The sequence below is a fragment of the Pseudomonas fluorescens group sp. genome, assembly GCF_020093335.1.
GTDB classification, from domain to species: Bacteria; Pseudomonadota; Gammaproteobacteria; order Pseudomonadales; family Pseudomonadaceae; genus Aquipseudomonas; species Aquipseudomonas petroselini.
In genome coordinates this window covers 227,163-282,957 of the sequence record NZ_JAIOKW010000004.1, presented here as the reverse complement: position 1 = coordinate 282,957, position 55,795 = coordinate 227,163, and the positions used below count along the sequence as shown (strand labels likewise).

Here is a 55,795-nt window from a genome sequence, read left to right as displayed (position 1 = left end):
CGGGCTCGGCTTGCCAGGCGGCGAAGGCTTTGCGGTCGGCACGCCCCGTGTCATTGCGGTTGCGGGCAAACCAGCTGGCGGCTTGGGCATCGATGGAGTCGCTCGCTTCGATGTCCAGGGCGTCGGTGTCGCTCAGGCGGTTCATTCTGGCTGCTCCGTGCCGGGTTCGGGTTGAAGGCGTCGCTTGCAGTGCAGCAGGGCAAACGCGATGTGCTTTTCCACCATGCTGGTCGAAATGCCCATGCGCTCGGCGATCTGCGTTTGGCTCAGGCCTTCGAAGCGGTGCAGCATAAGGGCTTCTCGCCTGCGGGGCGAGAGTTCGGCGAGGACTTCTTTCAACTGTTCCAGGCGTTGCAAGCGTTGCGCGGCGACCATGGGCTCGTTTTGCTCGTCGGTGGCAGGCTCCACGTCCCTGTCGGCCTGATCGTGATGGGCGGTCTGCCGTACCTTCTGTTTGCGCCAGTGATCACGCAGCAGGTTGCGCGCCATCTGGAACAGGAACGCCCGTGGCTGCTCGACCTTGGCTCGGTCGCGGTAGTCCAGCCACTGAGTAAAGACATCCTGGGTCATGTCCGCCGCGTCGCTGGCGTTGTCCGTGCGTTTGCGCAGGAAATACAGGATATCTGTATAAAACCCGCGAAAGGCATCGGCCGACAACGGGTCGGGCTTGGGACGAGACATGGATATCCTTCTTGACGAAGCACGACGTGGAAAAGTCGCGGATTCTATCGAGAATCATTATCATTTGTCTCTATTTATAGGATGTGCTCGATTTAAAATGTGGAAGGGGGGCTTGCTTCCTCCCTCCCTCCCACATTGGCTCGCGGCTTTAACGCAGCAATGTTTTCAGCTGTTCGATTCCGGCCTCGCCCAATGGGAACACCGGCAAACGTGGGTCACCCACCTCCAACCCGGTCAAGCGCAGCCCGGCCTTGATCGTCGCTGGCAACCCGCCCTTGAGGATGAACTCCAGCAAGGGCAACTGCGCATAAAACAGTTCGCGCGCCTTGCCCAGGTCATTAGCCAACACTGCCGCATACAAATCCAGATTCATCTGCGGGATCAGGTTCGGCGCGGCTGTGCACCAGCCCTTGGCACCCGCCGCGAAGGCCTCCAGCGCCAGCGGGTTGCACCCGTTGTAGAACGGCACATCGCTCTGGCGATGCAATTGGTGCATGCGCTGAATATCCCCGGTGCTTTCCTTGACCATGCTCACGTTGGCGACCTGCTTGACGATGCGCAGGATCAAGTCCACCGACATGTCGGTGCCACTGGTGGCCGGGTTGTTGTAGAGCATGATCGGCACGCCAATGCTGTCGCCAATCGCGGCATAGTGGGCGAGGATTTCCGCTTCGCTGAGTTTCCAGTAAGACGCCGGCAGCACCATCACCACATCGGCGCCATTGGCTTCGGCGTAGCGGGCGCGACGCACGGCTTTGGCGGTGGTCAGGTCCGAGACGCTGACGATGGTCGGTACGCGCCGAGCGATTTTCGCCAGGCTGTAGGCGCTGACTTCATCCCACTCGGCGTCGCTCAAATAGGCACCCTCGCCGGTGCTGCCCAAGGGGGCGATAGCGTGTACGCCGCTGGCGATCAGGCGATCGATGGAACGGCCCAGGGCGTTGAGGTCAATGTGCTGGCCGTCGGCGCTGAACGGCGTGATGGTGTAGCCGATGATGCCGTGAAGGGTGGGGCTGGACATGGACGGTCTCCGGGTAAAAAAAGGCAATCAGTTCAGGCAATCGGCGTGTTGGCGCAGGTTCTGCCGGGCGTAGTAATTGAATGCGGCGCCATGGCGCTTGGGCCGGGAGATCCAGTCATGGGCCTCGCGCCCCAGCTCCGGCAGGATCGGCTTGATGGTGCCGGCCGCCATTGCCAGCAACTGCAACTTGGCTGCGCGCTCGATCAATTGCGCGATCACGCAGGCTTCCTCGATGCTCGTCCCGGTGCACAACTGGCCGTGGTGCGAGAGCAGGATCGCGCGCTTGTCACCCAGTGCCGTGGTGATGATTTCGCCCTCTTCATTGCCCACCGGTACACCCGGCCAGGCCTCCAGAAATGCGCAGTCTTCATAGAGCGGGCAGAGGTCCATGTGCGACACCTGCAGCGGTACTTCCAGCATCGACAGCGCGGCGATGTGTGTGGGGTGCGTGTGGATGATGCACTTCACATCCGGCCGGCCACGGTACACCCAACTGTGGAAACGGTTGGCCGGGTTGGGGATGCCATGGCCCTCCAGGACTTCAAGGTCTTCATTCACCAACAGCAGGTTGCTGGCGGTGATCTCATCAAAACCCAAACCCAGTGGCTGAGTGTAATAGGTGCCCGGTTGCGGCCCGCGCGCGGTGATCTGCCCGGCCAAGCCGGAGTCGTGGCCGTTCTCGAACAGGATGCGACACGTCAGCGCCAGCTTTTGCCGGTCGGTCCACGTATTATCCGCGAGGGTGTTTTGCATCTGGATCAGCGCTTGCTTGACCAGCTGGTCTTTCGGGAGTGCTAATGTCTTGGCCATATCGGTGTCCTTTGGGTGGTTCAATGGACGTCTTGGTTTGCTGTCTCCCGCTGCTCGCAAGGTCGTTGGGTGAACGCAAATGACACTAAAGATGCTATATGACACATTGTGTCATTAGCAAGCACAGCTCATCGCTTACTGCATGGATTAATCGCAGCGCATGTCTATCCGTTTGAAATTATTGAGAAAAAAACTTGGCGTGACCTTGGAAGCGCTGGCTGAAAAGTCCGGCATGACCAAGAGCTACCTGTCCAAGGTCGAGCGCGGGCTCAACACGCCGTCGATTGCCGCCGCGTTGAAACTGGCCAAGGCGTTGAACGTGAAGGTCGAAGAGCTGTTCAGCGAAGACAGCGTGAGCCTCGACAGCTACAGCCTGGTGCGCAGCCATGAGCGGCCGGACACCTCACCGGGTTACGCCGTGCTGGCCCATCAGGTCAGCGAGCGCAGCCTGCTGCCGTTCATCATCTACCCGCCGGCGGAGTTCACCGACAAGACCTTCAAGGAGCACGTGGGGGAAGAGTTTCTGTTCGTGCATGAAGGCCAGGTGGAGGTGGATTTCATGAGCGAACGGGTGATCCTGGAGCGTGGCGACGCGCTGCACTTCAATGCGCAGAAGCCTCATCGGTTGCGCTCGGTGGGGGCGGTGCAGGCGCAGTTGCTGGTCGTGGTGCACAGCACGGAAGACTGACGTCGCTCAATGTGGGAGCTGGCTTGCCTGCGATAGCATCAGCTCGGTTCAACTGACAGACCGAGGTGCCTGCATCGCAGGCAAGCCACACACATTGGATCTAAGTCGCCCGAAAAATCAGCGTTCGACGGGGACTGACAGTGCTGGATTGCCCAATGGATGCGTCCGCCCCGCAAAAAATTTCAGCTCCACCCCAGAGCCATCAAACAACTCCGAATACCGCCGCTTCTGCTGACGAATAAACCCGTCAGTGCGCCCCGACACCGAGATCGCCAGCGTCGTCACGTTGGCCTGGCGAATCGCGTCCACCAGATGCTTGTCCTGCGCCCCCAAATCATGGCCGAAGACGCACAGCGCACCTTCATGACTCAGCAACTGCTCATAACAGAACGACAGGTAATCCGAGCTGCGGATGGTCTTGAGCTTCTCTTCCACCTTGCCCTCGCTGACAAACAGCGGCACGTCATCCAGGGTCTTGAGGGTGTTGTTGATCGCAAAACTACTGAGCAAGGTACTGTCGGTGGTCGGCAATTTGCGCGCGGTGCCATCCAGGTTGCGCACCAGGTGCAGGCCCCCGTGCAAGTACAAAATGCGCGTGGTGTCGGTACGGGTATTGCGCAGATCGAAGCTGGCGTCGGCGCTGCGGAACAAGTCGTCGATGCCGGGGGCATGCAGGATCGCCCAGTAGTTCAGCAGGTCGTAATTGGTGGTAAACACCGTGGGGTAGTTCGCCAGCTCGCTGTTGATCGTCGCCAGCGTCGACGGTTGCACCAGGCGCCATGGGATATGCACGGTGTGGATAGTGTTGATCAACGCTTCCTTGATCGCGTAGTAGCGATTGCGCGGTGCCGCCGAGCTGACCGCCAAGGCCTTGTTGACCCGGCTGGTGGTCTTCAACGCGCCCAGGGCCTGCTCGAAACTGCGGGTCTGCAGGGCGTCGAACACGCTGAGTTCGGATTGGCTCAGGGGTTTCTCTTCGACGGTGCGGGCGTTTTCGAACAGCGAGTCGTAGGCGAAGTCTTCCCAAATCGTGCGGCTTGCGCCGTTGCCGATCAGAATCCCGCTGAAGTCGAGGGTCGCGCGCAGTGCGCTCCAGTCTTCAAGGTGGGCGTCAATATCCTGGAAATCCTTCATTGCGGCGGGTCTACTCGAAATCGGCTGGACGGTGACTTTATCACGGGTTGGCGTTGATCCTGATCAAGATGCCGCAGGCAAGTGAGGTGGATGCTGTAGGCATAAACGTCATCCGAGGATTCGCCATGAGCAGCACCTTCTTCATCCCCGCCGTTAACATCATGGGCACCGACTGCCTCGACGAAGCCATGATCGCCATCCGCAACTACGGATTTCGTAAAGCGTTGATCGTCACCGACGCGGGCCTGGCCAAGGCCGGTGTGGCCAGCATGATCGCCGAGAAACTGGCGATGCAGGACATCGACTCGGTGATCTATGACGGCGCCAAGCCCAACCCCAATGTGGACAACGTCGAAAAAGGCCTGGCGTTGTTGCAACAGAGCGAGTGCGATTTTGTGGTCTCCCTGGGCGGCGGCTCGCCCCATGACTGCGCCAAGGGCATCGCCCTGTGCGCCACCAACGGCGGGCATATCGGCGACTACGAAGGCGTCGACCAGTCCAGCAAGCCACAGCTGCCACTGGTGGCCATTAACACCACCGCCGGCACCGCGAGTGAGATGACCCGCTTCTGCATCATCACCGACGAAACCCGCCACGTGAAAATGGCCATCGTCGACCGCAACGTCACGCCGCTGCTGTCGGTCAACGACCCAAGCTTGATGGTCGGCATGCCCAAGGGCCTCACCGCCGCCACCGGCATGGATGCACTGACCCATGCCATCGAAGCCTATGTATCCACCGCCGCCACACCGATCACCGACGCCTGCGCCATCAAGGCCATTGAACTGATCAGCGCCAACCTGCGCCTGGCGGTACGCGACGGCAGCGACAAGGTCGCGCGGGAAAACATGGCGTATGCGCAGTTCCTTGCCGGCATGGCCTTCAACAATGCGTCGCTGGGTTTCGTGCACGCCATGGCCCACCAGTTGGGCGGTTTCTACGACTTGCCGCACGGTGTGTGCAACGCGGTGTTGCTGCCCCATGTGCAAAGCTTCAACGCCAGCGTCAGCGCCAAACGCTTGAGCGACGTGGGCCGTGCGTTGGGTGCCGACATCAAGGGCGTCACCGACGAAGAGGGCGCCCAAGCCGCCATCGCCGCCATTCGCAGCCTGGCCCATGACGTTGAAATTCCCGCCGGATTGCGGGAGCTCGGCGCCAAGTTGCAAGACATTCCCTTGCTGGCGACCAATGCGCTCAAAGATGCGTGTGGTTTGACCAACCCACGGCGGGCGGATCAGCGTCAGATCGAGGAGATCTTTCGCAGCGCTTTTTGATCCGACCGGCAGCGGGCGACGCACATTGATGCGGCGCCTGCCAACGCCACACATAAAACGGCTAACGGCCACGCCTGCGGACTCACCAGCAGGCTCGCCATGCCGCCGATCAATGCGGCCATCAACTGATGCATAAAGCCGCTCAAGGCCATGGCATAGGAGCCGTTCACCGGCGATTCATCGTTGGCCACGGATAAACTGATCGGGTAACTCATCGACTGCCCCAGCACGGCCACGCAATACGGTAGCCACAGCAGGATGGCGAGCCCGCCAGCAAACACGCTGCCCAGCAGCATCACGGCCGTCCCCGTCAGAACCAGGGCCACGCCCCAGCCCATCATCTTCAGCCGCCCCGTGCGAGCCACGAAGCGGTTGACCATCAATGCCCCCGCCAGATACGCCGCGCTGATTGGCCAACCCAGCCAGCCATATTGCGCTGCGCTCCACTCGAAACGTCCTTGTAGAATCAACGGTGCGCAGGTGTTGAAGGCGATGATCACCCCATAACCCAGGCCACCTGCCAAGGCTGCATGCAGAAACGGCGGATGCCGCACGATCGTGGCGTAAATGCGCCAGGCGGATGCACAAGCGTCGGCTTTCACCCGTGCCGGGAACATCACTCGCTGCAACACCAGCATCAACATGACCGCGCCAATCGCCAACCCGTAGAAGATCGCCTCCCAGCCGAAGATCACCTGCAACAACGACCCAACGAATTGACCGATGCCCAAAGCGATCACGAACGTCATGCCCAGCCACGACAACCCTTTTGCAAGCAATGCACCGCTGAAGCTGTCACGCACCAACACCCGCGCCATCACCGAAACACCGCCTGCCCCCAAACCTTGAACCAGCCGCAACGACAGGAAGACTTCAACGCTGGACGCCGAGGGGATCGCCGCACTCGCCAACGCGTACACGGCAAGCGCCGCCAACAGCACAGGCTTACGCCCAAAACGCTCGCCCAGGCTGCCCCACAGCAACATCGGCAACGCCATGCCGACCAGGTAGATCGCCAGGGCCAGCGCGACGTGCTCTTCAGCCGCCGGGAGGGCGCGGGCGATAGCGGGGACAGCGGGCAGGTAGCTGCTGATGCCGACTTGGGCAAGGAAGGCGGCGCTGCAGGCCAGGGCGAGGGTGGTGGTATTGTTCAAGGGCAGGCTTTTCCTTTTTCAGCGGTAAACTACAAGCTGATAGTGTGTTTGTCTCTAACGTGCGGCTAATCGTTTGTAACCAAGGAACCAACCCATGAGAGTTCTGTTATTCGGCGCCACCGGCATGGTCGGCCAGGGTGTTCTGCGCGAGTGCCTGTTGGCCGCTGACGTTCAGGAAGTCGTCGCCGTCGGCCGCACGGCCTTGACCCAGGAGCACGGCAAGCTGCACCAGGTGTTGCACGGTGACATGCTGGATTTCCAGCCCTTGGAGAACCTGTTGCAAGGGTTTGATGCGTGCTTCTTCTGCCTCGGTGTCTCATCGGCAGGGATGAATGAAACCAAATACACCCACCTCACCTATGACCTGACACTGGTCGCCGCCAGCACGCTGGCGCGGCTCAATCCGCAGATGACCTTTATCTACGTGTCCGGTGCCGGGACCGACAGTTCCGAAGCGGGCAAGTCGATGTGGGCGCGGGTCAAGGGCAAGACCGAGAACGCCTTGCTGCGCCTGCCGTTCAAGGCGGTGTATCTGTTTCGGCCGGGGGTGATCCAGCCGTTGCATGGCGTGCGGTCGAAGACGCCGTTGTACCAGTCGTTCTATTCCGTGCTCGGTCCGTTGCTGTCGTTGGTGCGTCGGCTGAAACCGGGCTGGGTGGTGAGTACCGAGACGGTGGGGCGTGCCATGTTGCAGGCGGCCAGTCACGGCACACCCCAGCCGGTAGTGGAACAGGCCGAAATCAACCGGCTGGCCAGCGAGCGTCGCTGATGCTGCACAAGAGCCTGGTACGTCGGCTGGACCTGATCACATTGCAGCTGTTCGTCGCGGTGTTTGAGGAAGGCACGCTGACCCGTGCCGCCAACCGTGAAGCTATTGCCGTGTCGGCCGCCAGCAAGCGCTTAATGGAGTTGGAGCAGGTGCTGGGCGTCAGTCTGTTCGTGCGGCGTGCCAAGGGCATGGACTTGACGGCGGCTGGCGAAACCCTGTTGCACCATGCGCGACAGATGCTGTTCAACGTCGAGAAGATGGGCCTGGAACTGGGCGAGCATAGTCACGGTGTGCGCGGTTATGTGCGGATGCTGGCCAATCTGTCGGCGATCATTCAGTTCCTTCCGGAAGACTTGCGGGACTTTTCTGAATCGCACCCCGAAGTGAAAACCGACCTCGAAGAACGTCCCAGCAATGGTGTTGTGCAAGGCGTGCTGGATGGCGTGGCGGACCTGGGGATCTGCTCCAGCGACACCGACACCAAAGGCCTGCCCAGCGTGACTTATCGCCACGACAAACTGGTGGTGTTGATGCCGAAGGATCATTCGTTGGCCTCCCGCGAAAGCCTGGCCTTCGCCGAAACCCTCGACAGCGATTACGTCGGCCTGCACGCCGCCAGCTCCATCAATATGCGCACCCACGCCGCCGCGCGTGAGGCGGGCAAGATGCTGCGCCTGCGCATTCATGTGCCGGGGTTTGATGCGATGTGCCGGATGGTCCAGGCGAATATGGGCATCGGTGTCCTGCCGCAGAAGGCCTATGAGTTGTTCGGCCGCGCACTGGGTTTGCATGCCGTGCCGCTGACGGATGACTGGTCGGATCGCAACTTGATTCTGGTGGTGCGCGACGAGGCGCAGTTGTCACCCGTGAGCCGGTTACTGTTCGATTATTTGAGTGTTCGCGTTTAGCGAACGCTCCTTGCCAACTGACGGTTGGATTTCTCCTGCGCCGCGCCTCTAGTCTTGGCAGCACATTCCAAAAACAAGAGGTACACCCCATGACGGCTCCCCTGAGCGGTATCAAGGTGATCGAGATCGGCACCCTGATTGCCGCGCCGTTCGCCGCCCGGCTGATGGCCGAGTTTGGCGCCGAGGTGATCAAGATTGAAGCCATGGGGCAGGGCGACCCACTTCGCAAATGGCGAAAGCTGCACGAAGGCACGTCACTGTGGTGGTACCTGCAATCGCGCAACAAGAAGTCCTTGGCGCTGGACCTCAAGTCGCCGGAAGGCCTGGACCTGATCAAGCAATTGCTCGGTGACGCCGACGTGCTGATCGAAAACCTGCGCCCCGGTGGCCTGGAAAAACTCGGCCTCGGCTGGGACGTGTTGCACGCCCTCAACCCCAAGCTGACGCTGGTGCGCATCTCGGGCTACGGTCAGACCGGCCCGTATCGCGACCGCCCCGGCTTCGGTGCCATCGGCGAGGCGATGGGCGGCATCCGCTACACCACCGGCAACCCGGACTCGCCGCCGGCGCGGGTCGGCGTGAGCCTGGGGGATTCCCTGGCCTCGCTGCACGGCGTGATCGGCGCACTGATGTCGCTGCTGCGGGTCAAGACGGGGCAGGGCGACGGGCAGATTGTCGATGTGTCGTTGGCCGAAAGCGTGTTCAACCTGATGGAAAGCCTGGTGCCGGAATACGACATGCTCGGCCATGTGCGTGAACGCAGCGGCGGCGCCTTGCCTGGCATTGCGCCCTCCAATACCTACCTGACGGCCGACGGCGCCTATGTGGTGATCGCCGGCAACAGCGACCCGATCTACAAGCGCCTGATGACCACCATTGGTCGCGCCGACCTGGCCGAAGCACCCGAGTTTGCCCATAACGATGGCCGCGCCGCCAAGAGCGGGTTGCTCGACGCTGCGATTACGCACTGGACCAGCAGCCTGCCCATCGAGCAGGTGCTTAGCGCCCTGGAAGCGGCTGAAGTACCCGCCGGGCGTATCTACTCCGTGGCCGATATCGTCAGCGACCCGCACTACCAGGCGCGTGACATGTTGCTCAATGCCGAGCTGCCGGGCGGTGTGTCGGTGAAGATGCCCGGCATCGTGCCCAAACTCTCGGAAACCCCCGGCGGCGTGAACTGGCAGGGTCCGTCCCTGGGGCAACACACCGACGAAATTCTCGGCAGCCTGGGCCTGGCCGGCGCGGATATCCAACGCCTGAAAACCTCGGGAGTGGTGCAATGATCACAGACTATTCAGACCCGCTGATCGTGCAGGAAGTGTCCCCGCGCGATGGCCTGCAAATCGAGCCGACCTGGGTCGAAACGCAGGACAAGATCGCGTTGATCGACCAGCTTTCCCTGGCCGGTTTCTCGCGGATCGAAGCAGGCTCGTTCGTCTCGCCCAAGGCCATCCCGGCATTGCGCGATGGCGAGCAAGTGTTCCAGGGCATCGAGCGCAAGCCGGGTGTGATCTATGTGGCGCTGATCCCCAACCTCAAGGGCGCCCAGCGTGCCATCGAGTCCCGCGCTGATGAGTTGAACCTGGTGATGTCCGCCAGCCAGACCCACAACCTGGCCAATATGCGCATGCGCTGCGAGGCGTCGTTGGCGGCGTTTGGCGATATCACACGCTTTGCCGCCGACCACCCGGTAAGGCTCAACGGCAGTATCGCCACCACCTTCGGTTGCCCGTTCGAGGGCAAGATCGATGAAGACCGCGTGCTGCAGATTGTCGAGGCGTACCAAGCGCTTGGAATCACCGGTATCAGCCTGGCCGACACCACCGGCATGGCCAACCCGCGACAGGTCGAGCGCCTGGTCAAGCGCGTGTTGCAGCGCGTGTCCGCCCGCGATCTGACCCTGCATTTCCACAACACTCGTGGCCTGGGTCTGTGCAACGTGCTGGCGGCTTATGAGGCCGGCGCCCGTCGTTTTGACGCAGCGCTCGGTGGGTTGGGCGGTTGCCCGTTTGCGCCGGGGGCGTCGGGCAACATCTGCACTGAAGATTTGGTCAACCTGTGCGAGGAGGTCGGGATTTACACCGGTATCGACCTGCCGCACCTGCTGCACATGTCCCGTCGCTTGCCGGCCCTGTTGGGCCACGAACTGCCCGGCCAGGTGGCCAAGGCCGGGCGTAATTGCGACCTGCATGCCCCCCCGGCCTACATCGCCGCGCTGTAACACAGCACCAGACAACAAAAACAATCGGGCGCCAATGAGCAGCCCGCTGGAGAGAAAGCATGAGCACTAATACATTGGAGGCCGGCGTGCGCCCGGCCGCTGAAATCGATGCCGAAAAAGCCCTGGTCAGCAAGGTCGCCTGGCGCCTGATGCCGCTGATCATGGTGTGCTACCTGTTCGCGTTTTTTGACCGTATCAATATCAGCTTCGCCAAGTTCCAGCTGCAGGCGGACCTGAGCCTGAGCGACACCGCCTATGGCTTGGGCGCGGGGTTGTTCGTGGTGGGTTATGTGATCTTCGAAGTGCCGAGCAATATGATGCTGTACAAGGTCGGTGCCCGGCGCTGGATTGCGCGCATCATGATGTCGTGGGGCCTGGCGACGGCGGCGATGGTGTTTGTCACCGCCGAATGGCAGTTCTATGGCCTGCGCTTCATCATCGGTGCGATGGAGGCGGGTTTCGCGCCCGGCGTGCTGTATTACCTGACGTTGTGGTTCCCGCAGCACTTCCGGGGGCGTATCACCTCGATGCTGTTCCTGGCGTCGGCGTTTGCGGGCCTGGTGGGCGCGCCGTTCTCCGGCCTGGTGCTGGAGCACCTCGACGGCGTCTTCCAGATGCGCGGCTGGCATTGGCTGTTCCTGCTCGGTGGCTTGCCGTGCATCGGCCTCGGGTTCCTGGTGCTGACATTGCTCAAGGACCGTATCGAAGACGCCCATTGGCTGACGCCGGCGGAGAAGGCCTTGCTGGCCAGCCGTATCGCCAAGCATGAGCCGAACCCGCATGGAGGCTCGCTGCTGTCGGCGATCCGCATCCCTGGGTTCCTGATGCTTGGGTTTATCTACTTCCTGATTCAGGTGGCGTCCTACGGCCTCAACTTTTGGGCCCCGCAACTGATCCGCAGCGCCGGCACCCAGAGCCCGGTGATGATCGGACTGCTCACGGCGATTCCTTATGTGTGCGGTGCCATCAGTATGGTGGTGATCGGGCGACTGTCGGATGCCACCGGCGAGCGGCGCAAGTTCGTCTGCGGCCTGGTCGTGCTGGGGGCGGTGGGCTTCTTCTGTGCGGGCATTTTTGCCGACCACACCACCTTCCTGATCATTGCCCTGGGCATGTTGGGCGCGGGCATCATCGCCTCGATCCCGACCTTCTGGACCCTGCCTCCCAAGTTGCTGGCCGGTGCCGGGGCCGGCGCGGCGGGCGGTATTGCGGTGATCAATACCCTCGGGCAGTTCGGTGGCATCGTCAGCCCGGTGATGGTAGGGCGGATCAAGGACCTGACCGGCAGCACCACCCCGGCGCTCTATGTGATCGGCGTATGTGCGCTGTTGGCCGCGGCGCTGTTGTTGTGGGGCCTGCCACAAAAGCTGCGCACCCTCGATAAGGGCTGATCAGCCAGCGGTCGCCAAGGCGCGGGCGGGCGTGGTGCTGAACTGAATCAACGCTACGCCCCCGATCAACAACAACGCGCCAAGAATCCGGGGCGTTGTCAGTTGACGCTCCACCAGGCCGAACAGGCCAAAATGATCAAGCGCCAGCGAGGCCAGAATCTGCCCGGCCATGGCCAAGGCGATAAAGCCCGACGCGCCGAGTTTGGGCAGCAGTATCAACGCCAGGGAAATAAAGCACACGCCAAACGCGCCGCCCGCCCACATCCACAGCGGCGCCTTGCTGATAAACGCCAGGCTTGGCAACGGCAAGCGCAGCGCCATTATCACCGGCAGCAACACGAGGATGCTCACCAGCAATGACGCCAGCGTAGCCCACAGCGGGTGACCCAGCCCGCGCCCGAGGTTGGCGTTGATAGCACTCTGGAACGGCACCACCGCTCCGGCGACGACCGCCAGTGCCAATAATCCCAACCAATGCAACGTGGTCATTTTTGAATCTCCCAGAGGTTTTGCTGGACTCTAGGCTATTCGTCACGCAAATTTAAATTCCAAGTTCTTATGCCGAGCATGCAGCTGATGAATGATCTGCGCCGCATCGACCTCAACTTGCTGGTGATTCTTGACGCCTTGCTCAGCGAGCAACAGGTCACCCGCGCCGCCGAGCGTTTGCACCTCAGTCAACCGGCGGTCAGTCATGCGCTGGCGCGCTTGCGTGATCTGCTTGGTGATCCGCTGCTGGTGCGTCAGGGCGGCAGGCTGGTGCCAACCGCTCGCGCGCTGGAGCTGGCCACGCCACTGGCTGAAGCCCTGGCCCAGGTACAGGCCTTGCTGGCGCCCAATCGCTTCGACCCGGCGTCGGCCAAACGCCGGTTTCGTCTGGCGATGTCTGACTACAGTGCGGCGATTTTCCTACCTGACCTGGTGCGTACGTTGCGCCGTGAAGCGCCGGGTATCGACCTGCAGATTATCCAGGCCAGCCGTGAAGGCATGGTGGAGGGCGTGCTCAATGGCGACCTCGACTTGGCGGCGGGGGTCTTCCCCGACATGCCTGCCGAACTGCGGACTACGCCGTTGTTCGACGAGCACTACACCTGCCTGGTGGACCGCAATAGCCTGCCGGCGAGCGGCGCACTGGATCTACCCACCTACCTGTCACGTCCCCATGTATTGCTGGAAATGCGCGGCAGTGGCACGCCGGAAATCGAACGGGCGCTGACGGCGATTCGTCAGCGTCGGCATGTGGCGATCAGCCTGCCGCACTGGGGTGTGGCGCCGCAGCTGATTCAAGGCACCGACCTGATTCTTACCGTGTCGTCGCGTGGCTTGCTGAATATTGATCACGCGCACTTGCTGGCCGTACCGCCGCCGTTTCATATTCCGTCGTTTGCGTTTGAGCTGGCATGGCACGCGAGGCGGGGCGGGGATGCGGGTTTGCAGTGGTTGATTGGGCGGTTGCAGGGGGGGGCAAGTGATTGAACATCCGCTACCAGGATGCGGGCGGCTGTCGCCGCGTATGGAAAATCCGCATGACTTGTAATCGTCCCTCTTGGATACGGTACGGAACGATGTAGGGCTATCGAGGTATAACCCTCTCGCGTGTTCCAGGTGCAACATACTACATCGTCACCATGATTTGCCCCGTTCGTGAGGGGGCGCGCGTTCTGAATGTGAAAAGGATATTTCCATGCTTTGCGGCTTCAACCACCTGACCCTGGCTGTCACCGACGTGGACCGCAGCGTCCGCTTCTATCATGAGTTGCTGCAACTTCAGCTGGATGCCACATGGGACACCGGCGCGTACCTTTCGCTGCCGGGTCTATGGCTGTGTCTGTCACTCGATCCACTGCGCGACGCCAAGCCGGCGGCCGATTACACCCATTATGCGTTTACCGTCGCGGCGGCTGATTTCACCGCGTTGGTCGCACGCCTGCGAGCAGGTGATGTGCAGGAGTGGCGTGACAACCGCAGCGAAGGGGCGTCGTTCTATTTTCTCGATCCCGATGGCCACAAACTTGAAGCTCATGTCGGTGACCTGGCTTCACGGCTGCGGGCCTGTCGTGCCAAGCCCTATGCGGGAATGAAGTTTTACCCTTAGCCTGGGAAGGTGCAGAATTCCCGTACCTCTTGACCCTTTGTTTGAGTCGCGCCCATGACCCCATCCTTGTTACTCGCCGTCCTCTCATCTGGATTTATCTACGGTATTACGCCTGGCCCCGGCGTGTTGGCTGTGTTCGGCATCGGCGCCGCCCGTGGCCGGCGTGCGGGTGCAGGGTTCCTGTGCGGGCATTTGCTGGGGGATGTGGTGTGGTGCTCGACGGCATTAATCGCCATCGTTGGCGCGCGGGAAGTGGGCAGCAGTGCGTTTGATGTGCTCGGCGTGCTCAGCGGCCTGTACCTGTTCTGGCTCGGCTGGCGTGCGATTCGCACTCAGCGTCGCAGCGGCGATACACCTCAGGGCGCGGCACGGCATCCGTTCTGGCATGGCATTCTGTTCGGCCTGACCAACCCCAAGGCGTACCCGGTGGCTGTGGCGACGTTTACGGCGTTGCTGTCCAGCCGTGCCGAGTTGCTGACCTGGTCGATGCTGCCTTCGCTGATCTTCCTGAGCTTCATCGGCGGCGTGCTGGCCTACGCGATCCTGATCGGCGTGGTCGGCGCCCAGCGGGTGCGCACGGTGTATCAGCGGCACGAAATCCTCATCACCCGGCTCTGCGGTGTGATGTTCATCGGTTTCGCCATCAATGCCCTGGCGCACGCGTTGCCAGGTCTGTTCGGCAGCAAACCCACCTGAATTGAGGACGACCGTTCGTCGCACTGGCGAGTTTTTTCTAAACCTTTGCCGCGCATAAAATTCGAATTCAGGGCGGGGTGTGTTCCCCCGCACTTATTTTTACCCTGGAGGAACCCATCATGAGCCGCATGGCTATCCGGTTACGCACCGCCAGTTTCGCGATGCTGCTGGGCCTCGGCGCCAGCAATGCTTTCGCCCAGTCACCTGCTGAATTCATCGAGCAGGCTTCGGCCAAAGGGATGGCTGATATCGAAACCAGTCGCATGGCCCACGCCAAAACCTCGTCCCAGGAAATCAAGGACTACACCATCGAGGTGATCAACGAGCGCACCCTGGCCAACCAGCATTTGGCGGCCATTGCCAAGAAGCTCGACCTGCCGGTGGCGCCGCGGGAGAAGATCGTAGATAAAGCCGAAACCCTGATGCCCGAACTCAAGGACGGCGACTCCTTTGACGCCGCCTACACAGCGCAACAGGTGAAAGAAAACGAAGACGCTATCGCCCTGTTCAAAAAGGAAGGTGCAGCGTCGGATGTGCCGGAAATAAAGGCCCTGGTGGATGAGACGTTGCCTAAGTTGGAGGAGCGTCTGCAGAAAGCCCGCGCATTGGCCTCGACTTACGGCAAGGGTCATCAAGGCGACGGTTGAGTCTGTCACCTGAACTGAAAAACGGCGGTTGGAGCTTCTCCAACCGCCGTTTTTTCATGCCTGGTTCAAATCGGTTTTGATCGGCGCGGCATCGTCGACGTGCTCGCCGCAACTGCTGTTGAGATTGACGTTGCCCGTCGCGCCGATGCTGCGGTATTCCTTGCGCAGTTTCTCCAGTTCTTTACGGTCCAGCCCATCCAGGCTCAGCACCGCATTCTGCGCATCCTTGGAAACGCGCAGCAGTTCATCGATCTTGATATGCAGAATGTCGTTGTCGCGGTTTTGCGTGTTCTGGATCAGGAACACCATCAGGAATGTGATGATGGTGGTTGAGGTGTTGATGATCAGCTGCCAGGTGTCGTTGTAGTGGAAATATGGCCCGCTCAGGCTCCACGCCAGGATCAACGCCATCGCCGCGTAGAACGTACGCGGGCTGCCTGCCCAACGGGACAGGGACTGGGAGACTGCAGAGAATTTCATGACCGCTTTTCCTTTGGAAGGGGGGGGATGAAAGAGTGGACCGCAGCGCGTCTTTGAAATTTCTTTTTACATTTGGCGTGATGAGCAACGTGGAACGTTTTGTCGCTAGCGACCTTAAAAAGCCAATTGCGCCTGGCCGGTGCCTTCCAGTGCCAGCAAATACTGCTTGGCTTGCAACCCTCCGGCGAACCCGGTCAGCCCGCCTGATGCACCGATCACCCGATGGCACGGCGCAATGATCGAAATCGGGTTACGTCCATTGGCGGCACCTACCGCACGTACGGCTTTCGGCTTGCCGATCTGCTGCGCGATCTGGCTGTAGCTGCGGGTTTCGCCGAACGGAATCGTTAGCAGCGCCTGCCAGACCTGCTTCTGAAAGTCGGTGCCCCAGAAATCCAACTCCAGCTCGAATTGGTGGCGGGTACCGGCGAAATATTCCTTCAGCTGGCGCTCGGTTTCCAGCAGCACCGGGCTGTCATTGGCCTCGCGCAATTCACCCAGGCGCACACGGTTGGCGCGCTCGTTTTCCCACAGGATGGCGCCGAGTCTGCCGTTGCGCGCCACCAGGGTGAGTTGGCCAACGGGGGAGGGCATGAGCGTGTATTCGTATGGCATGGGCGTAATCCGTGACTCTGTATGGCGCCAGTATCCGTCTTGCGTGCCTTGGGGAAAACTCGTTTCTTGCGATGGAATTCTACACGGGCTAAAAACGCCAGTGAATCCAGTTGCCTGACCCATAGACCCAGGAAACCAGGAAGATAAACCAGATTATCGAGGGCGTTGACAGTGCGACCACTGAGCCTAGGTTGAGTAGAGCAATGATGGCCGCGCCGATTGTCAGGCCTCGGCTGGCATGTTGCCTTGCGTACCATGCACCGTAGAAGGACCCGGCAACGGCCGCTATCGATGCAACGCGTCCCAGGCCAAAAGGGATCGGCGTCAGTGGGAGCAGTAGCGGGATTATCAGCACTAACCCCACGACTTTTCTAAGAACCTGCCTCGACGTTTTTTGTCCACGCGGGAGCATTCTGCTGTGTCCTGTGGCTGGGTAGGGTGCTTGCGATGCTGATAGGCGAACGATGAAGCCTCTGTAGGGATTGGCTTAATCAATGTTCCTGCTGAAGCACTTTCAGCGCCGCTGACGCCAGAAACCCCGAACGGCTTTTTTCTTCCGGGTGGTGCAGCACATATTCGTCGATGCGGTTCAGCAGATAGCCGGGTAACGTGATGTTGAGCTTCTGCGCCTTGCCCAGGTACTTGGTGACATCAATGTCCACTACGGCCCAGGTGCAGCCTGCGTATTGAGGGTTGGCGGCATGTAAAGTGACCTTTTGCGCACTGGGAATCGGTGCACCGTCTTCGGCGAGGATCTCGAAGTGGCCTTCAATGGCTTCGCGGGCCATGGCCATGGCGTCGTCCAGGTCGTCGCCGGCGGAGTAACAGCCGGGAATATCCGGTACCTCTACGCCCCAGGCGTGATCGTTGTCGCCGGTTGAAATCGCAATCGGGTAAAGCATGTTTGTTGTCCTCCACGGACGATTAACTCAGCAGCGCCTGTTTCAAAATGCTCTTGGCTGTTTTGTCCAACAGGTCCTTCTTCGGATGGGGAATCGTCACCAGCCCCGGCTTTGTCGGGTGCTTGAAGTGGTGGTGACTGCCTCGTATGCGCGCCAGGTACCAACCGTCCGCAACAATGTGGCCTATCAAATATCGGCTATCCACAACACCTCCTTGTGGTGTGTGTTGGTGGTGACTATAACCACTGATTTGGAATTATCAATACTCTACCTACCAGCGGTCGATGACCGGCATTCTGGTAGGCGGTAAAGGGAGTGTATGAGCGCCTCAGAATGGCGCCGGAGATAGGTATTGCGGGGTTTTGCTAAGGCGTTACCGAGTATGTAGCGTCTGTGCAATGACGGCGAGAAACGCATCCACCAGCACACTTTTTGTTTCAGTTCGGGTCAGAGCCAGCAACTTTGCACACGCATCCCCCTCCACCAGCGGCCTGTATGTCACGCCTTTATTCATCAGACTCTGCGTGCACGCCGGTACCAATGCCACACCTTGACCGGCCGCCACCAGTGCAATGATCGATGTGATCTGCCGCCCGGTCGGGCCGGGGCGCATGGGTTGGCCGTGGTGTCGGTAAAGCTGTTCGATGGACTGGTTGAGCCCCGATCCATAATCCGCTGGAAACAGAATCAACGGGTAGGCACTGAGCTGCGCCAGGTTGACGCTCGGCTGACTGGCCAGCGGACTGCCACTGGACACGGCGGCCACCAAGCGTTCTTCGCCCAAGGACAGCGCTTGCACCTCGTCGCTCTGTGGTAACAGGCGACTCAGCCCGATATCCAGCCGACCGTCCGCTACCTGCGCGCCCAGGCTGCCTGAGGCACACTCCACCAAGGTCAACTGCACATCGGGAAACCGCAGGGCAAACGCCTGGATCGCCTGGCTGAACAGATCCGACAACGCGATCGAGCTGACATACCCCAGCGCCAGCTGCCCGGCAGTGCCCGCCGCCAGCTTGCCGGCGATCACTTGCGCCAATTCCACCTGCTCCAGCACGCCGCGTGCGTAGGGCAGGAATGAACGACCTTGAGCGGTGAGGGTGACGGTGCGGCTGGTGCGATCAAACAGCTTGAACCCCAGCTCGGTCTCCAGCGCCGAAATCTGCCGCGTCAGCGGCGGCTGCGCCAGGTGCAGCCGAATGGCCGCGCGACCGAAGTGCAGTTCTTCGGCGACGGTCAGAAAGTAACGCAGCTTGCGTAGGTCGAGCATCCTGGTCCTTGGGTATTGATCGGTCCGAAATCGGTATTGGTTCAGGACCCACCGGCCATTCTATAAAGACCTCACAAAATAAAACGAGAGGTTTCATGAAACCGCGCCTGCATTGTGCCCGCCTTGCCCTGTTCCTGTGTGGCTGCGCGGCGTTCCTCAACCTGTACGCCACCCAGAGCATTCTCCAGACCTTTGCCACGCAGTTTCAGATCAGCGCCAAGGCAGCAGGGTGGAGTATCACCGTGACAACGTTGGCCGTGGCAATGACTGCGCCGTTTGTCAGCCGGCTGACCGGGCGCTTTGAGCAACGCACGGTGATCAGCATGGCGGCCTTGCTGCTGGCGGTGCCGGCGCTGATGACTGCCTATGCCGACAGCTTTGCCGAAGTGCTCGTGTGGCGGTTTGTCGAAGGTATGTTGATCCCTGTGGTGTTTGCCACCAGCGTGGCGTATATCGGCGACCGCTGGAGTGGCGGCACGGTGACGGAAGTCACCAGCTTGTATGTGGCGGGCACTGTGTTGGGTGGCTTTGCCGGGCGCTTTGTCACGGGGGTGATGACCGAATACGTGGGCTGGCGCGAAGCCTTTGAATGCTTGGCGGTGTTGAGCCTGATGGTGGGCGGGTTTATTCAGTTCTTATTGCCTGTGAGTCGTGCGCGCTCGACGAAGGTTCAGTCCCCATTCTCGGCTGTTTTTCGCAAGCCTTTGCTGGCGGCCTACGCAGTAGGATTTTGTGTGCTGTTCTCCCAAGTTGCAGCGTTTACCTACGCAGGTTTGTACCTGGGATTACCGCCATTCAACCTCGGACCTGCGGCGTTGGGCACGCTTTACATGGTGTTCCTGCTGGCGCTAATCGTTATCCCCATCGCCGGTCGCCTCAGCAAGTCGCGGCCTCACGCCGAACTTCTAAGCGTTGCTGCGCTGCTCGGCATCAGCGGCTCAGCGCTGACCCTGGTGCCTTCGTTGTGGTGCATCGTGGTGGGCCTGGCCCTCAGTTCCACCGGCGTGTTTCTCGCTCAGGCGGCGGCCAACGCCTTTACTGCCGCTACCGCCCGCGATAACAAAGCAAGTGCCGTGGGCGTGTACCTCACGTGCTATTACCTGGGGGGCAGTTGCGGTGCGATTGTCCCGGCTTTGATTTGGGAGCGCTGGGGCTGGACCGGGTGTGTGGCGCTGATTATCACCTTCCAGATACTGACCTTGCTGATCGCCCTGAACGGCTGGAAGCCCTCTGAACCTGAACTGATCCCGACGCCATGAACGACACTGTTGCTGTGCCCGCTCCCGCCTCATCAACCCGTCGACGCACGCTGATCGCCGGCTGCAGCGCCCATGCCGTGCATGATGGCCTTACCGACGTCATCTACGTGCTGCTGCCGATCTGGCAAACGCAGTTCGCGCTGTCCTACGCTCAGGTCGGACTTTTACGCGGAGCCTACTCAGGAATGATGGCGGTGTTCCAGCTCATGGCCAGCCGCGCCGCGAAACGCTGGGGCCGTGTGCCGATGCTGGTGGGCGGAACCGCGCTCGCGGGGGCGGCTTATCTAATGGTGGGGCAAGCCACTGGACTGGTAATGCTACTGCTGGCGTTGCTGTTGGGCGGATTGGGCGCCAGTACCCAACACCCACTGGCGTCCTCGATGATCAGCGATGCCTATGAGGACGGTGGCGGAATCAAGCAGGCCTTGGCCCAGTACAACTTCTCCGGTGACATTGGCAAAACCCTGGTTCCCGGTCTGGTCGGCTTGTTGCTCACGGTCATCAGTTGGCGCGCCAGTGCCACGTTCCTGGGATTGCTGGGGTTGGCTGCGGCGGGCTTGTTGTGGTGGCTGATTCCCCGCCAGCCGGACGCCTCGGCGGCGACCCAAAAAAACAAGTCGCCTATCGGAGCCGGCTCTGTCACCGGCCTGCGCGCACTGATCCTCACCGGCACCCTCGACAGCGCCGTGCGCATGGGTTTTCTCACCTTCCTGCCGTTTCTGCTGCAAGCCAAAGGTGCGGGCACCGCCGGTATCGGCCTGGCCCTGACCCTGCTGTTTATTGGTGGCGCGTTCGGCAAATTATTCTGCGGCTACCTGGGCGCGCGCATCGGCATGATGAGGACGGTGTGGTTGACGGAAAGCAGCACGGCGTTGCTGATCGTCGCCGCCGTGTATTTGCCGCTGACCGGGCTGATGGTGATGTTGCCGTTGCTGGGCCTGGTGCTCAATGGCACGTCGTCAGTGCTGTACGGCGCGGTGCCAGACCTGGCGGGTGCAGGTAAGCGGGAGCAGGCGTTTGCGGTGTTCTACACCGGCACGATTGGTGGCGGGGCGCTGGCGCCGGTGGTGTTTGGCGGGGTGGGGGACGCATTGGGCGTGCCGGTCGCGGTGATGGTGCTGGCGGGGGTGTTGTGTGTGACGTTGCCGTTGGCGTGGGTGGTGCAGCGGGGGATGGAGAGGGAGGATTGATTGCCTCTTTTCGTACCGGCAACTCAGTTCTGTCCTACACATGCGCAGCCTTAAACGGACGAATCCAGCGTAAACGGAACCCGCAACGCACCAATAGGCCCTTCCCGAACACCGCACATTTCATCGTGCACGCATTGCTGCACCAGCACACAGGGAAACGGCGGAACCCGTTGCAACAAATCGCGCAAATGCGTGGTGGAGCGGATGCGCAGCGGCTTGGCATCATCGCCCAGCAACGTCATTTCGGCATGATCCAGCTTGACGCGCGCGAGGTAGAAACCACCCTCCAGCGACAGCAGCTGCAGCTCGCGAATTTCGCCTTTTACTGCCAGTTCAGTCAGCCTGTGCAGATTCATGATTCTCTCCCGTGGTGGGTCATTCACTGACGACGAAAGAACAACGTGACCTGGCCCCATTCGACGCCGAACTTGGTCATGCTGGAGCGGTTGATCAGGGTGTCTTCGTCCATCAGGTACATCCAGTCATCAAAGCTCACCTCGTAGACTGAGCCGTCCACCGGCAGGTTGAGTCGGTAGCGCCAACGCAGTGCGTTACCCGCCACTTCGCCGATCGCCTCGCCGACCACATCACCCGCTCGACCGCGCCAGTGCCCCGGGCCGTCAGGTGTCAGCGTCCACACCCGCTGTTGACGCGTGCCGTCGCTGTACAGGAAGCGCTCGTCGAGAATCAGGGCGTTCCCCTCGCGTCGGCTGGTGATGTTCACTTCAAAGCGCTTGGCCACTTCGCCCGAGCGCTTCTGGAAAATCCCCCAAGCCTTGACGGGCTTGCTGAAGAATCGCTCCAGGTCCAGTTGCGGCTGTTGGCCAGCGTAGTGCTCGACGCCTACGTTGGCGCAACTGCCCAAGCTCAAGGCCAGCAACAATGAAACCAATAGACGTGTCATTGCTCGGCTCCGTGATGGTGTGTCAGTGCTTGGAGTGATAGTTGTACAAAAATATTGATTTGTACAGGTATGCTCGACGCAAGTCGCTGATACGTCAAATCGCGGCCATAAAAAAACCGGTCTCAAAGGACCGGTTTTTTTATGCATCCCCCGTCAAAAACAACCTGGCGTGGAACACGAATTTGAGTGGAGCGGGTAGAGGGAATCGAACCCTCGTCGGAAGCTTGGGAAGCTACTGTTCTACCATTAAACTATACCCGCTCAGAGCGGCTGACTTTGTACCAGATGTTCACCGGGATTTGAAGTTTTTCTTCAAAAATGTGTGTGGGAGATGGCTTGCCTGCAATATCGACACCTCGGTGTGTCAGTCACACTTCAGTAAGGCTGTCGCAGGCAAGCCAGCTCCGACACAAGCTTGCACCTCAGATTGCAAATGCATGCTGCGTCTGGCCATGTTGATAACGCAATCGGCTGACCTGCCGCTCCGGTTTCAAGAAGCCCACCACCGCATCCCGACTGTCGCGGCATGCTGCTTTATGCTCCATGTCCAGAAAATGCCCGGTGGCCTGGATGGTACTGAAGCTGCTGTTAGAAACATGCTGCCCAAACAACTTGGCATCCTGGGCGCTGGTGTACTCGTCCCATTCGCCGTTCAGGAACAACACCGGAATATCGATCTGCTTGGCCGCCTTGAGGTAGCACAGGCGATCGCTGTTCAGCACATGGCTGATGTGAAAGTGCATCTGCCCGTACTCATGCTCGGCCAGGCTGCTCACGTGTTTGTAGTTGAACCGCTTGAACAGTGACGGCAGGTGTTTGCCGATGGTGCTGTTGACTAGGTGGCCGACGCGGTCGCGGTCGAGGTTGCCGAGGTAGTCGACGCCGCGTTCCAGGTAGTCGCGCATCGGTGCGTTGATCACCGGGGAGAACGAGCTGATCACGGCTTTTTCCACGCGACGAGGGCGGTGCGCGAGGGCGACCAGGGTGGCGGCGCCGCCCCAGGAAAATGACAGCACGTGTTCGGCGGCAAAGTGGTCGATGAGTTCCAGCAGGAGCTGGCCTTCGACTTCCTTCGTCAGCATTTGCTCATGGCGGTTATGGATTTTGGAACGACCGGCGTAGGGCTGATCGTACAAAACCACATTGAACTGTGGGTACAGGCTTTTCACGGTTTGGGCGAAGGATGCCGTGGTGGCCATGGAGCCGTTGACCAGGATGATGGTCTTTGCAGCAGCGTCCGCGCGATAGAACTCCGTGTAAACCCGGTATTGACCCTGTATATCCAACACAGCGATTTCTGGCCTCATGTCGTAAGACTCCTGGCAAGCGGGTAGGGCGCGCAGATCACTCTGCACGAGCTATGTGACAGGTAGGCATACGCCTGGAAAGTGAGGGCCCATGTCGATCCGATGACGGCTGGCCGACGGGTGTTGTTATGGCGGGCTGTTTGCCGGGAAGGCCCGTAGATCAAGCGCGGGCGGGGCAAGGTGTTTCTTGGAGGTTATAGGCGACTCGCCAGTCATATTTAAACTGGTGATTCTGATTCAAGCAGCAGAGCGGGTGCCCCGCAAGGCGATGGAGCAGTTTTTTGCCCATCACCGGCTGAACGGTCGTCAGACCTGGCGGATTTCGTCGTCAGTCAGCGCACGATATTGGCCCGGCGCGAGGGTCGCATCCAGCACCAAGGGGCCCATGCGCTCGCGATGCAGGCCGATCACCTTGTTATCAAAGTGGCCGAACATGCGCTTCACTTGATGGTAACGACCTTCGATGATGCTCAGCCGCGCCGTTGTTGGCCCAAGCAATTCCAGCTCGGCGGGTTGAGTCGTGAGGTCCTCGAAGGCGAAGTACAGGCCGCCGGCAAAGGTCGTCGCATACTCAGGGCCGATGTCCTGTTCGGTCTCCACGTGGTAGACCTTGGGCAGTTTGGTCTGCGGCTGCGTCAGGCGCCGTGACCATTGGCCGTCGTTGGTGATCAGCATCAGGCCAGTGGTGTTGAAATCCAGGCGACCGGCGATGTGCAGTTCATCTTTGTCCGGCTCGTCGAGTAAATCCAGGACGGTCGGGTGCTGCGGATCCGCCGTGGCGCTCACGCAACCCTGGGGCTTGTGCAGCATGAAGTAGCGCGCCGGTTTGCCCGCCTGCAGCACTTCATCGTCCACGCATACGCGGCTGAATGTCCGCACTTCATGATGAGGATCGCTGACGGCCACGCCGTCGATCGACACGCGCCGCTCAACCAGCAACAGGCGCACTTGCTTGCGATTGAACCGCGGCAGGTTGCTGAGGAAACGATCAACCCGCATTACGTCGGCTCAGCGCCACGCAACTGCGCATCGACCTGGGCGCAACGCGGGCACAGGCAGGCTTTGTTGCGCAACTCATCGGGCAGGGCTTGGAGCACGGCGGGGTCGATGGTGACGCTGTAACACCAGCAGGCCTGGTCGACCGTACGTGGGTCAGCCAGGCTGCAGTCGTTGCGGGCCCCGCAGGCGGGGCAAAGGGTTGGCGTGGTCATGGGCAGGTTCGGGCTGGATCGGGCAAGGTTGCGGAGATTCCCGCTGTGCCTTGTACGATACAGGGCCGACCCCGCCCGGGCTACTTAGAGCTGGAACTTGCTGACCAGTACGTTGAACGAGGTGGCCAGCCGCGACAGGTCCTGGCTGGACGCGCTGGTCTGATGGGCACCGGCCGCCGTCTGGGTGGACAGGTCCTGAATGTTCAGCAGGTTGCGGTCGACTTCGCGGGCCACCTGGGCCTGTTCTTCCGAGGCGGAGGCGATCACCAGGTTGCGTTCATTGATCTTCGCCACACTGGCGGTGATCCGTTGCAGCGCTTCGCCGGCGTTCTGCGCCAGGGTCTGGGTGTTGTTGGCCCAGTTCAGGCTCTTATTCATTGCCGCAACTGCACCGTCGGCGCCGGTCTGCACTTCACCAATCATCTTTTCAATATCGACCGTGGACGTCTGGGTGCGATGGGCCAGCGCTCGCACTTCATCGGCGACCACCGCAAAGCCACGACCTTGCTCACCCGCCCGCGCCGCTTCAATGGCGGCGTTGAGGGCCAGCAGGTTGGTCTGGTCGGCGATGCTGCGGATCACATCGATCACCTTGCCGATTTCCCGCACCTGGCCGGCGAGGTCTGCGACCGACTGCGTGGAGTCGTTAATCTCGACCACCATCGAACTCATGCCGGACACGGCCTGTTCCACTTGCTGACGGCCATCCTCGGCTTCGGTGGTGGCCTGGCGCGAGGCTTCAGAGGTCGAGACGGCGTTGCTGGCCACTTCGTCCACGGCTGCGGTCATCTGGTTGACAGCGGTGGCCGCTTGCTGGATCTCATCATTCTGGCGGGTCAGGCCGCGGCTGCTTTCATCGGTGACTGCACTCAGTTCTTCGGCGGCCGATGCAAGCTGGTCGGACGCGTTGGCGATTTCCACCAGGGTGCTTTTCAAGCCACCCTGCATATCCGACAGCGCCACCAACAGTTGCCCGGCTTCGTCGGTACGCTCGGTGGTGATGGCTTGGGTCAAGTCGCCCTTGGCAATGCGTTGTGCACTCTGCACGGCCTGAGCGATGGGGCGAGTGATCAGGCGGGTGATCAATACGCCGACAGTCAGGGCGATGATGAAGGCCAGCACAATGCCGCTGATCATCCACGTCAACGCGCTGTTGCGCAGTTCGTCGGCGGCGACCGCCCCCTCTTTGATCTGGCGGTTATTGGATTCGATCATCACGCGGATCAGCTCTCGCGCCTGACGGAAGACTTCATTGTTGGTGGTATTGAGCTGGGTGCGGGCCTCATCGACCTGGTTGCCGTCGAGCAGCGACATGATGCGTTCGGAGCTGCTGATGTAGGTGGGCAGGATCTGGTCGAGTTTGTCTCCCGCTGCGCGTTCATCATCTTCCAGCGGCGTTGCGCGGTAGGTGGCGTACGCAGCTTGGCTGCGCTTGAGTTCCTGGGCGATATCCTGGCGCACGCGTTCACGATCCTGGGCGGACACTTCGCCTTTGCTGGCGTCCATCAATCGGTACAGGCCCCGGTTATGGGCCACCAAGCCATTGAGGGTAGCGGCGGTGTTGCTCACGGAAACCAGGTTGTTGGAGAACGTCAGCTCTAATGCCGTGGCGAGGCGCACCACGCCTTTGATGCCCAACAAGCCGACCCCGAGGGTGACCAGCGCACACAGTAGAAATGAAAGCAGCAGCTTGGTTGAGATTTTCATGGCTTGAATCCGACGGTAGTAACGGAGGACGCACGGTAGAGCCTCCCTGGCCTGGTGCAGTGTCATAGTGACATCATCGCAATCGACAAAGTTTCGATCCAGACAAATTAACTGAATCGATAAAGCTCGCGCAGATGTATCAAGCTGTTGCAAGAACGCACCAGATTCCGTTTTTGATGTCAGATATTTCGTCATTCAGTGAAAGCTGAATGCCGCCCTCCCGCGTCGCTGGAGGTGCTCTTCCGCGGTCCAGGAGGCCGCCATGTATCGACGACTGCTGCTCAGCGCTTTACTCGGTCTGACCCTTTCTGCTTGTGTGCCTTATTACGATGGAGGCCAGAGCTACTATCGATCCGAGGTCTACACCTCACCGGCGCCGGTGTATTACTACGGGGGTGGCACGGCGTACCCGTACCGCCGTGATTACTACCCTGCGCCGCGCTATTACGCGCCCCAACCGCGTTATTACTCGGCCCCGCGCTACTACCAGCCGGCCCCGCGTTACTACGGGCCGCGTGCCGGTTACCGGCCTTATCCGAACCAAGGTTGGGGCGGCGATCGTTGGGGCAATGGCGGGCACGGCCGCGGTGACCATGGAGGCGGTCGCGGCGGTCATCGCTGACCGGTCTGTAGTGCAAGCGGCGCAGGAAGCGCCGCTTTTTATTGGCCACAATTAATCAATAATCGGACAGGTCTGCCAGCGGATGGCGGCCTTCCCACGCCTTATTGAAGTGCGCCTGCACCACCGCCTCCGGAATCGCGTTGATATCCGGCCAATGCCAATGCGGCGCCTGGTCCTTGTCGATCAGCCGCGCACGCACGCCTTCGCTGAATTCGGGGTGACGGCAGCAATTGAGGCTCAGGGTGTATTCCATCTGGAACACCTGCGCCAGGGACAGATGCCGGCCACGCTGGATCTGTTCCCATACCAGGTGCGCGGTCAACGGGCAGCCTTCGCTGAGCGTCTTGCCGGCCCGGCTGAACAGTGGGTCGGCGTGTTCGCGCAATTGACTCAAGGCGCGCCAGGCGCATCGCACATCACCCACGTCCAGCCATTCGTCGATCTGTGCCCGGCGCGGCAGCCATTGTGCTTCGGGTTGCTGATCGACGGCTTCCTGGGCCAGCGCCTTGAGCAGGCTGTTGAGTTGCATCGAGGTCTGTTCCTGCCAGTTCAGCTGCAGCAGGCCATCGAGCAGTTCGTCTTGCTGGTCGTCGCGCAGGAAGCGGTCGGCCAGGCCCAGGTCCAAAGCGTCGCGGCCGTTGATATGGGCACCCGTGAGGCCCAGGAAGAGCCCGAGCTTGCCTGGCAGGCGTGACAGGAACCAACTGGCGCCGACGTCCGGGTACAGGCCGATGCTGATCTCCGGCATGGCCAACCGGCTGCTGGGGGTGACGATACGCACTGCCGCACTTTGCAGCAGGCCCATGCCGCCACCCAGCACGTAGCCGTGGCCCCAGCAGATCAGCGGTTTGGGGTAGGTGTGCAGGCGGTAATCAAGGCGATACTCCGCGGCAAAAAACTGCGCGGCCAGGTCCGGCACAACCCCTGGCTGTTCCCGGCAGGCCTGCGCCAGGCTGCGGACTTCGCCACCGGCGCAAAACGCTTTGGGGCCGTTGCCGCGCAGCAGTACACAGACGATGTTCGGGTCCTTGGCCCAGGTATCCAGGCGTTCGCCCAGGGCGAGGATCATCGGCAAGGAAAGGGCATTGAGGGATTTTTCAGCGTCGAGGCTGGCGATGCCGATGCGGGCACCGTCGCTGCCGGTCAGCTCTTCGAAGTGCAGGTTCATCGTGACCTCAATCGATACGTTGAAGGATGAGTATGATCGCTTCGTAGGAAAGTGTCGGTGGTGTGTCAGATCAATTGACAAGCGGGGTCGGCTTTCCTAGGGTTCGCCTCATTCTTTTTGACAAGACTATTCAACCATGACCGAAGACGACCGTATCAAACTCGAACCCAGCTGGAAACACGCCCTGCGGGATCAGTTCGAGCAGCCGTACATGGCGCAGTTGCGCGAGTTCCTGCGCCAGGAACATGCCGCCGGCAAAGAGATCTACCCGCCCGGCCCGTTGATTTTCAACGCGCTCAATTCCACGCCGCTGGACAAGGTCAAAGTCGTGATCCTCGGCCAGGACCCGTACCACGGCCCCGGCCAGGCCCACGGCCTGTGCTTCTCGGTGCAACCGGGCGTGCCGGCGCCGCCGTCACTGGTCAATATCTATAAAGAGCTCAAGCGCGACCTGAACATTGACATCCCCAATCACGGCTACCTGCAAAGCTGGGCGGACCAGGGCGTGCTGATGCTCAACACCACCATGACCGTCGAGCGCGCCAACGCCAACGCCCATGCGGGCAAGGGCTGGCAGTTCTTTACCGATCGGATTATCGAAGTGGTCAGCGAGCATCAACCGCACCTGGTGTTTTTGCTGTGGGGCGCCCATGCCCAGGGCAAGCAGAAGCTGATCGATGCCACCAAGCACCTGGTGTTGACCTCGGTGCACCCGTCGCCGCTGTCGGCATATCGCGGGTTCCTGGGGTGCGGGCATTTCAGTCGCACCAACAAGTTTCTTGAGCAGAATGGCGAGACGCCGATCAACTGGGTGTTGCCACCTGCCTGAATCCCTTGGGGCGGCAGGCTGCCGTTCATCGGTAACGGCGGAGCCCTGTTATTTCTGACAGTATCCGCGCGCTTTTTTTGCGCATTCAATAAGTATCCGGACCTGAGCGTGCTGATCGCCCGGGTCGATCCTCGATTGATTGCTCAAGGAGCGTGACCATGTCTGATTCGAACCTGCCCTCAGGCCGGCGGCCCCCTCATGGGTCAAGAGCGGCCACGAAGCCGATGCGTGACCCGACGATACTTGAGCTGGACGCGCCTAACCCTTCCCAGGCACTGGATTTGGAGTGGGACGAAGCAGCTCGGACCTTGCCGCTTGCTCTTCATGATCAGGATCTGGAAGTTACGATTGCACGGGTCTGGCCATTCAACCTCCATGAGGAGGACATGGTGACAACGGTGGAATATCGTTGGAATGGCGACACTGTGCATACCCACCCTATTAAAGGTCCGTACAACCCTGACGACATCTTTCCGTTGGTGCAGTACTTACCCAAATCGATCTTGTCGACCGAGGGCATCCATCGGCTGACTTATAATGTCAGCGCCAGATTGATTGGGCCGAGCGACTCATTTCCAACCTTCGTCAATGTCGACAAAACCGCTCCGAATGGTGGTAACCCTGGCCCGGATGTGCAGGTGGATGACGAGGCTCGCACTGAGGTGACGGATGGGTACTTGGTCACGCACGGTGGCATACCGTTCTGGCTGGTGCGTTGGTTTGATATGCGTATTGGCGATTTGATCTACGTCTATTACGGAACACTTCCTGATCTAAGCCTGGCTGCCACCTTTGTCATTACGAGAGCGCATGTGCAAGGCGCGCCCATCGCGTTCACCCTTCCTGAGGCGCACGTGCGTGCCAGCGGTAGCGGTGACAGGTTCGTGTCCTGTCGGCTTGAGGATCGAGGCGGCAATGTGGGGCAGTTTTCTGATGCACTCAAGCTCAAGGCCTCTCCGGTTGTGTTGCCGGACCTGCCTCGTCCTTACATTGAGCCGGCTGAGCTGACGGGTGTGGTCCTCTTTGAAGATACCTGGCCGCCGAAAGAGCTGGCGGTAACCATCCCTCGGATAGAGGGCGCAGAAGCGGGGGCCAAAATTTACACCTATTGGAATACTCATTCCCTCGGCATCCAAGAGATTGGCGATGTGCAGCACTGGCCGATTCTCAGGCCTGTGCCGTGGTCTGTTATTGCTGCCGGTGGTTTCTCTACGCGTTATCCATTGCGTGTGCGCTATGTGTATGAGCAAGGCAGCGCTTCCAAGCCGTCACCGGACAGCTTTTATGATGTAGATATGCGTGTGGCCGGTCCGGACCCCAGCGGGCCTGATCCGATCAATCGCAAGCTGGCCGTCCCCATCATAAAGGGCAAGACCGGCGACAATGTGCTGACTTCCGTTGATAGCCCCGGGCCGGTGCGGGTAGAAGTGCGATTGTTTGAAAACCCGCAACAAGGCGAACGCCTTGAACTGTGCTGGAACAGCGACGACGTTATCGTCGCGGCCTATGACGTACAGCTGGGGGACGTGGCCGGGAAGTTGATCACGCTGTGGGTGCCCTGGGCAGTGGCGTCGTCCGTCAACCTCGCTGAAGTCTATTACTGGACAGACAACGGCATAAACCGGCAGCGCAGCCCTTCAACGCCTGTACGGGTAACCCTCGACACGCTGACCGGCCTCAAGAGTCCGGTGCTATTGAATGACAGCCCTCTGTTCTTTATTGCGTGCGGTACCAAACCGGAACCTTATGAAGGGGTGTTCATTGGCATACTCTGGGATTTTACTCATTTCAGTACCGGTGATTACGTGCATTTATATTGGAAAAGTTACCCGTCAAAAAATGGCAGTGGTGAGCCCTTCAGTGGTACCGAGGTGAGTTTTGAGCATCGCCTGACATCGGATGATCGTGACAGAGGCCAAGTTGAGATCCGTATCGAGCCATTCAGCTTGATCACATTGCCGGGTTTGGTGAAGGATTTCGGCTCGGCGGTTGTGCAGTATCGTCTGTTCAAGGCAACGGGGGAGACCGGGTTGTCCTCCAGGAAACTTATCTATATCGATTTGAAGATACCGGGTGGTGGAACGTGCCTGGGGCCGCATAGTGGCGGCGTTTAAACGTTGGCTGAAATAAAAGAGGGCGAAAGCCCTTTTTTATTTATGAAAAATCTGATGATGTTTTTGCATTGGAGTGAATCGAAAACTTAGGTTTGTTTAGAGTAATTGGTGTTAAAGGTGTTTGGTTTTTAGCGTGTTTGTTATTAAGGCAGCTGTTTAGGTGGTCTGTCATTCAGATGCATAGTTTGTGCATTTGTGCAGCTGTCAAGTTTCACAGGCTGTGCAAGTTGATTGAGTGATGTCTAATTAAGCTCTCATCCCTCGCGTGCGTCGGGTGACGAGCGTGAATCATTTAACTTACAGGAGTAAGCAGTGATGGCTAAGTCAAATAACACTCAAGCAGCTTCAGTCGATCAAAAAAAGAAGTCGAAGGGCAACGATAGTAGCGCTACTCAATGCGTCAATCCCTTGGAGGCCCCTGTTCCCCATGGTCTTGCGCCCCACGGACCTAGAGCTGTGGATGACCTCAGAGTTACCAATGCCCTGCCTCCAGTGGTCGGTTTACCGCCTAATCTGATGAAAACTATCGTTGCGCAAACGGAAGGCGTCAAGCTTGAAGTTGATATGTGGGACGATACCTTTCCGCTTCCTGGAAGCAACCCTGATGTGTTTCGGTTGTTCGTGAATGGCGTCGTTTATGGAGATCCTATAGAACGACCTAAGCCATTGTCGAGTCTGGTTTGGCCATTGGCAGTAACTATCAAAGATGTCGATGTATCGAACCATGGGGAGTATCGTGTCAGTTATGAGATCGCTTTGGGATCGGGGGGTAACGAGCAGTCCAACACTACATTGGTGAACGTCGATACTATTGGCCCTGCTGGTGGGATTTTATTGGATGCTGTGACGTTGACAGGCGGTGCAGTAGGTGGGAAGGTCACGCTGGAGTCACTGGCCGCGAATGGCGATGCACTTGATATTACTGTTCCAGGGCGTCTAATTGCACGTGCAATGGATGAGCTTTGGTTGTATGGGAATGTTACAGATGCGGATCCAATAAAAGTTGTTAGCAGTCTGCCGGTTAATACTTTACCTGTCGTTGTCTCTCTCACTAAAGATGAAGTTGTCGCTAAGGGGTCACGTGTAGAGCACCTGTCGTTCCGTTACTTTGACTACTCCGAGAACTCAACAATTTATCCGACGAAGTTGAGAGAGGTTGAGTATCTTTTAACGCCCCAGCCGACGAACTTGACCGACCCCGCAGTACCCGCGGCACCGTTGGACCTTCGGGACGCGCAGTTGAAATTGGCGGAAGTGCATATTTTTGGCTGGACCAATTATAGACCTGGCCAAACCCTGAACATCGACTTGGGTGGGCACGTGTTCCCGGCTGCATTGTCGTCCGAGCCGACCCTTGCAAACCCCGCAAAGATTGAAATTCCATGGCTCATTCTCTTCGCGGCCTATGGGATCACTGTTGCCGGTACAGCCAACCTACGTTACCAAGTGGTGGATGGCGGCACGGCTTCAGCATGGTCCAACTCTATTTCGGTGGCTGCAGACTTCCGGTCAGCCGCTGGAGAACCTGGAGGCCCCGGTCCCATCCGGGATTACCTGCCGCAGATTACGGTAACCTCCTTCGACGGACTCACCAACGAGATTGGACCGGGTGATGACGGCCCTGCTACCGCCGCATTTGGTGTGTATATCGGAGCGATGCCAGGGCACCAACTTCAGCTCTACTGGGACGGGATACCGATTTTCACCCCCACCCCTCATACCGTGACGCAGCCTGAAATTGACTCAGGGACGTTTTCCTTCACTATTCCTGCCTCAATCATCGCTGCCGGCCTTAACGGACTGGACAAACCCGTCTGGTACAGCCTGACGAATGGTGTGAACCCCAACATGGACACGTCCCTGTCTACGCCGGTTGATGTGTTTGCCAGTGAACTGACGAACCTGGCGCTGGCACAATTCCCTAAATCCGTGAGTGCGGGCGGCACCTTGCGCTCGATCAGTTGCAAGCAGTTTGTTGAGCTTGGCATCGACACAAGAATCAAGGATGCGGTCAATCTGAAAACAGGTGACACGATCAGGCGTTTCTGGACCCTGTATGGAGAGGGCTTGGAGTCCTCCAACATACTGGTCCAAGCAGAAATGCTGCCTCCGATTGTGGTCGTAAATGATCACAGCCTGCCGGGCCACAATGGCGAAGAATTCGTCGCGGATTTCGCCACGTATGTCCAGCCGGCGATTTTGGGGCGAGTAGAGTTCTATTACACCGTACTCAAAGCCGACGGGGTGACGACAGGCCAATCCCTACCGACGATTCTCTATGTCAGCCGCCGTAACGCCGATACCACCGTTTGCGGTGCTCTGCCTACTCCTTAAACGCGTCGCCCGGTATGAACCGTCATGGGTAGCCGTGACGGTTTGTACCGTTCTTTTTTAGCGAGCCCCTGCAGGCTCAAATTTCACGACCTGCTGTGATTAAGGAAAGTCCTACGTCGCCTTGGACGATCCCTACATGAACCTCCCTGCCTGATCCGTACCCTTGCCGCTTCTGAAAGCCAGAGTCGATGGACCTTTAAATCGCTTGGCTTGTTCAGTCACCGACTAGAGGTACTTAAGCATGTCCACTGAAAAAACATTTCTTCTTTCTCGTTTATCACTAGCTATTAGAGTATTGGCCGTCATGCCTGTCGCCTTGGCGGCGACACAGGTCAAGGCGTTGAATATCTACCCTGGGCAAAACGTCGTCATTGACGCTGACACGTTAGTTGATCGCTACCACGTGACCGAGGCCACCCTGACCTCGAATGGGGCCAGGATCCTGGGGGTTAAAGCCTATGATTCGACCTTTACGATGAGCGGTGGCACTGTCAAGAACACCGCCGGTACTGAAGTGGGTGTGGCGCTTTATGGCAGTAAAGGTACCGTGCGCGATGCTTCGATCTACAGCGGCGGTGCCGAAGGCATGATTGTCGGCACCAATTCGGACCGCGGCTCTGCCGTGGAAGTGTTCGATAGCGACGTGACTGGCGCCACAGATGGCATTGTGCTCAGCGGCTCCAGCACTTTGGCCCTGCATAACACTCAGGTCAGCGGTGCAAACGCTGGTTTGAGAGCGTACGACGGGCAATTGACCACCCAGGGCGGCCGAATTTACGGCGGCACCAACGGCATTGTGGCGTATCGCCTGCCTACGGTGGATAACCCCTCCGTGCTAAACCTCAACCAGACTGAAGTGGTGGGCGGAATAGGGGCTGCCATCCTGGTGGACTACCCCGGTGGCACCGAGATCAACATCAACAATGGCACGACCTTGGTCGGCGGCAACGGCAACATGCTTGAGCTTGCCCACGGCGGCGCGGCCGATGTCAATGTCTCCAACACGACGCTGGGTGGCAATATCCAAGTCGGCAAAGACAGCGCCCTGGACATGAACATGGATTTCGCCTTCATGAACGGCGACATCATCAACAGCGGCGGCAGCGCCAACGTTGGCCTGAACAATGGCTCGGTGCTGACCGGTCGCCTGGACAATGTCGACAAACTGTCGGTCAACAGCGACGCCACCTGGGTGATGGTGGATGGCCAACAGGCGCTCAACACATTGTCGATGAACGGCGGTAACGTTAAGTTCGGCGAGTCCGGAGCCTTTTATAAGCTGGACGTGGCTAACCTCTCCGGCACCGGCGGTACGTTCATCATGAAGGCGGATTTCGGCTCGCTGACCGGCGACTTCCTGAACGTAACGGGTACGTCTGCTGGTCACCATCAGTTACTGCTCGCCGCCACGGGGGCTGACCCGTTGAACGAGCGCCTGCACATGGTGCACACCGCCGACGGTGTGGCGAATTTCAGCCTGGTGGGCGGTCGGGTCGACCGCGGTACCTATTCTTACGACCTGACGGCGGATAACCAGAATCAGGATTGGTACCTGGACCCGGACAGCAAGGTCATCAGCCCGAGCACCAACTCGGTGTTGGCGTTGTTCAACGCGGCGCCGAGCGTGTTGTTGGGGGAAATGACCAACCTGCGTACGCGCATGGGCGAACTGCGTTTCAACGGTGGCCAGACCGCTGGCTTGTGGACCCGTGCCTACGGCAATAAGTATGAAGTGTCCAACGACAAGACTGGCTTGGGTTATAACCAGACCCAACGCGGTTTCACCCTGGGTGCGGATGCACCACTGGAGGCCGGCGATGGGCAGTGGCTGATCGGTGCAATGGCCGGCCACAGCCAATCGGACCTGGACTTGAACCTGGGCAGCAAAGCCACCATCAACAGCTACTACGTGGGCGGTTATGCAACGTGGCTGGATAGCGAAAGCGGCTTTTACTTCGACGGCGTGCTCAAGTTCAACCGCCTGCACAATGAGTCCAACGTGGCCATGAGCGATGGCAAGAAGAGCAAGGGCAACTACACGCAAAATGCCACAGGTGCCTCGGCTGAGTTCGGTCGTCATATCACGCTGGATGACGGCTATTTCGTCGAACCCTACGGCCAATTGGCGGCGGTGATCACCCAGGCCCAGAGCTACACACTGGACAACGGCCTGAGCGCCAAGGGGGATCGTTCGAGTTCGGTGATCGGTGAGTTGGGCGTCACTGCCGGCAATAATATCCAACTCGACAGCGGCGGCGTGCTGCAGCCTTACTTGAAAGCCGCAGTCACCCATGAGTTCGACCAGAGCAACAAAGTGTTTGTTAATGACAACTCGTTCAACAACGACCTGTCGGGCTCACGTTTGAAGCTGGGGGCGGGTATGGCGATGTCGGTGTCGCAGAACTTGAGCATGCATGCGGACCTGGAGCGCAGCGTGGGCAAGAACATCAAGCAACCTCTGGGTGTGAATGTGGGGCTGCGCTACGCGTTCTAAGCGCGGCCGGTGCAGTACTTTCCGCTTGTCGGACAAACCGCCAACCTGTCAAATATGACAGTAGGCGGTTTATTTTTTTGGGGGCTAACTGGAGGGGCATTCCTAATCAGGAGATTCCCATGCATCATTTTATGAGTAAGAAAGTTATGCGTACTGTCCCCAAGGTATTACTGGCGGCAGGTGTCGCTGTGCTGCTTGCCGCTTGTGCCAGTGGCCCTTCCGAGACGGTGTCGAGTGAGTACCCAGGGCTTGATCCTGTCTGCACTCGTGCAGGCACCTTCAAAAGCATATCGCCGGGTTGGTATTACACCTGCAGGTACGACACTGATTCCCAACGGTGGATAAGGCGGCCAAGACAGTGCCCGGCTGGACAAGATTTCAATGAAACTCTTCAACGATGCATACCCAGATAATCACCCATTGAAAGGCCTCTCTTCCTGACGGTAGAGAGGCCTTTTTTATTGCCTTCAATGTGCTGCTGTCGGGTGGCTATGTCGCCACCCGGCAGCGGTCTTGAGCAATGAATCTATGGCCGCTCCACAACCAAAATATCATCCAGTGAAAACTCTGCCCCTGAGGTAATACTCTTGAAGTAGATGCGCATAGGCAAGAACTGAGAGGGAACCCCGGCAGGCAATGCAAAGGTCCGGGAGTGTGAGGTCCACACACCGGGATTAACATGGGTGAAAGATTGTGACTGAGTGCCGAACTCTATGAATACCTGGGGTAGATAGGGGTTCAAGTCCACCTTCATTTTGAAGCTCAAGTCGTAGGTTTTACCGCTCTTGATATAAAAGGTTTTAATGACGCCGGGAAAGAGAGGGCTGCCATTATTGAGTTTCACATACCAGAAATTGTTGTTGTTGACGTTTCTGATCGCGCCCAAGACATTGATGATGTTGACCCAGCCATTCCAGGACAATAACTCAAAGTCTGTCAAATCATAGAGCCGAAGCGCTGTGATGGTGTAGTTGCTCGACGGAAAGGGCTTGGCGGTCAGTTCATTTGAATCGCCATTGAAAGTGACGGCTGCCGTTGCCGTCACCTGGCTGCTATCCGCAAGTACGGTAAACCAATCACGCATTGCCTTTTCATTCACTATCCCATTATCGACCTGCGTCTGGTCGATCGGATGGCCGTTCAACAGTGTCAAAGGGGTTGCGCCAACACTATGGAGTTTGAGCCAGATCCGTTGGCCCTTCCGGCTCAACGTCCAGCGCACCAGGCTCACCCAGCAATCGGTGTTGAATGTATTCAAGTCGATGGTTGAGCCGGATGGCAGGCTATTGAGTCTTGGCTGCGGCAGTGGATTGCCGCCGGGTAATTCATTGAAGTCCAGTACGCGCAGATTCAGCACCCTTGAGTCATCGGTGACGCCGTTGGTTGTGACGTGATACTGAAGACGCAGGACGCTTCCAATGTAGTCGCCGATGACGCTGTTGGAGAATTTGAAATCGACGAAACCCGTAGTTGGGTTGCCGTATTGGGGCGTTATGGACGGCAGCGTCGCACCGGGCTTGCCTTGCAGTTCGAGCTTGATGAAGTCGTTCGAAGACATCGGTGCAAATTGCACGCGTACCGTCACCTCTGGCGTGTTGTCAGCAATGACCGGGTTGATGGTCGCGTTTCCGTCGTCCACGGGGGTGCTGTTGTAAACCAAAGGCGCGGGCAAATGGCGCACTGCGAGGATCTTCATGGGTACGGTGTTCGAAGTGCGTGGTGCAACGCCTGGGCGGGCGCGGTCGTAGAAAATATTCATGCTTTGATTGAGCAGGATGTACTGGCGCTTAAGCGTGAAAGGCAGCGGCCGGTCTTTCCAAATGTTTGAGACAAAGAAGGGTTGTGGCGGAGCGCTTCCACCTGGCGCAGTGCCTTCAGCGTGCAGGGTGACCGTATCCCCCACTTTGATATCGTTGTGGGGGTCAACCTCAATGGTGGCATCACCGGTGGATTGGTTCGGATCAAATACGTAATCAGGCGGCGGAGCCTCATGCACCCTCGGTTCGGGCAGTACGGCCGTAGAGGCACCGACATAAACGGTTGTGTCCGGGGATGGTATTGTTCCCTCGCTATTCTGACGGGTATAAGAAGCAGTCAGGCTGCCACCTGCCAATTTGGCAATATCACCCTCGGGGCCATTGATAATCGAGAACACCACATTGCCTGTACCTGCATTTTTGAATTCTTCGTGGTAGTAAAATTTACCGTTAGGGTAGCGGCCCAACAGCTTCAGCGTGATGCGGTCAAAGAAGTCCTGTCCATGATATTTACGGATGTCGATGTTAATGATGGGGGTATCCGCAATCAGAATCCCATCGACAGCCTCCCGAAATGTCGGGGCGTAAAGCCCACCGGGAATGGCGGTGCCGATCACACTGACCAGCGTGAGGTGTGAGCCTCTATTCGGCGCGCCAAAGCGGATTCGCTCATAGCGAAGTCGAGCCTGCCCTCTGATCAACGGTATCAGGTCGCTTACCGGGCATGGAATTCTGAGTTGGCGCGTCGTGGTGGATGTCAGTGGATCGGAACTGTAGGTTTTCCTCACCGTTTGCCCATCCGCCGTCCTGCCGGTGAGGGTCACCTTGATCACGTCGCCCAATCGGTAGCCGTTACCCGCGATTGGAACGACGATCGTCACAAAATCGCCACTGACTTCATCGAGGTTGAGGATGTCTTCCGGAGCCTCATCGAAGAAGCAATGGGGCAACAATGGCTCTGAACCATCGTTCAGGAAGACCTCGAGGAATTCGGCGACCGACCAGCCATCCGAGTAGTTTCCGCACTCATCAATCACGTTCCACTCAGCGACGTGAGAGCCGCTGCCGATCTGAAGCCAGTGTTCGATGCACAGCCTGAAGACAATGTCGTCATGGTGATCCGCTTCTGGCTGCGACACGGTGTGCTCGAATAGTGCGTCGCCGATTTTCAGGCGAACAACATCACGCACCGCGCGGTGGGTGCGTGGTGACAATGAGGTATCGGCAGGGTAGTAGGGGACGCGAATCTCTATGCAGTTTTGGGCATCTTCTTCTGTAACGCCAAAGTCGAGAAACGCTTGGGGAATGATCGGCTTGGGCAGGTTCGTGTTTACAAAACTGTAGCCGTCCGGGTTGTCCCCGGCGGGTTTCACCTTATCAACCTTCAGTGCGAATTTTCTTGTTTCTCCTACCGCCAGGCCGAGGCGTGTCACCCGGAAGAACACCGGATAGACATTACCGTCGGTGATCGCACCCGACGGTACGAACAGGGGAATCACCTCAGCGTTATCCACTTCATGCTGGTGGATGGTGGTGGATGCGACGGGGTTGCTCAGATCGCCCCAGAACAGTTCCACGAAATCCAGGGCTGCCATCTCCAGAAATGGCAGTAAGGCAATCAGTAGCCCCTCCTTGTGCATCGTGATCGCGACGAGATTGATACCTGCATCGACGCCTTGCACCGGCTGGGTATTTGCGGGGATGTACAGTACCAAATCTTCGAGGCGAACCTTTTTGAAGGCTTCCGTCGAATTGAGAGACAGGTCGGAGGGGCATGGCACCAGGTAACGAGGGTCGATGAAAGTACGCTGCACGGGCGGCGTCTTTTCAGGTGGCTGCTGGTTTGAGTAAGACGCAAGCAGTGAGCGCCCTTCTGGGAGCTTGATCAAGCGCTGGTTTGGATGGTTGGAAAGCTCTTCGTCGTTACCCATGATGAAACCCTCTGCAGTCAGTGAGGAACTCAATGTCTACGGCCCATATACTGAGTGGGAGTAGTTGCGAAGAGGTGTAACGCGGAATCTGGGGAGCAACCAGCTGTGAGAAATGACAGTGCCGACAAACGGTAACGGCCCGCTGGCGAGCCGTTCACGTTGCGGTGGTCAGGGTTGGCGGTTCCAGTGCCGGAACAGCGGTTCGGCGAGAAACAGAACGAACAACAAACGCATCACCTGCATGGCCGTTACCAGGGGGACGGACAACTGCAGCGTCTCGGCGGTCAGGCTCATCTCGGCAATCCCCCCGGGCATCATGCCCAAGGTCAGCGAGCGCAGGTCCAAGTGGGTCAAGGCGCTCAAACCCACCGCTGCCAGGGTCGCCAGCGCCATGGTCAGGGCCGTGCCGATCAAGGTGCGGCCCATGAACGACGGTGCCCGACGGAAGAACTGCCGGTTGAAGTGGCAGCCCAAACCGCTACCGATCAACCATTGGCCGATTTGGCTGCCGCCATCGGGCAGGCCGATGTGCAGGTTCCAGACCACACTGGCAGTGGCGCTTACCAGTAAGGGCCCGAACAGCCACGGGTTCGGCTGACGCAAACGCTGCCAACCCCAGGCGACCAGTGCGCCCATCGGAAACAGCGCTAACAGCCAAGGCCAACTCACGGGCGCCGGATGAAACTGCGGTGTACCGCCTTCCAGCAGGTACTTGAAGATCGCCGGCACACACAGCACCACCACCAGCACGCGCAGACTCTGCCCTGCCGCGACACGGCTGAGCACGGCGCCATTGCGGGCGCCGAGGTTGACCATCTCGCCGGAACCGCCCGGCATACTGGAGAAGAACGCGGTAGCGCGGTCTTCACCGCTGCGGCGCATCAACCATACGCCGACCACGCTCGACAGGCTGGTGACCAGCGCGCCGAAAAAGATCAGCCCGAAGTGGCTCATCACCTGCTCGATCACCACGGGCGTGAAGTGCAGGCCGATGCCGATGCCTACCACCCATTGGCCGCATTTGCGCCCACCGGGAATTTCCGCCAACTGCCAGGGTGTGAGGCAACGCACCAGGATGATCGCCAGCAACGAGCCAACCATGTATGGCAAAGGCCAGCCGACGAGGCTGGCCAGGTAACCGCCGGCCAGGCCGACCAGCGGTGTTCCCCACCATTGTTTAAAGGTGACCTCAGACATCGGCCACGGCACGACGCTGCAGGGCACGTTTGCGGTAGATGCGGATCAGCGGAAAGGCCAGCATCAGCGCGGTCAGCACCCACACACCAAAGGTGATCGGGCTCGACCAGAGGATCTGCAGGTCACCGTTGGAGATCGACAGCGCACGGCGCAGGTTCTGCTCCATCAAGCCGCCGAGTATAAAGCCCAGCAGCACCGGCGACAGCGGGAAGTCCAGCTTGCGCAGGATGTAACCGAAGATGCCGATACCGACCATCAGGAACAGGTCGAACGTGGTGGCGTGCACCGCGTACACACCAATCGCGGTGATGATGGCGATCACCGGCACCAGCGCCCAGTTCGGCACGGCGAGGATACGGGTGAAGATGCGGATCATCGGGATGTTGAGGATCACCAGCATGATGTTGGCGATGAACAATGAGGCGATCAGGCCCCAGACGATGTCCGGTTGCTGTTGGAACAGCAGCGGGCCCGGGGTGATGTTGTACAGCGACAGCGCGCCGATCATCACCGCCGTAGTGCCCGAACCGGGTACGCCGAGGGTCAGCATCGGCACCAGGGCGCCGCAGGCAGAGGCGCCGATGGCCGTTTCCGGAGCCGCCAGGCCGCGCATGTCGCCTTGGCCGAATTTACCGCTGGCACCGGCCAGGCGTTTCTCGGTCATGTAGGCAACGGCCGAGGCCAAGGTAGCACCGGCACCCGGCAACACGCCCATGATGAAGCCAAGCAGACCGCAGCGGATGTTGACGACGAAGACGGCGCCGGCTTCCTTCAGGTTAAACATCATGCGCCCGGTGGCTTTTACCGCTTCCTGGCCGCGGTGGGTTTTTTCCAGCAGCAACAGGATTTCGCTGATAGAGAACAAACCCAGCACCAGCACCACAAACTGGATGCCGTCAGTCAGGTGAATGTTATCGCCGGTAAAGCGGTACACGCCGCTGTTGGCGTCGATGCCGACCGCCGACAGGAACAGGCCGATCAGCGCCGCCACAAAGGTCTTCAACGGTTTGTCACCGGCCATGCCTCCCAGGCAGACAATCGCGAACACCATCAGTACGAAATATTCCGCCGGGCCGAAGGCAATCGCCCATTTAGCCAGCAGCGGCGCAAACAGCACCATGCCGCAGGTGGCGATAAACGCACCGATGAACGAACTCCACGCCGACAACGACAGTGCCACGCCGGCCAGGCCTTTACGGGCCATCGGGTAGCCGTCGAGTGTGGTCATTACGGTGGAAGCTTCGCCTGGGATGTTCAGCAGAATCGAGCTGATACGGCCGCCGTATTCACAGCCCAGGTACACGGCTGCCAGCAGGATCAACGCCGATTCCGGCGGCAGGCCCAGGGCGAAGGCGATGGGGATCAACAGCGCCACGCCGTTGATTGGGCCCAGGCCCGGCAACAAGCCGACGACAGTACCGATCAGGGTGCCGCACAGTGCGGTCACCAGGTTGTAAGGGGACAGTGCAACGCCGAAGCCCTGGCCCAAGTAGCCGAAAGTATCCATATCAGTTCTCCAGAACGTCGAGCAGGCCGAGGGGCAACGGCACATCCATGGCTTTATCGAACAGCAGATAAAGACCAATCGCCATCAGGCTGACGATCACCACGCTGGGCACCCAGCGGCCGCCATACAGGCGCGCCATCGGGATGCCGATCAGCATGCTGCTGAGGATGAAACCCAGGGGTTCGAAGGTGGCGGCGAACACGATCAACAGCGCGACGCACACGCCGATCTTGATCAGGGTGTCGCGGTCCAGCGCAGGCTCTTCTTCGGTGTGCTGGGTCGGCTGTGGACGAAACAGCATGTAGATCAGTGCCAGGCTCATCAGCCCGAGCATCAGCAGCGGGTAGGCACGTGGCCCTACCGGCTCGTAGGAAAACGACGCTTGATACGGCCAGGCCATCAGCGCCAGGCCGGCGCAGGCGAGCAAGAGCACGGCGGCGAAAATGCGTTGTAAGAGCATAGGAAACTCCTTGGAGACTCTTGTAGGCGCGCGCTTGTTCACGAAGGACGCAAGGACGTCGCGTGTATCAGGCCACACGCGTCGTTGTTGACGTTTTTCGCGAGCAAGCCCGCTCCCACAGAGGGGCGATTACTGGATCAGGCCGAACTCTTTGGCCAGCACTTTGTAGTCAGCCACCTGTTTCTTCACGTAGGTGTCCAGCTCCGGGCCGGTCATGGCGAACGGGAACAGCTCGCGCTGGTCACGCAGCTTGGCGAACTCCTCGGAGACCAGCAGTTTGTCGAAGGCGTCTTTCCACCAGGCGTAGTCTGCATCGCTGACTTTTGGCCCGAGGTAGAAGCCACGTACCACTGGCCAGACGATGTCGTAGCCTTGCTCCTTGGCGGTCGGGATATTTTTCATTTCCGGCTCGTCCAAGCGTTGCTCGGAGAACACCGCCAGCAGGCGCATGTCGCCGCTCAAGATGTGCGGCATGGAGTCGGAGATATCGGTACTGCCCACCTGGATATGGCCACCGAGCAGGGCGGTGGCAATTTCACCGCCGCCTTCGAGTGCCACGTAACGCAGTTCGCGCGGGTTGATCCCGGCGGCCTTCGCGATCAGCGCGGTTTGCATCCAGTCCTGGCTGCCGACGGTGCCGCCGGAACCGATCACCACGCTGCCCGGATCTTTCTTCAGTGCTTTGACGAGATCGTCGAGGCTCTTGTAGGGCGAATCGGCTTTCACCGCGATAGCCCCGTAGCTGGTGCCGACGGCGGCCAACCAACGCACGGCGCTTTCATCGAAACGACCGAACTTGCCCTGGGCCAGGTTCAACAGCGAACCGCTGGACCAGGCCACCAAGGTGCCGGCGTCTGCAGGACGCTGGGCCACTACGGCGTTGTAGGCCACCGCGCCTACGCCGCCAGGCATGTAGGTCACGCGCATCGGCTTGCTGAGCAGTTTCTCGTTGACCAGCGCGCTTTGCGCCAGTTTGCAGGTCAGGTCAAAACCACCGCCAGGCGAGGCCGGGGCGATGCATTCCGGGCGCTTGGGTTCGTCGGCGGCCAGCAGTTGGCCGGCGAACAGCATGCAGCCGGCGGCGAGGGCCAATTTACGCAGTGAAGGGGTCATGGTTATCTCCGTCTTTGTTGTTATGAGTTGTTACTACCAAAGCGCAACGCTATAGCTCACCAGCAAGCGCATTTCATCCGCATCACGGGCTGAGTAGTTGGAACGGTAGGTGGCGTTGCGCAGGCGCACGGCCACGTCTTTGAACGTGCCGGTCTGCACCACGTACTTGATCTCGCTGTTGCGTTCCCACTCTTTGCCCGTCTCGCCGTTCTTGAGCTTGATGTTGTCACCTGAGAGGTAACGGCTCATGAAACTCAGGCCGGGGATCCCAAGCTTGGCGAAGTCGTAGTCGTAGCGCGCTTGCCAGGAGCGCTCTTCGGCGCCGGCAAAGTCGTTGATCTGCACGAAGTTGACCAGGTACGGGTCGCTGCCATCCACATACGGGAACGCACTGTCGCCGGACATGTGCTGGTAACCGGCGCTGAGCTTATGACCATTGAGGGCATAGCTGAACAGGCCGTTGAGGGCGGTGTTGTCGATCTTGCCGCCACGCGCACTGCCGGTGTCATCGCTGATCGCCAGGCGCAGGTCGGTGCCGAACGTACCGGGGCCCATCGGGCGCGCGGCCACCAGGCCGAGGAAGTGCTGGCGGTACACGTCGTCGAGTTGGGCGAAGTGGTAGCTGCCGGTGATTTTGTCGGCGAACTTGTAGTCGGCCCCGCCGAAATTGAAGTGCTTGCCGGTGGCCCCGCTGAGGAAGCGGCTGTTCTTGTTGTTGAGGGCAATGTCTTCGTAGTTGCTGTCGTCGCGGTCCTTGGCTTTGTCCAGGCGACCAGCGGTGAACACCAGGTTCTTGAATTCCTTGGACGTGATCAGGCCGCCATTGAAGGTCTGCGGCAGGATGCGACCGTCGTTGGGCTTGAGGATCGGCAGTTCGGGGATCAGCGAGCCGATTTTCAGCTCGGTGGCCGAGATCTTCACTTTACCGGTCAGGCCCAGCTTGGAGTACTCATCGGCGGCGCGACCGTCGTCATGCGTGGGCAGCAGACCGGTGCCGGTGCGGTCGGGGCTTGAGTCGAGCTTGACGCCGAGCATGCCCAGCGCATCCACGCCGAAACCGACGGTGCCGTCGGTGTAGCCCGATTGCAGGTTGAGCATGAAGCCCTGGGCCCATTCATCGCGCTTGGATTGCTGCGCGCTAGTGCCGTCGCGGAAGTCGCGGTTGAAGTACATGTTGCGGGTTTCCAGGGTCGCGCTACTGTCTTCGAAGAAGGCAGCCTGGCTAAGCGGCGAAAAGCCGGCAAGGGTAGCAGCACTGGCAAGGGCGGTTTGGGTCAGGCGAGAAGAACGAACAGGCGAGGGGGCCTGGGGCTGTGTCGACAGCATCGTTGTGTACTCCGTTATTGTTCTTATTTTGGCGAAAACGCTTCGAGGCGTTTTTCGGGCGCTGCGGTTCAGGCAACTCGGTGGGCATAGACCACCGTGACTGGATGCTAAAGGGCGAAGCTTTCACTAACCTTTCAGCTGCCTTTCAATGTTTTCGGGCTTCACAGGGCAGTCGGCGCCTGTAAACTGCCCGGCAAAGCGTGGTGCCAACCACCCCTGACTGAGGTAGAAATCCATGCGTGTCTTGCTGGTTGAAGACCATCTGCAACTCGCTGAAAGTGTCGCGCAAGCGCTCAAGAGCACGGGTTTGACCGTTGACGTGCTGCACGATGGCGTGGCCGCGGACCTGGCCCTGAGCAGTGAGGAATACGCCGCGGCGATCCTCGATGTGGGGCTGCCGCGCATGGACGGTTTCGAGGTGCTCGCGCGCCTTCGGGCCCGTGGGAAAAATCTGCCGGTGCTGATGCTGACGGCGCGCAGTGACGTGAAAGACCGCGTGCACGGCCTGAACCTGGGGGCGGACGACTACCTTGCCAAACCTTTCGAGCTGACGGAGTTGGAGGCGCGGGTCAAGGCGCTGCTGCGGCGCAGCGTGTTGGGTGGCGAGCGTCAGCAGGCCTGTGGTGTGCTGGTATATGACCTCGATACCCGGCGTTTTACCGTGGGCGGCGAGCTGATGACGCTCACTTCCCGTGAGCAAGCGGTGCTTGAGGCGCTGATCGCCCGTCCGGGCCGGGTGATGAGTAAGGAGCAGTTGGCTTCCCAGGTATTCGGCCTGGACGAAGAGGCCAGCCCCGACGCCATCGAAATCTATGTGCATCGACTGCGTAAGAAGCTCGACGGCCAGCCCATCGCCATCGTGACCTTCCGCGGCCTTGGCTACCTGTTGGAAGCCCGCGATGCATAAGCCCAGCAGCCTGCGCTGGCGCCTGTTGTGGAACCTGGCGCTGTTGCTGGTGTTGTTGATGATCGCCAGTGGCCTGAGTGCCTATTGGAATGGTCGCGAGGCCGCCGATACGGCCTACGACCGTACGCTGCTGGCCTCGGCGCGTACCATTGCCGCCGGGTTGACCCAGGTGGACGGTACGCTCAGCGCGAATGTGCCGTATGTCGCGCTCGACACGTTCGCGTACGACAGCGCCGGGCGTATTTACTATCAGGTCAATGACATCAACCAGAGGTTGATCTCCGGCTACGAAAACCTTCCTGGCCCACCGCCAGGTACCCCACGAACCGATGATTACCCGGCCTTGGCACGGTTCTACAACGCCATCTACCAAGGGCAGGAGGTGCGGGTGGTCAGCCTGCTCAAGGCCGTTTCCGAGCCGAACATGAACGGCATGGCGGAGATACGCGTGGCTGAAACCGACGAAGCACGCGTCAGCATGGCCCGCAGCCTGGCAGCGGACACGTTGCTGCGCCTGGGCATGCTTGCGATTGGCGCCTTGTTATTGGTGTGGTTTGCGGTGAGCGCGGCATTGCGCCCGCTGGAGCGATTGCGCACGGCGGTGGAAGAGCGCCAACCCGACGATCTGCGGCCGTTGCCCTTGGTGGAAGTGCAGCACGAGTTTGGCCCGCTGGTGCGGTCCCTCAACCACTTCACCGAGCGCTTGCGCGGCCAGTTCGAGCGCCAGGCGCAGTTTATTGCCGACGCTGCCCATGAGTTGCGTACGCCACTGGCCGCGCTCAAGGCCCGGCTGGAACTGGGCTTGCGTGCCGAAGAGCCCGCCACGTGGCGCAGCACCCTGGAAACCGCCGCCCAGGGCACTGACCGCCTGACTCATCTGGCCAATCAATTGTTGTCCTTGGCCCGCATCGAAAATGGTGCCCGCGCGATTGCCGAGGGTGGCGCACAGTTACTCGACCTCAGCCAATTGGCCCGTGAACTGGGCATGGCCATGGCACCGTTGGCTCACGCACGTGGCGTGGCATTGGCGCTGGAGGCCGATGAGCCGGTGTGGCTGCGCGGTGAGCCCACCCTGTTGAATGAGCTGTTGAGCAACCTGGTGGACAACGCCCTGGCCCACACGCCACCGGGTGGCAATGTGATCCTGCGGGTGACGGCGCCGGCGGTGCTGGAAGTGGAAGATGATGGTCCAGGCATTCCGCTGGACGAGCGGGACCGGGTGTTCGAGCGTTTTTACCGACGCAGTCAGCAGGGCATGGGCTCGGGGCTGGGGTTGGCGATTGTTGGCGAAATCTGCCGGGCGCATCTGGCGCAGATCAGCCTGCACGATGGGGAGCAGGCCGGGTTGAAGGTGCGGGTGAGTTTTATCGCGGGTTGATCAGTAGAACATCGAGCGGGCTTCATCCAACTCGGCCCGCAAGGCGTCGCTGTAGGGGTCGAATCGCAGCTTTTTGATCGCCGGCAGCGTGGATACCGCTATGTTGGCCAGCGGGTGATCGGTGCCGCGATGGCAATACAGCACGGCGACCTGCACCAGGTCGATGTAGTCGAGGCTGGGCGAATCGCGCTCCAGGTCGAGGTATTGGCCGGGCAGTTTCGCCAGCATTTCCGGGAAGTCCCAGCCACCCAGCAGTTTGTCACCCAGTAACGGGTGGATGCTCTCGATGACGTGGTTGAGGCTGACCGGGTCCGCGAGTAGCTCGTAGTGGTCTTCGGCATACGTCAGGATGGGCAGCACACCGATCTGGTGCACCAGGCCGCCGAGGGCTGCCTGGTCCGGCTTGAGCTGGCTATGGCTGCGGCACAAGGCGTAACTCACGCCCGCGACTTCGAGGCTGCGGCGCCACACATCACGCATCTTTTGTTCGACCACGTCGGAGCGGGCGTGGAAGATCTGCTCCATCACCAGGCCGATCGCCAAGTTACTGCTGTAGTTGGTGCCCAGCCGGGTGATGGCGGTGTGCAGGTCGGTGACTTCCTGGGTCGCGCGCAACAACGGGCTGTTGACCACTTTGATCAGGCGCGCCGACAGCGCGGTATCGCGACCGATCACTTTGCTCAAGTGGCTGATGCTGATTTCCGGGTCTTCGGCGGCCTGACGAATGTTCAGGGCCACTTCCGGCAATGTCGGCAGAACCAGGTCATCGTTATCGATGGCCGTCACTAAAGCCTGTTGGACTTTTTCCGCCAGCTTGTTCATTCATGATCTCTAGGGTGTTGCAAAAGGGTGCGGCGACTAACGCTGGATCTCTCGATCACGGTCGAGCGTGTAAGGCAGGTCAAGCAGTTGCAAGCCGGGACCTTCCAGATTGCCTAAATGCACATCGCCACTATCGGCAGCTTCGGCTTGCAATACGGCCAGAAGTTCAACGCTCTGGTCAGCTTTTGCGGCAATGACCACTTCGCCGATCGCGCTGTTATGGCTGGGTGAAAACAGCGGTGTGCCTGGCGCGGGCATTTCAGTCGCATTGAGGCTCAAGCGGTACAGGCGACGTTTGAGTTTGCCCAGATACTGCATGCGCGCGACGATTTCCTGGCCGGTGTAGCAGCCTTTCTTGAAGCTGACGCCGCCCACGGCTTGCAGGTTGAGCATCTGTGGGATGAACAGTTCGCGTGTTTGCGGCATGACCTGGCCGATGCCGGCGCGGATTTGCCCCAGCAGCCATTCATTCAAGTCCGCTTGTTGCAGCCTTTCTGTCAGCTGGCTGCGCACCGTATCGGCGTGCTCGGCGGGCGCCCACAGTTCGGCGCGGCCGGGGGACACACGAACAGCGATCAAGGCATCGGTGCGGGCAACGCTGTCGGTCTCGGCCGGCAGTTCCAGACCAAGGCCGGACAAGGCCTGGTCGGCATTCGCCAGGCCAAAACGCACCCAGGCGGCACTTTCGTCGGTGAGTTTGGATTTGGAGAATACGGCGTATTTCTTCAGGTCTGCCAGTTGCGGTTCCAGCAGCTCGGTGGCCATGGCCAGCAACACGCCGTCACCTTGCAGCAGGATGCGGAAGCTCGACTGCATGCGCCCTTTTTGCGTGCACCGCGCACCGAGGCTCGCCTGGGTGTCGCTCAGGTAATTGAGGTTGCAGGTCAGTTGGCCCTGAAGGAATTTAGCAGCGTCAGCGCCGCGGACGGCGAGAACGCCTTCGTGGGACAGTGGGCAGAAGAAAGCAGAGTCAGCCATGGGTCATCGCAGGTCAAAAAGTCATGGGTGCATCATAGAGGGGCGCCCGGCAAATGGATAGTTTCCGTAGGGGGCGACCAAAGCCGACTGTTCCGGTGCCGTCGGGGCTGTATACTTGCCGCCTATTTGAGGAGCGCTCCATGGTCGAAGAAGTTGAAATCAATCGCCTCTACTGGCACAGCCGTCGTGGCATGCTGGAGTTGGATGTGTTGTTGGTGCCTTTCACCAAGGAAGTGTACGCGACGCTCAACCAGGTGGACCGCGACCTCTACGTCAGGCTGCTGACTTGCGAGGATCAGGACATGTTCGGCTGGTTCATGGAGCGCGCCGAATCTGAAGATCCGGAGCTGCAGCGCATGGTCCGGATGATCCTGGACCGTGTCCAGCCCAAGTAATCGCTTCGAATGCCGCTGGCAGGCCTCACGGCTGTTGCTGGCGGCGTATCTCCTTGCCCAGCTGTTCGCGTTGGGTGCGCTTTCGTTGCTCGATCTGACGTATTCAAGCCTCGCCATGCTGTTATGCCTGGCTCATGCCGCCTGGGTGCTGCCGCGCCATATCCTGCTGACTCACCGTTCGTCGATTCGTGGCCTGCGTCGCGATGACGATGGCTGGTGCCTGTTCAGTGAGGAGCGGGGCTGGCACAGCGTGCAGCTGCTTCCCGACAGCCTGGCGTTGCCGCTGGTCGTAGTGCTGCGCTACAGGGTGCAGGGTGGGTGGTGTGCGCGTTCGATGTGTGTGCCCAGGGATGCGCAGGCGGCCGATGTACACCGGCGCCTGCGGGTTCGCCTGAAGTTCAGCCGCCGTAGGTGGTTGGCACCAGGATAGTGTCGCGGGCCTCGGGCAACATCTGGGGGTAGTCGAGGGTGTAATGCAGGCCGCGGCTCTCCTTGCGCTCCATCGCCGAGCGGATCATCAGTTCGGCGACCTGGGCCAGGTTGCGCAATTCGATCAAGTCGCGGCTGACCTTGTAGTTGCTGTAGAACTCGACCCTATGAGGCTAAACCCAATGGATACAGGGGTTTCAGCCGATGACCGTCAACCACCGCTCCCAAAGTGGGACAAACCTGTTACAAACTGCGCTCGCCAAGCCGTACCACTATCGCCGGTCTGGTCGCTATTACCTTCGCCTTCGCCCTCAAGGAACCCTTAAGGGCTTCTTCACGCTGTCACTCAGGACTACCGACAAGGCCACCGCAATGACCATCTCAGAAGACATCCTCTCGACCCTCAAGGCCTACCACTTGGACAACCCTGAGGCGTCATGGGACGAACTTCGTGAGCGCTTGATTGAGTTCGCTGAGTACAACCTGACGATGGCACACGGTGACAGCTCACTGGTCGCTTACGAGATGATCAACGATGAGCATCACTTGGCGCTTCGTAAGGCCTCCGCAAAGCTACCCCTGAGCATCAATCAGCAACGGGCAGTGAGTAAGGCACTGGAGATCCTTGAGGCCTCACAGGAGCGTATGCGGGGTCGGTCGGGGAAGCTGGTCGAGATCGTGAAGGACCTCAATGGGGAACCTTGTGGCACGCCTTTGGCCCTCTCCCTGCCTATATCTGTAAACGCTTCCCCAGCTTTGACCTTCAAGTCCCTTTCTGCGCTGTACATGGAGGAACGCAAAGACAGCATTGAGGCCAGCACCATGCGTGACGTGAAGTCATCGTGTGAGGCTATCAGCGTGATCCTGGGCGACTTGGACATGCGGGGTCACACTCGGGAGGACATGAAGAACCTTCGGGACAAGCTCCTTGAGGACCGCAAAGGTTCCACTGTGAATAAGCTAATGACCCGGCTATCAACGGTGATGGATTGGGCTGTGAATAACGGCTACCTCACCAAGGGCTTCGATAAGGGACTGAAGCTATCCAAGGATGCTGACAGCTCGCGTGAGGCGTTCTCTCAGGATCAAGTAAAGGCCCTGATGGCTCACGCCAATTCGCTACCAGTGGACGCATGGCAGCGCTGGGCATTGTCCCTTGGGGTCATCACTGGGGCCCGTATTGAGGAACTCAGGCAGTTGACCAAGGCTGATGTTAAGCAGGTTGGGGGCGTGTGGGTCATCGACATCAATAGGAACGATGGCAAGACGGCCAAGACCAAGAATGCTCTGCGTGTCATACCGCTAACTGACGGTGCCTATGGCTTCGACCTTCAGGCCTTCCGTGAGTTTGTCGATAGCTCCGACTCCCGGCTGTTCACCTTGGGAGCTGGTCAGTTCTCGAACCTGCTTAATGGGGCCCTACGAGATGTCCTGAGCTTGAGCGCTGATCGGACCCAGACCTTCCACTCATTACGTCACTCTCTGGCCGGTGCTTTGAAGGCCGCTGAGGTGCCTGTGGGAACCGCTGAGTCCATCTTGGGTCACGCTTCCGGATCTATTAGCTATGATCTGTATGGCGCTGGGAGTGCGGTCGAAGCGGGACGCATGGCTGAGGCGCTGGTAAGTGCGTTTCGTATGGCCGTATGATATCACTCAGGTTTAAATTGACTCGTCTGTGAGACACTGCGAGTTATACGAATTCCCAGCGCGGATGGTATGCGATAGCGAATGATCGAACTTCATGTCTGGGGAAAAACTGCCCGAATTAAGCACTGTGAGGCTGTAGCTGCTGCCTGGGGTGTTATCTGAGTGATGTATCTAAGGAGTGTGACTTAAGATGTTGAGGGCGTATAACAAATCTCTGATTATTTTGGCGAGTGCTTTGCTTTTATTTGTTAGCTTCTCTGCGTCTGCCGATAAGGGCTGGATAAAGATTGTTTCAGCAGAAGACGGTTCTACATGGGAAGCTATGCCGGGTTCGTTTGAGTTCTCAAAAAATAAAAGTGATGTTCCTATCGCTGTATTGGCAGGGAGAGTTATCAGCTCAAAGCGCAAGAAAATAGATTTGAGTAAGTGGTATGTTACTGCTGGGGATTGCAAAAATAAGATGGGGAAATTAGTGACCCTCAATGTTAGTGGTGAATATCAGTTTGAAAGTGATTTCATATTTGATAGCGGGAATGTTGCTTCATTTATTGCTAAGTTTATCTGTGAAGTTGCAGATCTGAGTATAAAAAATTCTGATGGTAAAAGTTTGTGAGTGTGTCTGTTTGAGAGGAAATTTAAAAACCCTCACAATAACAGGGATAGATCACATCAACGTGGTTTCCTATCCAAGATGCCGTAAGGTCACCTCCAAGGTGGCCCTCTGCGGGCAAGGCGTGTACGTCCAGTGACCAACGCTACCTCTCTCAGGTAGCCCAATATCCAAGACGCCATGACCACCAAGCGCAGCCCTAACGGGATCTGCGGGACCAGCATCAGGTCCACTGTAGCGATTCTGTCTGTTCACTTCGTGAGAGTAGACCCTTGATAGGTTTGGGCCTCCTATCTCTGATCGCACAGTACAGGGGCCTTTTAACTTAAAGACCTTTAAGAGCTTAAAGAGGACTTGGAGTTAGTATTCTTTATAGATTAAACTAATAAGAAATGATACTTAAAGAGAATGCTCTAAGAGTTACCTTAAAGTTGATCGTTAAGACCTTGGTCTATCGTCGGTTTCGTGGTGACAGAAGCGTGACCGTAACGGCTCGTTGAGTCTTCGGAATGACCGGATTAAAAACCCTCACAATAACAGAGACAGACCGCTCCGCTAATTGGTCTGCCTGGATTCCTCTACGCCCGTCGCTGGGCTTATATCAACGTCAAGTCTTTCTGAATGCTCCTTGAACCATAGTCGATGCCCGTAGTGGGGCCTTGACGGTCGGCCTGTGGGAGCGAACTCAGGGAGCATTCAAAAAGGACACCACTACTATGTTTAACGGTATCAAAGAAATCACCATGAACACCATCGAGATTGCTGCGATGACTGGCAAGCGTCACGACCACGTGCTTCGAGATGTTGACCGGGTAATAGCACAAGTAGGAGCCCCCAAATCTGGGGCCACCGAATCGAGCTATACCACTGCCCAAGGTAAAGTTCTCCGAATGCTGGTCTTGAACAAGCAAATGGTATTCACTCTTATCACCGGTTATGACACTGGGCTGCGGCACACTGTAGTCGGTCGATGGATCGAGCTTGAGCAGTCAGCTAACCCGGCGTTCGCTTCGCAGGCAATCACAGCCACACTGAATGACCTACAAACCCGAGTCGATGCTATGGCGCCTGCTTACGATGAACATGTCCGTAAGGGTCGTACATCTGGCTATACGTGGCGTGAAGCTTGCCGTTTGGCTGGCGTAGAGAACCCCGATAAGGTTCTCGCCATGCTGGTCGATAAGGGGCTTGCACGGCGCTCTAACGGGCTGACCTCTCTCGCTCCGAAGTTCATTGAGCGCGGTGATGCCAAGCGCGTGAGCAAGGCCAACAAGGCTATTCAACTGACCGGCCACCTCTTCAAGGTCACCCTCAAAGGTGTCGATGAATGGCTGCGACCGAACGCTGAGAACATCGCCAAGGCTCTGATCGAACACCGCAAGCCCCGACCTGTGGTCGACAATGACGGCTATGTGATCGACATAAAGGGCGAAGGCGCTGCTCGCATGACGACTGCCCACCTGCCGAAGGAGGTGACCCAATGAGCCGCCACCCATTGAGTAACCGCCAGCGTCACCTACTTTGTTTGGGTCTGAAGCTCATGCTCGCCGGGGTCCCTGAAGAGGAACGCCGCGCCATCATCGAGCGTAGGCTCCACTACTATCGGGAGGCACGTAAACGTCAGCGCTACCCGTATCACCAGCGGGAGCCACACCCGTGACCTTTACCGACCAGCTCAACGCATTCTTTGTGTCCCCTTCAAGTCGAACCAAGCTGATCACCCTGCGCACCTTTTGGCGTGACTGGCACGTCCGCGAACAAGTGACCTCCAGCGATGAGCATGGGGTGAACTACGAGAAACTTATAGGACACCTGAAGGCGATCAATCCGGTCATGGTCTCATTCGTTGAGTCCATCGCTACAACAACCAGCATGAATCTTGACGCCGTTATGCGTGCCCCTATACGAATCCCACTAACCCGCCAACCGATCACTTGCCCGCTTTAACTTACCGCCGTCCGCCATCGGCACCCGGATCACACCCGCCAAGCTACAGACCCGTGATCGCACTAACTAACCCAAACCCAGAAGATATTGATCATGACCTTGAGAGGACCGTGCGGCTACTCCTTGCCATCTGGTCACGTTGCCTCTATGCGGCAAGGCCATGAATCAATGTCTCGATGTAGGAGACCCAACACCATGCAACTTAATATCCAAAACGTAACCCCTGAAACTGTCGAAGTACAAGGTCAGGTCGTGGCTCGTGCTTACGCTGAAGGCGTGATGCTGGCTACCTTGATTGCCACAGCGGGAACCAATAAGCCCGCCCAGGAAGTCATCGTAAGCCAGTACCTGGACGCTGGTCTGAGCGCTGCTGCCTTTCCGGCCATCGTGAGGTCCATCGAGACCCGCAAGTTGGCCGCTGAGCGTGAACATGCAGAGCGCCTCAAAGACGCTCGTGAACATGCAGAGCGCGTCAAGTCCTACGAGTCCACCCCTTTGGACGAAGCGCGCCGCCGTGCCAAGCGTGAAGACCGTGAGCGCAAGTATCAAGACATGGGCCGCGCTATCCGCAGTGCCAATGGTCGTAGCGACTTCTCGTCTGGCAACTGGCTCGACAACAACTAAGCCTGTCCTTTCTCAACTTTATTCAGGAGACCGATTTCATGTCCAACCCATCCAAATCTACCGATCACCGCGACCAACGCGACCGCTACGCCACGCCGACTTCCCATACGGTAGCCTCATGGGGCAATGGCGGTAACCTTCAGTTCTCCACCGAGGCCTCTATGGGAGCCCAGGCGACTGACTCCAGTGTTCTGGCCGAGGTCATCACCCAAGCCATGGACGAATTCTTCAATGGTGGCGAGTGGCACGACAACGCTGTCGATGCGATCCCCTGTGAGTTCCGCCCGAAAGGAACCGAGCCGACCCCTGTGCAATTGGTCAACATGGTCAATCGCAACGTCGAGTTTGACCCGCGCCAGTCGATCTACGATCACTCCAAGATCACTAAAGGGGAAGCCGTAGCGGGCGACTTCATCTTCACTGAGCCGACCAATACCGCTGCATTCTTCTCGCACCGCTTCACCCTTCTGGATGCCCACGTTGTTGCTGGCTTCACTGGCAACGGCATGGAGCAGATGATGGACAAGATGCTGGCCGACTTCGAGAAGGCCTGTGGGTCTACCGTCGTGGACATTCTGATCAAGTCTCCAAGCGTCGAAGCCAAGGAGGTCACCATTGCGGGCACCACTCCGCGTGATCGTGCTGAGGACTGGATCGACGCTTTGACCATGAGCATTAACCAGTCGGTAGGTAACTCCTTGAGCGACTTCGTATTGCTGATGCACATGACCGAGCAGGCAATGCTTGAGCGTGCTGTCCAGCGTGCCGGTGTCGAATCCATTGAGGATCTTTTGGGGTGCCGCACCCAGTTCTATTCTGGGTCTGATCGTGGCGTCTTCATGTTGCCTAAGGGCTTTGCCTCGCTGTCGTTCCGC

55 protein-coding genes, 1 tRNA gene and 3 pseudogenes (2 of these 59 only partly in view) are annotated in these 55,795 nt (G+C 59.1%); 28 read left to right on the top strand and 31 right to left on the bottom strand.

Going from position 1 to position 55,795, the window contains the following annotated elements; translation table 11 throughout:
• The 4 genes from K7431_RS07385 to K7431_RS07370 all read right to left on the bottom strand — a co-directional run.
• A protein-coding gene (locus tag K7431_RS07385; protein WP_012722709.1) for a FecR family protein crosses the window boundary here: on the bottom strand, nt 1-145 show its start. The gene continues 824 nt to the left of window position 1, outside the view; the window shows 145 of its 969 coding nt (coding positions 1-145); its start codon is at nt 143-145; its stop codon lies beyond the left edge, outside the window.
• The gene (locus K7431_RS07380) at nt 142-681 is read right to left on the bottom strand and encodes an RNA polymerase sigma factor (RefSeq protein ID WP_012722710.1); all 540 of its coding nucleotides are present in this window, start codon (nt 679-681) and stop codon (nt 142-144) included. Before K7431_RS07380 ends, K7431_RS07385 begins: the two co-directional genes overlap by 4 nt.
• A gap of 148 nt (nt 682-829) precedes the next feature.
• Nucleotides 830-1,702, bottom strand: a complete 873-nt coding sequence (locus tag K7431_RS07375; RefSeq protein ID WP_012722711.1) for a dihydrodipicolinate synthase family protein — start codon at nt 1,700-1,702, stop codon at nt 830-832.
• Between the two features lie 27 nt (nt 1,703-1,729).
• Entirely contained in the window at nt 1,730-2,512 is a 783-nt protein-coding gene (locus K7431_RS07370) for an aldolase (protein ID WP_012722712.1), read from the bottom strand.
• A 160-nt stretch (nt 2,513-2,672) separates the two neighbouring features.
• On the opposite strand from K7431_RS07370, the gene K7431_RS07365 reads away from it, so the two are divergent.
• A complete protein-coding gene (locus tag K7431_RS07365) occupies nt 2,673-3,200 on the top strand; it encodes a helix-turn-helix domain-containing protein (RefSeq protein WP_012722713.1) in 528 nt (175 codons plus the stop codon).
• 117 nt (nt 3,201-3,317) lie between these two features.
• Here K7431_RS07365 and K7431_RS07360 read toward each other — a convergent pair whose 3' ends face one another.
• Nucleotides 3,318-4,334, bottom strand: coding sequence for a DUF4917 family protein (locus tag K7431_RS07360; protein WP_012722714.1), 1,017 nt, complete (start codon nt 4,332-4,334; stop codon nt 3,318-3,320).
• A gap of 125 nt (nt 4,335-4,459) precedes the next feature.
• On the opposite strand from K7431_RS07360, the gene yiaY reads away from it, so the two are divergent.
• Nucleotides 4,460-5,608, top strand: coding sequence for an L-threonine dehydrogenase (yiaY, locus tag K7431_RS07355; protein ID WP_012722715.1), 1,149 nt, complete (start codon nt 4,460-4,462; stop codon nt 5,606-5,608).
• On the opposite strand, the gene K7431_RS07350 is transcribed toward yiaY, so the two are convergent.
• Nucleotides 5,575-6,762, bottom strand: a complete 1,188-nt coding sequence (locus tag K7431_RS07350; RefSeq protein ID WP_012722716.1) for an MFS transporter — start codon at nt 6,760-6,762, stop codon at nt 5,575-5,577. The two genes, yiaY and K7431_RS07350, sit on opposite strands and share 34 nt — an antisense overlap.
• A 94-nt stretch (nt 6,763-6,856) precedes the next feature.
• Here K7431_RS07350 and K7431_RS07345 point away from each other — a divergent pair, with 94 nt between their 5' ends.
• The 5 genes from K7431_RS07345 (at nt 6,857) to K7431_RS07325 (ending at nt 12,051) form a co-directional block, all read left to right on the top strand.
• On the top strand, nt 6,857-7,531 hold the full coding sequence (locus K7431_RS07345) for an NAD(P)H-binding protein (RefSeq protein ID WP_012722717.1): 675 nt from the start codon (nt 6,857-6,859) through the stop codon (nt 7,529-7,531).
• The gene (locus K7431_RS07340; RefSeq protein WP_012722718.1) at nt 7,531-8,439 is read left to right on the top strand and encodes a LysR family transcriptional regulator; all 909 of its coding nucleotides are present in this window, start codon (nt 7,531-7,533) and stop codon (nt 8,437-8,439) included. The genes K7431_RS07345 and K7431_RS07340 overlap by 1 nt, the downstream gene beginning before the upstream one ends.
• An 89-nt stretch (nt 8,440-8,528) precedes the next feature.
• Complete coding sequence (locus K7431_RS07335; RefSeq protein ID WP_012722719.1) at nt 8,529-9,722, top strand: CaiB/BaiF CoA transferase family protein; 1,194 nt, start codon at nt 8,529-8,531, stop codon at nt 9,720-9,722.
• Nucleotides 9,719-10,660 (top strand): hydroxymethylglutaryl-CoA lyase, encoded by a 942-nt coding sequence (locus tag K7431_RS07330; protein ID WP_012722720.1) that lies wholly within the window; start codon nt 9,719-9,721, stop codon nt 10,658-10,660. The genes K7431_RS07335 and K7431_RS07330 overlap by 4 nt, the downstream gene beginning before the upstream one ends.
• 59 nt (nt 10,661-10,719) lie before the next feature.
• Nucleotides 10,720-12,051, top strand: a complete 1,332-nt coding sequence (locus K7431_RS07325) for an MFS transporter (RefSeq protein WP_012722721.1) — start codon at nt 10,720-10,722, stop codon at nt 12,049-12,051.
• Here the strand turns inward: K7431_RS07325 and K7431_RS07320 are convergent, their stop codons facing one another.
• A complete protein-coding gene (locus K7431_RS07320; RefSeq protein WP_012722722.1) occupies nt 12,052-12,540 on the bottom strand; it encodes a DMT family transporter in 489 nt (162 codons plus the stop codon).
• 78 nt (nt 12,541-12,618) lie between these two features.
• Between K7431_RS07320 and K7431_RS07315 the strand changes: the two genes are divergently transcribed.
• A complete protein-coding gene (locus K7431_RS07315; RefSeq protein ID WP_412104496.1) occupies nt 12,619-13,527 on the top strand; it encodes a LysR family transcriptional regulator in 909 nt (302 codons plus the stop codon).
• Nucleotides 13,528-13,534: 7 nt separating this feature from the next.
• On the opposite strand, the pseudogene K7431_RS31085 reads toward K7431_RS07315, so the two are convergent.
• Nucleotides 13,535-13,624 (bottom strand): annotated as a pseudogene (locus K7431_RS31085) (type II toxin-antitoxin system RelE/ParE family toxin); the annotation flags it as partial.
• 111 nt (nt 13,625-13,735) lie between these two features.
• On the opposite strand from K7431_RS31085, the gene fos reads away from it, so the two are divergent.
• The 3 genes from fos to K7431_RS07300 all read left to right on the top strand — a co-directional run bounded on the left by fos (nt 13,736) and on the right by K7431_RS07300 (nt 15,489).
• Entirely contained in the window at nt 13,736-14,146 is a 411-nt protein-coding gene (gene fos, locus K7431_RS07310; protein WP_012722724.1) for a fosfomycin resistance glutathione transferase, read from the top strand.
• A gap of 54 nt (nt 14,147-14,200) precedes the next feature.
• Nucleotides 14,201-14,842 (top strand): LysE family translocator, encoded by a 642-nt coding sequence (locus K7431_RS07305; protein ID WP_012722725.1) that lies wholly within the window; start codon nt 14,201-14,203, stop codon nt 14,840-14,842.
• A 119-nt stretch (nt 14,843-14,961) separates the two neighbouring features.
• The gene (locus K7431_RS07300; RefSeq protein ID WP_005785958.1) at nt 14,962-15,489 is read left to right on the top strand and encodes a DUF4142 domain-containing protein; all 528 of its coding nucleotides are present in this window, start codon (nt 14,962-14,964) and stop codon (nt 15,487-15,489) included.
• A gap of 54 nt (nt 15,490-15,543) precedes the next feature.
• Here K7431_RS07300 and K7431_RS07295 read toward each other — a convergent pair whose 3' ends face one another.
• The 5 genes from K7431_RS07295 to K7431_RS07275 form a co-directional block, all read right to left on the bottom strand.
• Complete coding sequence (locus K7431_RS07295; protein ID WP_012722727.1) at nt 15,544-15,969, bottom strand: low affinity iron permease family protein; 426 nt, start codon at nt 15,967-15,969, stop codon at nt 15,544-15,546.
• Between the two features lie 114 nt (nt 15,970-16,083).
• The gene (locus K7431_RS07290) at nt 16,084-16,584 is read right to left on the bottom strand and encodes a methylated-DNA--[protein]-cysteine S-methyltransferase (RefSeq protein WP_012722728.1); all 501 of its coding nucleotides are present in this window, start codon (nt 16,582-16,584) and stop codon (nt 16,084-16,086) included.
• 491 nt (nt 16,585-17,075) lie between these two features.
• Nucleotides 17,076-17,486, bottom strand: a complete 411-nt coding sequence (locus tag K7431_RS07285) for a type II toxin-antitoxin system HicB family antitoxin (protein ID WP_012722730.1) — start codon at nt 17,484-17,486, stop codon at nt 17,076-17,078.
• A gap of 22 nt (nt 17,487-17,508) precedes the next feature.
• Nucleotides 17,509-17,691 carry a type II toxin-antitoxin system HicA family toxin gene (locus K7431_RS07280; protein WP_012722731.1) on the bottom strand — a complete coding sequence of 61 codons (183 nt, stop codon included), beginning with the start codon at nt 17,689-17,691 and terminating at the stop codon, nt 17,509-17,511.
• Between the two features lie 168 nt (nt 17,692-17,859).
• A complete protein-coding gene (locus K7431_RS07275; RefSeq protein ID WP_012722732.1) occupies nt 17,860-18,753 on the bottom strand; it encodes a LysR family transcriptional regulator in 894 nt (297 codons plus the stop codon).
• 95 nt (nt 18,754-18,848) lie between these two features.
• Here K7431_RS07275 and K7431_RS07270 point away from each other — a divergent pair, with 95 nt between their 5' ends.
• Both K7431_RS07270 and K7431_RS07265 read left to right on the top strand, forming a co-directional pair.
• The gene (locus K7431_RS07270; protein WP_012722733.1) at nt 18,849-20,012 is read left to right on the top strand and encodes an MFS transporter; all 1,164 of its coding nucleotides are present in this window, start codon (nt 18,849-18,851) and stop codon (nt 20,010-20,012) included.
• Nucleotides 20,009-21,202: an MFS transporter gene (locus K7431_RS07265; protein WP_012722734.1), complete on the top strand. Its 1,194-nt coding sequence runs from the start codon at nt 20,009-20,011 to the stop codon at nt 21,200-21,202. The genes K7431_RS07270 and K7431_RS07265 overlap by 4 nt, the downstream gene beginning before the upstream one ends.
• 50 nt (nt 21,203-21,252) lie before the next feature.
• Here the strand turns inward: K7431_RS07265 and K7431_RS07260 are convergent, their stop codons facing one another.
• From K7431_RS07260 to K7431_RS31390, 8 genes and pseudogenes are all read right to left on the bottom strand, one after another.
• Nucleotides 21,253-21,558 (bottom strand): DUF6482 family protein, encoded by a 306-nt coding sequence (locus K7431_RS07260; protein WP_012722735.1) that lies wholly within the window; start codon nt 21,556-21,558, stop codon nt 21,253-21,255.
• A gap of 23 nt (nt 21,559-21,581) precedes the next feature.
• A complete protein-coding gene (locus tag K7431_RS07255) occupies nt 21,582-22,106 on the bottom strand; it encodes a DUF3833 domain-containing protein (RefSeq protein ID WP_012722736.1) in 525 nt (174 codons plus the stop codon).
• Nucleotides 22,107-22,293: 187 nt separating this feature from the next.
• Nucleotides 22,294-22,367 (bottom strand) — tRNA-Gly (locus K7431_RS07250).
• Between the two features lie 161 nt (nt 22,368-22,528).
• Entirely contained in the window at nt 22,529-23,413 is an 885-nt protein-coding gene (locus K7431_RS07245) for an alpha/beta fold hydrolase (protein ID WP_012722737.1), read from the bottom strand.
• 306 nt (nt 23,414-23,719) lie between these two features.
• Complete coding sequence (locus tag K7431_RS07240) at nt 23,720-24,412, bottom strand: pseudouridine synthase (RefSeq protein WP_012722739.1); 693 nt, start codon at nt 24,410-24,412, stop codon at nt 23,720-23,722.
• Nucleotides 24,412-24,624 (bottom strand): cysteine-rich CWC family protein, encoded by a 213-nt coding sequence (locus K7431_RS07235; RefSeq protein ID WP_012722740.1) that lies wholly within the window; start codon nt 24,622-24,624, stop codon nt 24,412-24,414. Before K7431_RS07235 ends, K7431_RS07240 begins: the two co-directional genes overlap by 1 nt.
• Before the next feature lie 84 nt (nt 24,625-24,708).
• Nucleotides 24,709-25,572, bottom strand: a complete 864-nt coding sequence (locus tag K7431_RS31395) for a methyl-accepting chemotaxis protein (protein ID WP_412104498.1) — start codon at nt 25,570-25,572, stop codon at nt 24,709-24,711.
• Nucleotides 25,567-26,331, bottom strand: a pseudogene (locus K7431_RS31390) (MCP four helix bundle domain-containing protein); the annotation flags it as partial. The pseudogene K7431_RS31390 and the gene K7431_RS31395, both read right to left, overlap by 6 nt.
• A gap of 262 nt (nt 26,332-26,593) precedes the next feature.
• On the opposite strand from K7431_RS31390, the gene K7431_RS07225 reads away from it, so the two are divergent.
• Nucleotides 26,594-26,953: a hypothetical protein gene (locus K7431_RS07225; protein WP_012722742.1), complete on the top strand. Its 360-nt coding sequence runs from the start codon at nt 26,594-26,596 to the stop codon at nt 26,951-26,953.
• A 55-nt stretch (nt 26,954-27,008) separates the two neighbouring features.
• Here the strand turns inward: K7431_RS07225 and K7431_RS07220 are convergent, their stop codons facing one another.
• Nucleotides 27,009-28,121 (bottom strand): enoyl-CoA hydratase/isomerase family protein, encoded by a 1,113-nt coding sequence (locus tag K7431_RS07220; RefSeq protein ID WP_012722743.1) that lies wholly within the window; start codon nt 28,119-28,121, stop codon nt 27,009-27,011.
• A 136-nt stretch (nt 28,122-28,257) separates the two neighbouring features.
• On the opposite strand from K7431_RS07220, the gene ung reads away from it, so the two are divergent.
• The 4 genes from ung to K7431_RS07200 all read left to right on the top strand — a co-directional run bounded on the left by ung (nt 28,258) and on the right by K7431_RS07200 (nt 35,892).
• Nucleotides 28,258-28,950, top strand: a complete 693-nt coding sequence (gene ung, locus K7431_RS07215; RefSeq protein ID WP_012722744.1) for a uracil-DNA glycosylase — start codon at nt 28,258-28,260, stop codon at nt 28,948-28,950.
• A 158-nt stretch (nt 28,951-29,108) separates the two neighbouring features.
• Entirely contained in the window at nt 29,109-31,064 is a 1,956-nt protein-coding gene (locus K7431_RS07210) for a hypothetical protein (RefSeq protein ID WP_148270895.1), read from the top strand.
• 315 nt (nt 31,065-31,379) lie between these two features.
• Entirely contained in the window at nt 31,380-33,398 is a 2,019-nt protein-coding gene (locus K7431_RS07205; RefSeq protein ID WP_043204944.1) for a hypothetical protein, read from the top strand.
• A gap of 304 nt (nt 33,399-33,702) precedes the next feature.
• The gene (locus tag K7431_RS07200) at nt 33,703-35,892 is read left to right on the top strand and encodes an autotransporter outer membrane beta-barrel domain-containing protein (RefSeq protein ID WP_148270896.1); all 2,190 of its coding nucleotides are present in this window, start codon (nt 33,703-33,705) and stop codon (nt 35,890-35,892) included.
• A 526-nt stretch (nt 35,893-36,418) separates the two neighbouring features.
• Here the strand turns inward: K7431_RS07200 and K7431_RS07195 are convergent.
• The 6 genes from K7431_RS07195 to K7431_RS07170 all read right to left on the bottom strand — a co-directional run bounded on the left by K7431_RS07195 (nt 36,419) and on the right by K7431_RS07170 (nt 45,183).
• Nucleotides 36,419-39,580 carry a hypothetical protein gene (locus K7431_RS07195; RefSeq protein ID WP_012722748.1) on the bottom strand — a complete coding sequence of 1,054 codons (3,162 nt, stop codon included), beginning with the start codon at nt 39,578-39,580 and terminating at the stop codon, nt 36,419-36,421.
• Between the two features lie 168 nt (nt 39,581-39,748).
• Nucleotides 39,749-40,777 (bottom strand): AbrB family transcriptional regulator, encoded by a 1,029-nt coding sequence (locus tag K7431_RS07190; protein WP_012722749.1) that lies wholly within the window; start codon nt 40,775-40,777, stop codon nt 39,749-39,751.
• On the bottom strand, nt 40,770-42,284 hold the full coding sequence (locus tag K7431_RS07185; RefSeq protein WP_012722750.1) for a tripartite tricarboxylate transporter permease: 1,515 nt from the start codon (nt 42,282-42,284) through the stop codon (nt 40,770-40,772). The genes K7431_RS07190 and K7431_RS07185 overlap by 8 nt, the downstream gene beginning before the upstream one ends.
• 1 nt (nt 42,285) lies before the next feature.
• Nucleotides 42,286-42,744: a tripartite tricarboxylate transporter TctB family protein gene (locus K7431_RS07180; RefSeq protein ID WP_043204945.1), complete on the bottom strand. Its 459-nt coding sequence runs from the start codon at nt 42,742-42,744 to the stop codon at nt 42,286-42,288.
• A 129-nt stretch (nt 42,745-42,873) separates the two neighbouring features.
• The gene (locus K7431_RS07175; protein WP_012722752.1) at nt 42,874-43,857 is read right to left on the bottom strand and encodes a Bug family tripartite tricarboxylate transporter substrate binding protein; all 984 of its coding nucleotides are present in this window, start codon (nt 43,855-43,857) and stop codon (nt 42,874-42,876) included.
• Between the two features lie 33 nt (nt 43,858-43,890).
• On the bottom strand, nt 43,891-45,183 hold the full coding sequence (locus K7431_RS07170; RefSeq protein WP_012722753.1) for an OprD family porin: 1,293 nt from the start codon (nt 45,181-45,183) through the stop codon (nt 43,891-43,893).
• Between the two features lie 235 nt (nt 45,184-45,418).
• Between K7431_RS07170 and K7431_RS07165 the strand changes: the two genes are divergently transcribed.
• Together K7431_RS07165 and K7431_RS07160 are read left to right on the top strand one after the other, a co-directional pair.
• Nucleotides 45,419-46,090 (top strand): response regulator, encoded by a 672-nt coding sequence (locus tag K7431_RS07165; protein WP_010212220.1) that lies wholly within the window; start codon nt 45,419-45,421, stop codon nt 46,088-46,090.
• A complete protein-coding gene (locus K7431_RS07160; RefSeq protein WP_012722754.1) occupies nt 46,083-47,468 on the top strand; it encodes a sensor histidine kinase in 1,386 nt (461 codons plus the stop codon). Before K7431_RS07165 ends, K7431_RS07160 begins: the two co-directional genes overlap by 8 nt.
• Here K7431_RS07160 and K7431_RS07155 read toward each other — a convergent pair whose 3' ends face one another.
• Nucleotides 47,469-48,290, bottom strand: coding sequence for an HDOD domain-containing protein (locus K7431_RS07155; protein WP_012722755.1), 822 nt, complete (start codon nt 48,288-48,290; stop codon nt 47,469-47,471). It abuts the gene before it with no gap.
• Between the two features lie 36 nt (nt 48,291-48,326).
• Nucleotides 48,327-49,268 (bottom strand): CAF17-like 4Fe-4S cluster assembly/insertion protein YgfZ, encoded by a 942-nt coding sequence (gene ygfZ, locus K7431_RS07150; protein WP_012722756.1) that lies wholly within the window; start codon nt 49,266-49,268, stop codon nt 48,327-48,329.
• 140 nt (nt 49,269-49,408) lie between these two features.
• Here ygfZ and K7431_RS07145 point away from each other — a divergent pair, with 140 nt between their 5' ends.
• Entirely contained in the window at nt 49,409-49,663 is a 255-nt protein-coding gene (locus tag K7431_RS07145) for an FAD assembly factor SdhE (protein WP_012722757.1), read from the top strand.
• Nucleotides 49,647-50,093 carry a protein YgfX gene (locus tag K7431_RS07140; protein WP_012722758.1) on the top strand — a complete coding sequence of 149 codons (447 nt, stop codon included), beginning with the start codon at nt 49,647-49,649 and terminating at the stop codon, nt 50,091-50,093. The genes K7431_RS07145 and K7431_RS07140 overlap by 17 nt, the downstream gene beginning before the upstream one ends.
• Here the strand turns inward: K7431_RS07140 and K7431_RS07135 are convergent.
• A pseudogene (locus K7431_RS07135) lies at nt 50,062-50,253 on the bottom strand (L-aspartate oxidase); the annotation flags it as partial. The gene K7431_RS07140 and the pseudogene K7431_RS07135 sit on opposite strands and share 32 nt — an antisense overlap.
• Nucleotides 50,254-50,296: 43 nt before the next feature.
• Here K7431_RS07135 and K7431_RS07130 point away from each other — a divergent pair.
• From K7431_RS07130 to K7431_RS07105, 6 genes are all read left to right on the top strand, one after another.
• Entirely contained in the window at nt 50,297-51,739 is a 1,443-nt protein-coding gene (locus K7431_RS07130; RefSeq protein WP_012722759.1) for a tyrosine-type recombinase/integrase, read from the top strand.
• 190 nt (nt 51,740-51,929) lie between these two features.
• Complete coding sequence (locus tag K7431_RS07125) at nt 51,930-52,352, top strand: hypothetical protein (RefSeq protein ID WP_012722760.1); 423 nt, start codon at nt 51,930-51,932, stop codon at nt 52,350-52,352.
• Nucleotides 52,353-53,065: 713 nt separating this feature from the next.
• Entirely contained in the window at nt 53,066-53,833 is a 768-nt protein-coding gene (locus K7431_RS07120) for a Rha family transcriptional regulator (protein WP_012722761.1), read from the top strand.
• 172 nt (nt 53,834-54,005) lie between these two features.
• Entirely contained in the window at nt 54,006-54,296 is a 291-nt protein-coding gene (locus K7431_RS07115; RefSeq protein ID WP_012722763.1) for a hypothetical protein, read from the top strand.
• Nucleotides 54,297-54,491: 195 nt separating this feature from the next.
• Nucleotides 54,492-54,920 (top strand): hypothetical protein, encoded by a 429-nt coding sequence (locus K7431_RS07110; protein WP_043204946.1) that lies wholly within the window; start codon nt 54,492-54,494, stop codon nt 54,918-54,920.
• A 38-nt stretch (nt 54,921-54,958) separates the two neighbouring features.
• Nucleotides 54,959-55,795 carry the 5' portion of a hypothetical protein gene (locus K7431_RS07105; protein ID WP_012722765.1) on the top strand. 207 nt of this gene lie beyond the right edge of the window, so the window shows 837 of its 1,044 coding nt (coding positions 1-837); the start codon lies at nt 54,959-54,961; its stop codon lies off the right edge, out of view.

What these genes read in the sequence shown, in the direction of transcription:
- K7431_RS07380 (WP_012722710.1), bottom strand. Translation starts at nt 681, where the DNA reads ATGTCTCGTCCCAAGCCCGACCCGTTGTCGGCCGATGCCTTTCGCGGG.
- K7431_RS07375 (WP_012722711.1), bottom strand. Translation starts at nt 1,702, where the DNA reads ATGTCCAGCCCCACCCTTCACGGCATCATCGGCTACACCATCACGCCG.
- K7431_RS07370 (WP_012722712.1), bottom strand. Translation starts at nt 2,512, where the DNA reads ATGGCCAAGACATTAGCACTCCCGAAAGACCAGCTGGTCAAGCAAGCG.
- K7431_RS07365 (WP_012722713.1), top strand. Translation starts at nt 2,673, where the DNA reads ATGTCTATCCGTTTGAAATTATTGAGAAAAAAACTTGGCGTGACCTTG.
- K7431_RS07360 (WP_012722714.1), bottom strand. Translation starts at nt 4,334, where the DNA reads ATGAAGGATTTCCAGGATATTGACGCCCACCTTGAAGACTGGAGCGCA.
- yiaY (WP_012722715.1), top strand. Translation starts at nt 4,460, where the DNA reads ATGAGCAGCACCTTCTTCATCCCCGCCGTTAACATCATGGGCACCGAC.
- K7431_RS07345 (WP_012722717.1), top strand. Translation starts at nt 6,857, where the DNA reads ATGAGAGTTCTGTTATTCGGCGCCACCGGCATGGTCGGCCAGGGTGTT.
- K7431_RS07340 (WP_012722718.1), top strand. Translation starts at nt 7,531, where the DNA reads ATGCTGCACAAGAGCCTGGTACGTCGGCTGGACCTGATCACATTGCAG.
- K7431_RS07335 (WP_012722719.1), top strand. Translation starts at nt 8,529, where the DNA reads ATGACGGCTCCCCTGAGCGGTATCAAGGTGATCGAGATCGGCACCCTG.
- K7431_RS07330 (WP_012722720.1), top strand. Translation starts at nt 9,719, where the DNA reads ATGATCACAGACTATTCAGACCCGCTGATCGTGCAGGAAGTGTCCCCG.
- K7431_RS07325 (WP_012722721.1), top strand. Translation starts at nt 10,720, where the DNA reads ATGAGCACTAATACATTGGAGGCCGGCGTGCGCCCGGCCGCTGAAATC.
- K7431_RS07320 (WP_012722722.1), bottom strand. Translation starts at nt 12,540, where the DNA reads ATGACCACGTTGCATTGGTTGGGATTATTGGCACTGGCGGTCGTCGCC.
- K7431_RS07315 (WP_412104496.1), top strand. Translation starts at nt 12,619, where the DNA reads ATGCAGCTGATGAATGATCTGCGCCGCATCGACCTCAACTTGCTGGTG.
- fos (WP_012722724.1), top strand. Translation starts at nt 13,736, where the DNA reads ATGCTTTGCGGCTTCAACCACCTGACCCTGGCTGTCACCGACGTGGAC.
- K7431_RS07305 (WP_012722725.1), top strand. Translation starts at nt 14,201, where the DNA reads ATGACCCCATCCTTGTTACTCGCCGTCCTCTCATCTGGATTTATCTAC.
- K7431_RS07300 (WP_005785958.1), top strand. Translation starts at nt 14,962, where the DNA reads ATGAGCCGCATGGCTATCCGGTTACGCACCGCCAGTTTCGCGATGCTG.
- K7431_RS07295 (WP_012722727.1), bottom strand. Translation starts at nt 15,969, where the DNA reads ATGAAATTCTCTGCAGTCTCCCAGTCCCTGTCCCGTTGGGCAGGCAGC.
- K7431_RS07290 (WP_012722728.1), bottom strand. Translation starts at nt 16,584, where the DNA reads ATGCCATACGAATACACGCTCATGCCCTCCCCCGTTGGCCAACTCACC.
- K7431_RS07285 (WP_012722730.1), bottom strand. Translation starts at nt 17,486, where the DNA reads ATGCTTTACCCGATTGCGATTTCAACCGGCGACAACGATCACGCCTGG.
- K7431_RS07275 (WP_012722732.1), bottom strand. Translation starts at nt 18,753, where the DNA reads ATGCTCGACCTACGCAAGCTGCGTTACTTTCTGACCGTCGCCGAAGAA.
- K7431_RS07270 (WP_012722733.1), top strand. Translation starts at nt 18,849, where the DNA reads ATGAAACCGCGCCTGCATTGTGCCCGCCTTGCCCTGTTCCTGTGTGGC.
- K7431_RS07265 (WP_012722734.1), top strand. Translation starts at nt 20,009, where the DNA reads ATGAACGACACTGTTGCTGTGCCCGCTCCCGCCTCATCAACCCGTCGA.
- K7431_RS07260 (WP_012722735.1), bottom strand. Translation starts at nt 21,558, where the DNA reads ATGAATCTGCACAGGCTGACTGAACTGGCAGTAAAAGGCGAAATTCGC.
- K7431_RS07255 (WP_012722736.1), bottom strand. Translation starts at nt 22,106, where the DNA reads ATGACACGTCTATTGGTTTCATTGTTGCTGGCCTTGAGCTTGGGCAGT.
- K7431_RS07245 (WP_012722737.1), bottom strand. Translation starts at nt 23,413, where the DNA reads ATGAGGCCAGAAATCGCTGTGTTGGATATACAGGGTCAATACCGGGTT.
- K7431_RS07240 (WP_012722739.1), bottom strand. Translation starts at nt 24,412, where the DNA reads ATGCGGGTTGATCGTTTCCTCAGCAACCTGCCGCGGTTCAATCGCAAG.
- K7431_RS07235 (WP_012722740.1), bottom strand. Translation starts at nt 24,624, where the DNA reads ATGACCACGCCAACCCTTTGCCCCGCCTGCGGGGCCCGCAACGACTGC.
- K7431_RS31395 (WP_412104498.1), bottom strand. Translation starts at nt 25,572, where the DNA reads ATGCAGGGTGGCTTGAAAAGCACCCTGGTGGAAATCGCCAACGCGTCC.
- K7431_RS07225 (WP_012722742.1), top strand. Translation starts at nt 26,594, where the DNA reads ATGTATCGACGACTGCTGCTCAGCGCTTTACTCGGTCTGACCCTTTCT.
- K7431_RS07220 (WP_012722743.1), bottom strand. Translation starts at nt 28,121, where the DNA reads ATGAACCTGCACTTCGAAGAGCTGACCGGCAGCGACGGTGCCCGCATC.
- ung (WP_012722744.1), top strand. Translation starts at nt 28,258, where the DNA reads ATGACCGAAGACGACCGTATCAAACTCGAACCCAGCTGGAAACACGCC.
- K7431_RS07210 (WP_148270895.1), top strand. Translation starts at nt 29,109, where the DNA reads ATGTCTGATTCGAACCTGCCCTCAGGCCGGCGGCCCCCTCATGGGTCA.
- K7431_RS07205 (WP_043204944.1), top strand. Translation starts at nt 31,380, where the DNA reads ATGGCTAAGTCAAATAACACTCAAGCAGCTTCAGTCGATCAAAAAAAG.
- K7431_RS07200 (WP_148270896.1), top strand. Translation starts at nt 33,703, where the DNA reads ATGCCTGTCGCCTTGGCGGCGACACAGGTCAAGGCGTTGAATATCTAC.
- K7431_RS07195 (WP_012722748.1), bottom strand. Translation starts at nt 39,580, where the DNA reads ATGGGTAACGACGAAGAGCTTTCCAACCATCCAAACCAGCGCTTGATC.
- K7431_RS07190 (WP_012722749.1), bottom strand. Translation starts at nt 40,777, where the DNA reads ATGTCTGAGGTCACCTTTAAACAATGGTGGGGAACACCGCTGGTCGGC.
- K7431_RS07185 (WP_012722750.1), bottom strand. Translation starts at nt 42,284, where the DNA reads ATGGATACTTTCGGCTACTTGGGCCAGGGCTTCGGCGTTGCACTGTCC.
- K7431_RS07180 (WP_043204945.1), bottom strand. Translation starts at nt 42,744, where the DNA reads ATGCTCTTACAACGCATTTTCGCCGCCGTGCTCTTGCTCGCCTGCGCC.
- K7431_RS07175 (WP_012722752.1), bottom strand. Translation starts at nt 43,857, where the DNA reads ATGACCCCTTCACTGCGTAAATTGGCCCTCGCCGCCGGCTGCATGCTG.
- K7431_RS07170 (WP_012722753.1), bottom strand. Translation starts at nt 45,183, where the DNA reads ATGCTGTCGACACAGCCCCAGGCCCCCTCGCCTGTTCGTTCTTCTCGC.
- K7431_RS07165 (WP_010212220.1), top strand. Translation starts at nt 45,419, where the DNA reads ATGCGTGTCTTGCTGGTTGAAGACCATCTGCAACTCGCTGAAAGTGTC.
- K7431_RS07160 (WP_012722754.1), top strand. Translation starts at nt 46,083, where the DNA reads ATGCATAAGCCCAGCAGCCTGCGCTGGCGCCTGTTGTGGAACCTGGCG.
- K7431_RS07155 (WP_012722755.1), bottom strand. Translation starts at nt 48,290, where the DNA reads ATGAACAAGCTGGCGGAAAAAGTCCAACAGGCTTTAGTGACGGCCATC.
- ygfZ (WP_012722756.1), bottom strand. Translation starts at nt 49,268, where the DNA reads ATGGCTGACTCTGCTTTCTTCTGCCCACTGTCCCACGAAGGCGTTCTC.
- K7431_RS07145 (WP_012722757.1), top strand. Translation starts at nt 49,409, where the DNA reads ATGGTCGAAGAAGTTGAAATCAATCGCCTCTACTGGCACAGCCGTCGT.
- K7431_RS07130 (WP_012722759.1), top strand. Translation starts at nt 50,297, where the DNA reads ATGACCGTCAACCACCGCTCCCAAAGTGGGACAAACCTGTTACAAACT.
- K7431_RS07125 (WP_012722760.1), top strand. Translation starts at nt 51,930, where the DNA reads ATGTTGAGGGCGTATAACAAATCTCTGATTATTTTGGCGAGTGCTTTG.
- K7431_RS07120 (WP_012722761.1), top strand. Translation starts at nt 53,066, where the DNA reads ATGTTTAACGGTATCAAAGAAATCACCATGAACACCATCGAGATTGCT.
- K7431_RS07110 (WP_043204946.1), top strand. Translation starts at nt 54,492, where the DNA reads ATGCAACTTAATATCCAAAACGTAACCCCTGAAACTGTCGAAGTACAA.